This is a genomic window from Adhaeribacter sp. (assembly GCF_057359045.1).
The window spans coordinates 1-45671 of record NZ_JBMQUD010000001.1 but is presented as its reverse complement, the minus strand read 5'-3'; the positions used below and the strand labels follow the sequence as shown (position 1 = coordinate 45671).

Genomic DNA, 45671 nt, shown 5'->3' with positions numbered 1-45671 from the left:
TCGCAATTTTAGATTGCGTTACATTCCAACCAAAACCCAACGGGTCGGCCTCCGGATTAATTAAAGCTTTAATGCGGTTTTGCTGGTGGGCCTGCAAAATATTATTCACAAAAAAATCGACGCTAAAAATCATGGCTACAATGGCCAGGTAAATAGGGACAATGGTGGTAAGACGCCGCAAAAGCCGCTGATTTAACCAAATTACCAAAGAGAATAAGACCGTAATAGTACCTACAATTATTAGTTTGGGCACCAGCAACGTAATAATAAAAATAGCTACGGCAATGGTACCTACAATCAAAATCAGCGGCGACATACCTTCCCGGAAAAAAGCCAGCAAAAAAGCGCCAAACACCAACGCCGACCCGGTTTCGTTGGATAACAAAATAAGCAAAGGCGGCAGTACCGTTAAACCGGCCAATACAGCGTGTTCTTTCCAGTTTTGCTGCCGCAAGTTAATAGTACTCATAAACCGCGACACCGCCAGGGCCGTGGCAAATTTGGCAAATTCAGCCGGCTGAATCCGGATGCTACCCAACTCCAGCCAGGATCGGGAACCTGCAATGGGCCGGGCAAATATTAGCGTAAAAATGAGCAGCAGAATAACAACTCCGTAAATGGGATAAGCAAACGACTCGTACGCCCGGTGATCAATTACCAGTAAAACGATAATGATTATGATAGACGTGCCAATCCAGGCGAGTTGTTTGCCCGAATTAATATCCCAGCTAAAAATATTAATAATATTATCGGGGCTGTAAACGGCCGCATACACGTTTACCCAACCCAGCAAAACCATAGCGGCGTATAAACTAACCGTTATCCAATCTATGTTGCGCGAAATTTTAGGCGAACGGTTCATTTAATGCTTTATTTTGAGGTAAGTTTCATCAATAATCCAAGGCTCCATCCATTCGGTCTTTTTAGATATAGTACCGGTCAGATATTTCTGGAACATTAAATTAGCCACGTACGCGGAAGAAGAGGATCCAAAGCCGGCATTTTCAATATACACCGCAATGGCAATCTTAGGATTTTGCCGGGGAGCAAAGGCGGCAAATACGGCATGGTCTCTACCATGCGGATTTTGCACCGTACCGGTTTTACCACATATTTCTATATCTAAATGACTCAGATTGGCTCGCCAAGCCGTTCCCCAGCGCGAAGACATAACCCTGGACATTCCTTCTATAACCGGTTCAAAATGTTTCGCATCAATCATTACCTGTTTTTTCTCTAAATATTGCGGAAGCGGCTTACCGGTATTACCAATTTCCTTTATCAGGTGAGGCGGATAATAATACCCCCGGTTGGCAATTATAGCCATAACATTAACTAAATGGAGCGGAGTAGCACCCGTTTCGCCCTGACCAATACTCATAGAATAAATGGTCTGATATTTCCAGCCTTTTGGACCGTAATGTTTGTCGTAGTACTTAGAGGAGGCAATAATTCCGGTATTTTCAAAAGGTAAGTCAATGCCTAATTTACTCGCAAAGCCAAATTTCATTACCCGTTCGCGCCATTGGTCTAACCCTAAATGCGTATCCTGGTAAATATTTCGGGATTGGCCTTTATTAACCAGGCTTTGGAATACCCGGTAAAAATAAGGGTTACAGGAGTTTTCGATGGCAATAGTTAAGTCTGAAGGATAAGGATGATTATGAGAGCATTTTACTAAAGATTGATTACACGCATAGCCGGTATTGGGCGTAAGCATTCCTTCTTGTAATCCGATTAAAGCTTGCACCGTTTTAAAAACCGAACCAGGCGGGTTGGTTGATTTTATGGGACGGTTAAATAAAGGTTTATTGGGATCGCGGAATAAGGCCATGTAATTATTACCCAGCTCTTTTCCGGTAAGTAAATTAGGGTCGTAAAAAGGAGCGGAAACAAACGCTAAAATTTCTCCGGTGCTTGGCTCAATTGCTACCACGGCACCCCGCTTTCCATTCATTAACTTTTCGGCGTACTGCTGTAATTCTAAATCAATCGAAGAAACAATATTTTGGCCGGCTACCGAGGCGGTATCGTATTGTCCTTCTTTAAAAGGCCCTTTATCAATGCCGCGCACGTTTACCATCCGGTATTTCACGCCTTTGCGCCCCATCAGAATATTTTCATAGGTCCGTTCAATGCCGCTTACACCCAAATAATCGCCGGGCGCATAAACCGCATACGCAGAATCTTCTAACTGCCGAGGGCTAATCTCGCCAATATACCCCAAAGCGTGCGCCAGGCTTTGGTGCGGATAACTCCGGACCGTACGGGCCATGGGTATAAATGCCGGAAACTCGACCAGGTTATCTTGCAAGGAGGCAAATTCCTCGGGACTGAGCTTTTGTAAAAAAGGCGTTGGTTTAACGTAGGAATAAGCTTTGGCCGCAGCTAATTTATGCCGAAACTCCTCTATCGGCATTTTAAAAAGCTGACAAAAACGGAGGGTATCAATATTTTTTACTTCTTTAGGTACCACCATAATGTCGTACACGGGCATATTTTGCACCAGCAATTTACCTTTGCGGTCGTAAATAAGTCCCCGGTACGGGTACTCTACTTTCCGCTTAATGGTATTGGCGTCGGCAGCGTGCTTGTACTCCGTATTTAGTACCTGAATAAAAAATAATTTAATGGCAAATATAGCCCCTACCACAAAAAATATGGCCTGAACAACGTACTTGCGGTTTTCTAAATATTTCAAGCTGAAAAAACTGCTATTTAATCGGATAAACTAAGACAAAACCTATCTGGTTCACAAAGATACCGTAAAATACCAACTTAAAATATTAGCCATTGGAAAACAGCCACATCGGGCAAAAAGAAAATTAGCGATTGCCCCGGCGAATGGAAAAGAAAAGCAACTGAATAATTACCAGCACCAGAAAAGTAAGCAAAGTGCTTAAAATAATCTTGGCCATGGTAAAACCTACTGCTCTAAAACTGCCCAATTCCAGAAAAAACAAGGCAAAATGGTGCATAAATACTAAAAACAGCGCGTACACCGTAAACCACCGCCAACCCATCAGGTGCAGGTTTACGGTATCGTTCTTTTCGTAGTCGTCGCGGGGAGTAAGCAACAACAATACGTAGGGCCGCAGGTAAGCCAGTAATACACAGGCTGCCGCATTTATACCTACAGTATCGTAAAATATATCTACGGTAAGGCCGGTTACAAAAGCCAGCAACAGCAAAGCTACTTTGGGCATCTGGATAGGCAAAAACAGCAAAAAGGCAATATAAATGTAGCAGAAAGCCGTATTAAACAATACCACGTTCCGGACCAGCAATATTTGTACGGCCAGAAACAGGAAAAACCGGAAAATATGGACAAAGGTGCGTCTATTCATCTTCTTTTACCCCGCTTTTAGCTTCTAAGGAGTCGCGTTCGGCGCGCCGGGTATTTTTCACGACATACACGTACGTCAGGTCATCAAAATCGGCCGATAACGCTACTTTTACCGTCAGGAAGCTTTTGTCTGATTCTTGGGTAGCCGATATTACCCGGCCTACCATTACACCTTCGGGAAATACGGCACTGTAACCCGATGTTACAATGGTATCGCCTTTCACCAGTTTTATGTGCCGCGGAATATATTCGAGGGTAGCAATGCGGTAATCGTTGCCTTCCCAGATAATGGTACCCACGGTATTGGTGCGCCGTACTTTAGCCGAGGTTTTCATTTGGGAGTGCAGCAAAGAATAAATAGTGGCGTAGTTTTGTGATACTGCTTTTACCCGCCCGATTATGCCGCCACTCGCCACCACACCTAAACCCGGTTCTACCCCATCGGCCTGGCCCACATTCAGGAGAATATGGTTATTTACCAGCCGTACCGAATTCTTAATTACTTTGCCCGGAATAAACCGGAAAGTCCGGACAATGCCGGTGGTATCTAAGCGTTGCTGGGCCAGGGTCAGGCTGTCGGGTTTTACCCGGAAAACAGAATCGGGCGCGGTCGGAATATTTTCCAGCCGGTCGGAGACCATAATATTGGTGAGCGATTCTTTTAAGGCTTTGTTTTCGGCTACCAGGGCACGGTTTACGTCTACCAACCGGAAATAATCGGCTACTTCGCGCTGAAATTCCAGCACCCGGCCCGCGTAAGCATTGGCCGAATTATAAAAAGCGGCACCCTGGTAACTGTTGTTCTGTACGATCAGGTAAACACAAAGAATCTCGAGCAGCAGAAAGACCAGGAAACCCCGGTAACTATATATAAAGGCAAATAAATTGCGCATCGAACGCTTTTAAGACAGCAGTACATTCCGGAACCCTTCTATATTTTTAATAGCAGCACCCGTGCCTCTTACTACGGCCCGGAGCGGGTCTTCGGCAATATGAATCGGTAATTTGGTTTTAACCGCCAAGCGTTTATCTAGGCCCCGCAGCAAAGCGCCCCCGCCGGTCAGGTGAATACCATTTACGTAAATATCCGCCGATAATTCGGGCGGCGAAATTTCCAGGGCTTTCAGCACGGCTTCTTCTATTTTAGAAACCGACTTATCAATGGCAGCGGCAATCTCGGTGTAAGTTACTTTTATTACCTTGGGAATACCGGTCATTAAGTCGCGGCCCCGGATTTCGTAATCAGCGGGCGGGTTATCGAGTTCCGATAAAGCTGAGCCCACTTCGATTTTAATTTTTTCGGCGGAACGTTCGCCAATGAGCAAATTGTGCTGGCGGCGCATATAATCCAGAATATCCTGACTAAACACATCGCCGGCTACTTTTATAGATTGGTCGCACACAATACCTGATAAGGCAATTACGGCAATTTCGGTAGTACCGCCGCCAATATCTACAATCATAGAGCCGATGGGTTGCTCTACGTCTATGCCAATACCAATGGCAGCCGCCATGGGCTCCTGGATCATCCAAACTTCTTTGGCTCCGGCGTGCTCTGCAGAGTCGCGCACAGCCCGTTTTTCAACTTCGGTAATGCCCGATGGAATACAGATTACCATGCGGTGCGACGGCTGAAACAAACGGCTACCGGTGTCAATCATTTTAATTAATCCCCGGATCATTTGCTCAGCCGCGTAAAAGTCGGCAATAACACCGTCTTTTAAGGGCCGGATAGTTTTGATGTTGTCGTGGGTTTTTTCGTGCATTTGCATAGCACTCCGGCCCACGGCAATTACTTTATTACTGGTGCGGTCAACAGCAATAATAGAGGGTTCGTCAACTACAATTTTATCATTATGAATAATTAAGGTATTGGCCGTACCTAAATCAATCGCTATATCGCTTGTTAAAAAACTAAATAATCCCATTCGTTTTCAGGGCCCTGCGGCAATTTTATTTAAATATTTAAAGCGCCATAGTTGGGTTCAAATATTTCGGTGCAAAACTACGTATTTTACATCAAATTTTATACTATCTGTTTTATACAAAAAATATAAGCTTATCTAAATTAGTTTTTAACTGGTCAGCAGCCTTTTTCAGACAAAACACTAGCATTATTATTAAATAAATAATTTTAAATATTGTTTATCAAACAGTTATAAAACAGCACCCGAAAGCCCATATTTCTTTGGGTCCGGAACTACGGTCAACCCTATATTTTACTTTTTAAATACTAGCTCCTGTTTAAACAAAAAGCCCGGCGGCCACGCATGGGCGGCAAACCGGGCTTTTTGTTTAAATATTTAAAAAGGTTACTTAGTGTTTAAAATGGCGTACGCCGGTAAACACCATGGCCATATTATATTTATTACAAAAATCAATAGAGTCCTGGTCTTTGATAGAACCACCAGGTTGTACCACGGCGGTAACGCCTACCTGCTGCGCAATTTCTACGCAGTCGGGGAACGGGAAGAAAGCGTCGGAGGCCATAACGGCTCCTTGCAACTCAAACCCAAAGTTCCGGGCTTTTTCGATGGCCTGGTTTAATGCATCTACCCGCGAAGTCTGGCCTACCCCACTCGAAATTAAACGGTTTTCGGTAGCCAGCACAATGGTATTTGATTTGGTGTGTTTACAAACTTTGGCGGCAAACACCAGCGCTTTGTTTTCTTCGGGCGTGGTGGCGCGTTCGGTTACTACTTTAAAATCGGCTTCGGTTTCGGTTTTCAGGTCTTTGTCCTGCTCTATTACGCCGTTAAGCAAAGTTTTAAATAATTTTTCGGGCAACGCTACTGGTTTGCGGCGCAGCAAGATGCGGTTCTTTTTGGTTTGCAATATTTCTAAAGCATCGGGCGCAAATTCAGGAGCAATAAGCACTTCAAAAAATAATTTATGTAATTCTTCGGCAGTAGCTTTATCAACGGGGGTGTTGCTGATGATTACGCCGCCAAACGCCGAAACCGGGTCGCAGGCCAGGGCGGTAAGGTAGGCTTGGTGCAAAGCAGGTGCTACGGCTACCCCGCAGGCATTGGTGTGCTTTAAAATGGCTACCGCCGGCTCATCGGTAAATTCATCTATTAATGCCACGGCGGCATCTACATCTACTAAATTATTGTAAGATAACTGCTTGCCATGAATCTGGTCGAATAAGTCGTTCAGGTTGCCGTAGAAAACTCCCTGCTGATGTGGGTTTTCGCCGTAACGCAAAGGGGTGCTTTCGCGCAGGCTTTGCTTAAAATAGCTGCCTTCGCCGCCGTTCAGGTAATTAAATATTTGGGTATCGTAATGCGAAGAAATATCAAAAGCTTTGGCAGCAAACCGTTTGCGGTCGGCTAACTCCGTAGCGCCACCGTTTTGCTGCAACAACTCTAATACATCGGTATATTGCTCCCGCGACGACACCACTAGCACATCGTTAAAGTTTTTGGCCGCGGCCCGGATTAAAGAAATACCGCCAATGTCTATTTTCTCAATCACATCGGCTTCGGCCGCACCCGATCGCACCGTTTCTTCGAAAGGATATAAATCTACAATTACCAAATCAATGGCCGGAATTTCGAAGGTCTGTACTTCAGATTGGTCGGTTTCGTGGTCGCGGCGGTGCAGAATTCCTCCAAACACTTTGGGGTGCAGGGTTTTTACGCGACCACCAAAAATGGCCGGATATTGGGTCAGGTCTTCTACGGCGGTAACCTGGGCGCCTAAACTTTCCAGAAAACTTTGGGTACCACCCGTAGAATAAATAGTAACGCCCTGCTCTTTCAGGAGTGCCACCAGGGGTTCCAGGTTATCTTTGTAATAAACCGAAATTAATGCCGATTGAATTTTTTTCATGATTTATATAGCTGTTAGCAATTAGCTGTTAGTTTTTAGTATTAGCAGTTAGTTATTAGCTGTTAGTTTTTAGTTTGGCCGGAATGACTAATAATGAATTAGAAATTAGCATAAATAAATACTATACTAATATTTATATTGGTTGTCTTCCCCAGGTTAATTATCTAGAAATTTCTACACTTAAAATCAACCGTAACCCAATGCATGATTTCTAGTTGAGTAAAAGCTGTTCCACTATCTTGGGAAAGTGGGCGTGTTCTAATTCCAGCACCCGGCTGGCCAATATTTCAGCGGTGTCGTTTTCTTCTACCGGGCAAACCTGCTGCAAAATAGTAGCGCCCTGGTCGTAAAATTCATTTACGTAATGGATGGTAATACCTGATTCTTTTTCTTTGTTGTCGAGTACAGCCTGGTGCACGTGTAAGCCGTGCATGCCTTTGCCGCCATATTTAGGTAGCAGCCCCGGATGAATATTAATAATTTTATTTGGAAAAGCCTGCACAAAACTGGCCGGCACCAGCCACAAAAAGCCCGCCAGCACAATTAAAGCCGGATTATACGCCTGCACTTGCGCCTGCACGGTACCATCTTTAAACTGGGTTCGGTTAAAGACGTGGGTTGGGATGTTAAAATTTCGCGCCCGTTGCAAAGCGTACGCCTCCGGATTATTCGAGAATAAGGCTACTACTTTAATCGTGGGATGTTCCTGGAAGTAAGCCATCAGGCGTTGTGCATTGCTCCCGGAGCCGGAAGCGAAAATAACAACGTGTTTATAGGAGGTATCAGCCATAGCACCCGGTTAAAAAGAAGCGCAAATATAGAACATTAAACCGGAGATTTTTTGCCCGATTTAATCAAAATATTAGCTAAACTCTCTTAACAACCAAATTTGGCCGGTTTAACCAGAAAAACATAAATAACCAATCTAGATTGAGCCCTTTGGTTTCTAAAGTTTATTTTCGGGAATATTTAATAAAGAAAGGTGCTATTTCAGTTGCTTTTGCAAGCTTTTTATAATGCTCCGGGTTTCAGCGATGCGCCTTTCTAAACCGGCTTTATAGTACCAGGCTCTCTTTTCCGGGTCGGCCGATGGGCGTTTTATCTCTTTTTTAAGCTCATGCAGGTATTGTTGGCTAAGCTGCAAATATTTAGGCGCGGTAACCGGGTTATAAAAGCCTTTGCCATCTACATACACGTAAATTGGGGTTGTATGCGCCGCCTGCTGCCCGTGGCCATAAGCCCGGGCCGCCAACCAGATACCCCGCTCTGCCGGTAAGTTTAAGGTTAAAGAAAGATGTTCCGAAGATTGGCCAGTTGTACCGGCGGTTACCCGTCCCAAAACCTGGCCATGCCCAACAATTTCTAAAGTGGTTAAAGGAACCTGCGTGGCCTGGCCGTAGGCATGCGCCGTAATGTGTAGTTCGGTACCTTTACCAACGGCCAGTTTATCGCCGGGCAATTTATTATTTACTTCCAAAAATAGCTGCGGCCCGCTCGATACAAACGTATGCCCGGCAGCTAAGCCTTTTTTCCAGTTCTGGTAAGTTAAAGAATCGGGTACGTAGGTGTAAAAGCGGGCATTGCCAATATGGGCCGTGCGTTCGGGTGGTCCCTGATCGTGCTCCTGGCCGCACCACGGAAAATCGGAGCCGGCCACGGCCGTTAGGGGAATACCCAAATCCAGTAAATGATAATAATGATCGACAAACAGTGGATTTTCCGAAGCACAAAACTGAAGCAGTTCCAACACATCTACTTTACCCCGGAGGCCATCCAGCACCAGGCCGCGGTACCCATGAAAAGTTTGGGCCTGATGGGCATACCCGCCAACGCCACCCAACTCCCGCAGCCGGTCAAATACCTTATCGTATAAATAATATTCTTTTGTAAACCGAACCCGGTCCGAGGCACCTATGCCCAGGGCATGCCCCAGTTCGGAGGTGCGCGGATCTTCCTGGCCGGTAGTTAATAAATAAGCGCCCCGCTGGTAAACGCCTTTTTCGCCCCAGGCATACTGCTGGTAATACGTTTCCCAGAAATCGCCCATCCGCAGCATTACGCCAACATGAATATCTTCGGCCTGGGTCCAGGCCAATAGCAACGAATCTTCGCGGGGCGAACGCCGAATATGGATGTGATCATCGGCTGAATACCAGCCTTTCTGGGGCATATTAATCCAGCGGGTTAAACGATAATTACCCCGTAAAACCTGGTTTGACTGTACTGTTACTTGGTGGTTTTGGGTTATGTATTCCGGACCTTTAGAAAGCGTTAAATCGTAAGTACCCGGAGCCAGGTGCAAATTAAAACGGCCATTTACATAAAAAGAACTATCGGGCTGAAAACCGTAACCATCGGCGTGGTCCCATAAGCCGTACATAACGGCTACAGCGGTGGTGGGGAGCTGCTTTACCGCATGGCCATTCTGACTAAGTTTTACCCGCACCGGCGTTAAAGTACCGGTAGCCGCATCGGTAACTTCTACTACCAATTGGCCAGTTGGCAGGGGTTGCGCCGAACCCAACCGGGCGGTAGCCCACCCGCCCATCAGGAGCATAACTTTAATGATTATCCAGAAAAATAGGCCGGACTTGGGCATGGGCATTTTGGTTAGCCCATAAGTTAATTAAATCTGCAGAATTTAGGAAAGGCGGCCTATTTATTCAACCTTTTCCCTACCAATAAAAACACAACGGTGGCCCCGGTAAATAGAGAACTGCATGCTGAAAGCAGGTTCTTTATTTTCCGGGACCACCGTTGCGCAAATTTATTTACTATTAGAACGTATAATGCGGATTTTGCTCTAACGATTTATTCCGGTTCCAGGCTTCGCGCGGAATAGGCAAGCGAATGGGCGTGGTAGCTAACCAAGGCTTCTTGTCTACTTCTAGTTGGCTAAAGTTAGAACGGTTGTTCCGGATAAAATTAATAAAACGGCCGCGGCGGTTCAGGTCAGAGAAGGCACCGGCTGGTTCCCAGATAAACTCCATGCGCCGCTCGTAAAATATTGCATCCAATACCTGATCTTTGGGCAAGGTTAAAGATTTTTCGGCTAAGCCGGCCCGCACCCGCACCCGGTTTACCAGGCGCATAGCTTCTTCCGACCGACCAGTTTCGTTCAGGGCCTCGGCGTGGTTGAGCAAAGCTTCGGCAAAACGCAGAATAGGCGCATTTACCCCACCGTTGTTTAGTACGGGCGCTTCCCAATATTTTGTTACAATGTATCCGGTCCGGGACCAGCCGGCCGGTACATTTACCGGCATTACAAAATTGGGCATATCCTGGTGCACTTCGCCGGGCCCAATAATGCCCTGCCAATAGCGGCGGTCTTTTATTTTACCGGTTGCATCTTTTTCAAAAGCGTTTACCCACTGCGGCTGGGGCACAAAATTACTCCAGGCGCCACTACCGGTAAATTCCGAAGGGGCACCCCGCGGCGCGGTTCTTTTTACCAGGTTATTCCCTTCGGCATCAACCGAAGCCCGGAACTGCGTAGAAAATAAAATCTCTTTGTTATTCTCGTTCGACTCCCGGAACACATCGCGGTAATTGGGTAGCAAATCATGCACATTGGTAGCTACTATTTCTTCGCTGTATTTCACGGCATCGGCCCATTTCTGCTGCCACAAACTGGCTTTTACCAGAAAACCCAGGGCAGCCGTTTTGGTGGCCCGGCCTTTATCGGCGGCATTGGTCCAGGTGGCCGGTAAAACGGCGGCTGCCTCCTGCAAATCAGTTTCAATTTGTTTCCAGGTATCTTCTACCGATGAACGGGGAATATCGAGTTTAGAAGAAGCATTGAGCTCATCTACCACCAGCGGTATCCCGCCGAAATAATTGGCTAAGCGGTAATAAAATAACCCGCGTAAAAACTTAGCCTGCCCGATAATTAAATTTTTGGTATTGTCTGGCAGGTCCATTTTGCTTACCCGGTTAATAACCATATTGGCGCGCCCGATGCCCTGATAAGCGCCGCTGTACACATTGGTAATAATGGTATTGCTGGCCGGCAAATTTAAAGAGTGAATCTCAATACGGGCGGCCGAACCATCCATTTCGTACATGTCCCCACTCATGGCCCACTCTATTTCGGCGGCATCACCAAAATTAGTAAAAGTAGGCTCCTTTTGCAGGTTATCGTAAACGCCAATTAAAGCAGCCTGGGCATCCGATTCCGTCAGGAAAAAATTGGCATCGGTCAGTACATCTTTGGGCTGTAAAGTTAAAAAATCGTCGGAGCAGGAAGCGGTGGTAGCCAGTATAAAGGCAATTCCCAACCGTATACTTAATGATTTCATATATTTTGATTTAAAAATAAACACCTGATTAAAAACCTAAATTAACTCCCACCATTAGGGTTCTGGGTTGCGGATAAACGCCATCGTCAATGCCGGCCATCATGGGATTGGTGCTGCCTACTTCGGGGTCAAAGCCAGAATATTTGGTAAAGGTGAACAAGTTCTGGGCATTTACATACAAGCGGGCATTTTGTAACAGACCCGTTTTGCGGACAAAATTTTCCGGTAAGCGGTAACCCAAGGTCAGGTTCCGGATGCGCATATAACTGCCGTCTTCTACGTAAAAAGAAGAACTGTTACCAAAGTTTCCGTTCGAATCGGTATAAGCTAAACGGGGCACATCGTTCCGGCCACTGCCGGGCGTCCAGCGGTTTAAAACATCTTTAGAGCCATTTACCACCCCGGTGCCGCCAAAATATTTAAGCGGGTAGGTTGATCTTTTATTTGCGTGGAAAATATCATTGCCCGCTACCCCCTGTAGCATAATATTTAAATCGAAGCCTTTGTAAGACATATCAATATTGCTGCCGTACATGAGGGTAGGCCACGGATTACCAATTTTAACGCGGTCAGCATCCGATAGTACATTGTCGCCGTTAATGTCCCGGAATCTAAAATCGCCGGCTACCGCATTGGGTTGTAAAGTTTTATTTACCTCGTCGTTGGTCTGGTAAATGCCGTCTACAATAAAGCCCCGGTAATACCCGATGGGTTGACCTACCTCAGTATAAGTAGCATTTACGGTAAAAAAGTTGGTAACTGAAGGACCGGTAATGGGTTGGCCTACACCTAAACTTTTAACTTCGTTTCTTAGAGTAGCCAGGTTTCCGCTTACATCAAAACGAAAGCCGCCAATATCGTTGCGATAGCCCAGTAATAATTCTAAACCTTTATTTTGCACTTTACCACCGTTAATAGAAGGCGCACTCTGGAAGCCAGCCTCAATGGAAACCGGCAAACTGATTAACATATCTTTTGTATTTTTGATATAATAATCAGAGGTTAAATAAAGGCGGTTATTCAGGAAAGAAGCTTCAATACCAATATTGGTTTGCTCGCTGGTTTCCCACTTCAGATCCGGGTTACCCGGTTTAGACATGGTGGCCCCAATTACCAAACCCTGGTTAAGCCCTAATACATAATTATCGTTTACGGTACCTAACCGGATGGTGCTTAAATAACCAAAAGGTGTAATCGCATCATTGCCGAGCCGACCCCAGCTTCCTCTAATTTTTAAGTTACTGATAAAGGCAGCATTCTGCATAAAGCTTTCTTCGGTAATATTCCAACCGGCTGAAATTGAGGGGAAATTACCCCATTTATTATTTGGGCCGAAATTGGAAGAACCGTCGCGGCGGATACTGGCCGAAAACAAATACCGGTCTTTAAAAGCATAATTAACCCGGCCCAGGTAAGAGGCCAAAGTATATTCGCTACCGGTACCGCTGGCGCGCCGGTTGTTTTCGTTGCTGCTATTAATAACCCGTATCTGTTCGTTTTGGTATTCGCGGGCCGTTACCCCAATCCAGTTATTGTTATTTTTCTGGGCCGTTTGCCCTATTACCGCCGAAATGGAATGGTCGCCGAAAACTTTGGTATAAGACAGGGTATTTTCAAGTAACCAGTTCAGGCCCTGGGTGTAAGTTTCGCCCAAAGTAGCTTGTAAGTTGCGGTAATGTCCGCGTTCCGCGCGGGGCTCCCAGGTACTGGCGCGGTTATTATTTACATCCAAACCTACGCTGCTCCGGAATTTTAAACCCGGAATAATTTCGTAAACCCCAAAAGCATTACCAAACACCCGGAAATTATTTACCTGGTTATCGATTGATTTTGCGCGGAGGTACGGATTATCGCCTTGGGTGGTATAATAAGCCGACGAGCCGTTTACCACATCTTCACGACCCAGGGTAGGATAAAATTGTTGCGCCAGGTTAAAAATACCTATCCGTAAATCTTGGTTTTGCTGGCCCTTGGCCTGGGAATAAGAAAAAGACAAGGAACTACCAAAACTCAGTTTATCATTGGCTTGTAAATCGGCCGAAGCCCGGCCAGTGTAACGCTTGTACCAGGTTTCGAGAATGGTTCCTTCCTGGTTGCGGTAACCCAGCGAAAGGGCGCCTTTTAATTTTTGGGTACCTCCGTTAACGCTCACATCGTAATTCTGAACCGGCGCGGCGCGGAAAACCTGATCGATCCAGTTGGTGCCTTCGCCAAAAGAGGCCGGATTGGCCCATTCTGGGTTGGGCGCCATGCCGGAGTTGGTATACAATTCGTTGGCCAGGGTGGTAAATTCCTGGGCATTTAAAAATTCCGGTTTTTTCCAGAGTTGCTGCACGCCGGTATAAGCATCCAGACTTACTTTGGCCTGGCCTTCTTTACCCCGTTTGGTGGTAATTAAGATTACGCCGTTTGCCGCCCGGGCACCGTAAATAGCCGCTGCGGCCGCGTCTTTTAATACTTCAATTGATTCTATATCGTTCGGGTTAATTACCGAAAGGCCGTCTACCCGATCCGAACTGCCACTGATACCCATACTGCCGCCGCCCAAAGGCATGCCATCTACTACGTACAAAGGCTCGTTGCCCCCGGTAGTACCTACCCCCCGTATTCTAACAGAGGAAGAACCACCCGGTGCCCCGCTGGTTTGTGCAATAAACACGCCCGGCACTTTACCCTGAATGGCCGAGGTAAAACTGTTGGTAGCTACTTTGGTAATATCTTCGGACTTAATCGAAGACACCGCTCCCGTTACTTCTCTTTTCTTTTGGGTACCGTAGCCCACCACTACAACTTCGTCCAGTTGGGCATTATCTTCTTCCAAAACTATATCTAAGGTCGAGTTATTACCTACCGGTCTTTCCAGGCTTTTAAAACCCACAAACGAAAATACCAAAACCGCATTAGGCGGCACATCTGGTAATTGGTAACGACCATTCTCGTTGGTAGTGGTACCCGTTTGTGTATTTTTGATGGCCACCGTTACCCCGGGCAACGGTTGTTGGTCGGTAACGGACCGGACCGTACCAGAGATGGTAGTAGATTGTGCCTGCAGCATTTGGGGCCACACCGCCATGGTTAGCAATAGCAGCTTAACCACCAGGAGTTTCCAGATAATTTTTTGCATAATAGAATAGTTGGACATGTTAAAAATTAGTGAGCATTAGGGTGGAACAATTAATTAAACTAATCTTAAAAATTAAGCCGGCGCTATTTGCGCTGTATAAAGTCTGGCGATAATTACTTGCCGTATAATATATCTGCAGGTTAGTTACTTAGCTGTTTATTGTAAGCTTGTTGTTTTATTATATTAACTACATCTTTATGTCTGGTCAAAAACATTCTTGAATATTCCCGGGCACGTACACGAAAATAAAAAGCGAGAAGCTTTACCAGTAAAACTTGCATTTTATAGTCGCGGTAAAAAATAAAGAACCGGAAAAGTAGATTATCTGTACTACTAAAAGGTGCTGCATCTGCTATAATTAGCCATTAAATAAATATCCCCGTATTAACCCGGTATTTAAATATGCAGTCCAGTAAGAGATTAATCGTTTGGTGCTAAGCCCTGGTCTCCTAGCAGTTAGCACCAGGAGTTGTCATTCATAATTATGTGCACGTACACGAAGATAAAACTTTAATTAATAAAGCCAAAAAAATAATTTTAATCTTCCGCAAAAATCAATACAACTACTTTAAGATTACCCGGTAAGGTCTGCCTCTTTTTCTATCAGATATTAATCGCATCATGTAAAACAAGCTATTCTTTTTTCAAATTTGCAACCTCTGGCGTTGGTTTGCTTATAACAAGGTTTTATTAGAGCACGCATAATTATTAGGCAGGCAAGATGCTACCGGCATTACGCTCAGCATTTTTAGACTGATACTTAAACATGGAAGACCTAACGTACCCGCCAAGCCCAACTGGAACATCTTTTAACTCCCCGGCCGGAACTCCATATCGTTTTGTGGTAAACCTGAACGCAGATGCCGGAAACGCCCCAATTACCCGCCAGTTTATTGTAACAGCGCAAGAAGCGCCACTTGGTTTAACGCCAGAAGGCGTTTACCACCTTGCCGGTAATACCCACCAGGACTATCTCAATTTTTTTGGCAAGCTGGCCGCCGATTATGGGTTACGATTACCGCAAAACCACCGCGCACAAAAAACAAATTATGCCTCTAAAGTAGCTTACCAGGAAATATTGCGCGAAAACCTGGATGCCGGCATGCACTACGGCTACGGCGACCCGGCGGTGCTGCGGGTAACCGATCCGGCCGACCCGGCGAATACCCTTTATTATGTACTTTCTACTTCTAACGATGCCCCCGATTCTTTCCCGATTATTTGCTCCCCAAACCTCACTGACTGGCAATTTGTGGGTTACGTGTTTCCGGCCGGTAAAAAACCAGCGTGGGCAGCCGATGGGGAATTTGTAAGCGATTACTGGGCGCCCGAAATGCACCAGGTTGGCAACGAGTTCCGGGTATATTTTGTCGCCCGCGATAAACACACCCGCGAATTGTGCATTGGCCTGGCTATCGCAGCCCAACCCGAAGGCCCGTTTATACCGGCCTCCGAACCTATATTAAAAGGGAATGTAATTGACCCGCACGTTTATGTGCAGCACGACCAAACCACTTACCTGTATTGGAAAGAAGATAACAACGATGTTTGGCCGGGCCTGCTCCTGAATTTACTTTACGAACAACCGCATTTAATAGCAACCTTGTTTGCCGCGCCCGCCGATCAGGCTACCGCTTCGTTTCTGGTTACTATCTGGCCCTGGGCGCGTACATTGCTGCCCATGGAGCGTTTTTTAGTTTTGCAAAGTTTAATAGAAGCCGTTATTTCCGTTTATCCGGCTTTTTATAAAACCTTAACCACGCTAGCTACTAATCAAACACCAGATGTAAAAGATAAAATAAGTGCCGTGCAGCAATTTATGAAAACGCCCATGTACGCCCAGCCTTTATCGCCGGACGGTACCCACCTGGTGGGCGAACGCACCCAGATAATTCAAAATGACTTAAATTGGGAAGCGCACCTGGTAGAAGGCATGTGGGTAACCAAGCAAAACGCTAAATATTACTTGTTTTACGCCGGCAACGATTTTTCGACGGACCAATACGGAATTGGGGTAGCTATTGCCGATGCGCCGCTGGGGCCCTACCGCAAAATGGAAAAGCCTTTGCTGCAATCAACCGCCGAGTGGTGGGCACCCGGCCATCCCTCTTTGGTAACGGATCCCAATGGTAAACCTTTGCTGTTTTTGCACGCGTATTTTCCGGGTAAAGCCGGTTACAAAAAATTCCGGGCTTTGCTGGCCGTGCCCCTGCATTTTACCGACGAAGGTGTTTATCTTTCCTGAATATTTACCGGCCCCGCAACTTAACTATCTGGTAATAATATTTAGGCGGGCAACCGGCTAACTTATTTTTAGTTTTGCGTACAGCCGAATATTTCCGGAGTAACTGCTTTAGCCAGCTCCGGCTACTTTCTAAAGAGAACAGCTCTATTAAATTTAAATAAAGAAAATTAGATAATATGGAATACAGAAAATTAGGCCCCTCAGGATTATTTGTACCCGTGCTTAGCTTTGGCACTGCTACTTTTGGCGGCGGTACCGAATTTTTTAAAGCCTGGGGCAGTACCCAGGTAGCCGAAGCTACCCGTTTGGTAGATATTTGTGTAGAAGCCGGGGTTAATTTTTTTGATACCGCCGATATTTATTCGCAAGGTTTATCCGAAGAAATATTGGGCAAAGCCATGGCGGGCAAGCGGGATAAGCTCATTATTTCCACAAAAGGTACTTTCCCGTTTGGCGAAGGGCCTTACAACCAGGGTTCATCGCGGTCACATTTAATTAAACAAGTTGAAGGCAGCCTGCAACGCCTGGGCACCGATTACATTGATATTTACCACATGCACGGTTTCGATGGCAATACGCCCGTAGAAGAAACCCTTCATACCCTAGAAGGATTGGTCCAAAGCGGTAAAATCCGTTACCTGGCCGCATCTAATTTTTCTGGTTGGCACCTCATGAAATCTTTGGCTGTGTCGGAAAAATACGGCTGGACCCGCTACGTGGGGCACCAGGTGTATTATTCGCTGGCTAACCGCGAGTACGAATGGGAACTGATGCCGCTGGGTTTAGATCAGAATGTGGGTGCCATCATCTGGTCGCCGTTGGCCGCCGGCCGCTTAGGGGGCAAATACCGCCGCAACCAACCTTTGCCGCCCGATAGCCGCGTAGCACAAGGCGGTAGTCCGGTGCCCGAAGCCGTAGTAAACGAAGATATATTTTATAACACCCTGGATGTAATAGACGAAATAGCCGCCGAAACCGGTAAAACGGTTGCGCAAGTGGCTATTAACTGGCTTTTACAACGCCCAACCGTAGCCAGCGTTATTATTGGCGCCCGCAACGAAGAACAATTAAGGCAAAATTTAGAAGCCGTTGGCTGGAACCTGACCGTAGAACAAGTTAAAAGACTCGACAAGGCCAGCGAAGTGCCTCCTATTTACCCGTACTGGCATCAGCGGCAAAATACCCGGTTAAATCCGTTACCCAACTTTTACAAACCGGTTTAAGCGGCGCGGCGGGTATGTACTGAGTACCAAAAATTTAATACCTCACAAAGCTGTAAAACTTAGGTTGGCCCAAAGTCTTTTTTTATATTACCCAGGTAAAGAGACTTAAAGAGTAAACCGGCATTTACAGCTATCAACATGCATTATTTGGCTCGGATAAATCCGAATAGGTAAAGTTTTGGTTGATTAAATATTACGCGGGTATTGTACCAAGTGGCCGTGAGCAAAATTCTTTCATTCAGAGATATTTTAATAATTATCCACCTTTTGTATGCACTTTATAAATAAAATATTATTGGCTGGTTTGCTGGCGGTACTTATCTGGCCGGCCGGCGTGGCCCAAACCAAAACCGGTGCGGCAGCCGACCAGGTTAAAATAAGCAATGGTCTGCTACAAGGCACCACCGAAAAAAGCGGCATCCGGTCTTTTAAAGGAATACCGTTTGCCGCCCCGCCGGTAGGTAATTTGCGGTGGCGCGAACCCCAGCCCGTTAAAAACTGGCAGGGCGTGCGGCCGGCTAATCAGTTTGGCCCGCGCGCCATGCAACTGGCTTTATTCGGCGACATGAACTTCCGGTCGAACGGTATGAGCGAAGATTGTTTGTACCTGAACGTGTGGACGTCGGCTAAAACCGGGAAAGAGCGGTTGCCGGTGCTGGTGTATTTTTACGGCGGTGGTTTTGTGGCCGGCGATGGCTCTGAGCCCCGCTACGACGGCGAAAGCATGGCCCAGCGGGGTATAGTTGCGGTTACAGTAAATTACCGGCTCGGTGTATTTGGGTTTATGGCCCACCCCGAGTTAACCAAAGAATCGCCGAACAAAGCCTCGGGCAATTATGGCCTCTTGGACCAAAACGCGGCCCTCCGCTGGGTAAAACAAAATATTTCGGCCTTTGGCGGCGACCCAACTAAAGTTACCATTGCCGGCGAATCGGCGGGTTCTTATTCGGTAAGCGCCCAGATGGCTTCGCCTTTATCGAAAGATTTAATCGCCGGGGCTATTGGTGAGAGTGGCTCTTTGTTATCGCTGCAACCTACTATGCAGTTAGCCCAGGGTGAGCAATTAGGCACGACTTTCGCCACGAATGTAGGCGCAAATACCCTGGCTGCTTTGCGGGCCATACCAGCCGAGCAACTTTTACAGGCCACCGGCAAGCCCGGCGTAGGCCGTTTTCCGGTAGTAGTAGATGGCTATTTTTTCCCGAAAGCGCCCGTAGAAATATTTACAAAGGGGCAGCAGGCCCGCGTACCGCTGCTGGCCGGCTGGAACTCCGAAGAATCGGGCTATAAATCAATTTTAGGGCAGGAGGCGCCCACTCCAGAAAATTACGCCAGAGCCCTGCAAAAACTTTACGGGGAACGCGCCGCCGACGTGCAAAAGTTATACCCCGGCACCACCGAAAATGAAATTATACAGGCTGCTACCAATTTAGCCGGCGACCGGTTTATTGGCTACAGTACCTGGAAGTTGATTGATGCCCACAGCCAAACCAGTGGCAAACCCGTGTACCGCTACTTTTATATGCGACCGCGCCCGGCCATGACACCCGAAATGGGCAACGCTACGCCGGGTTTGGCGGGCGGCGTTATCCGGAACAGCGAACCGGCTGCTAAACCCGCTCCGCCGGCCCGGGGAGCCGTGCATTCGGCGGAGATTGAATACGCCATGGGCAACCTGGCTACAAATAAAGTTTACGCCTGGGCACCCGAAGATTACCAGGTATCGACCACCATGCAGTCGTATTTTGCTAATTTTATTAAAACCGGCAATCCCAACGGCAAAGGGTTACCTAACTGGCCGGCCTTAAAACCCGGCACCCCGGCACCGGTTATGCGCATAGATGTAAACACCCGCCTAGAAACCGATCAAACCCAGGAACGCTATTTATTACTGGAAAAACTCTCGGCCAAATAATAATATTCCGGCTTAACCTTTTGCTGTCTTGATTTTACTTTAGATCCGTTTAGCATTGGATATAAAGCGCCCTGAGCCGTGACAACTCCGCTCAGGGCCGCTAAATTGCTTTTTCAAATAAGATTAAAACACGAAACAGATTCTTTAACAGAAATTTAGCTGAGGCTAAACTTTGTCTATTGAAATAGCGCCTTGGGGTTCCTCCGCTATCACCGGCGAGACATCGGAGATTTGGAAAGGCACTAGGTTAATTTTAAGTCTACTTTTTTACCGGTACTAACCGCCTGGTAAATGGCATCTATTATTTTCAAATCTTTCAGACCTTCGTAGCCGTCCACGGGTACCACAGGCTTTTTGTTTTCCAGAATAATGCCGGCCATTTCTTCCATTTGTACCGTTTGGTGGGTTACGTGCGGTTTATTTAGCTCGCCTTTATGCGTCCGGCCCTTAATGGGGCCATACCCCGTAGAAGGCTGCATTTCAGCAAAACCTTTTTCACCGTTCAGGAAAAAACGGTCGAGGTGGTTCATGTTATAAGTCGATAAACAAGAAGCAACGGCCCCGCCGGGAAAGCCCAACTGGAACTGAATGGTTTCGTCGACGCCGGTTTTAAATTTTTCGGGATTGGTTTTGGTTTCCTGGGCTGTTACCCAAATGGGTTCTTCGCCAATCATGTACCGCGAACCGTTGATGGCGTAAATGCCAATATCCATCAGGGCACCACCGCCGGCCAGTTGTTTGTTTAAACGCCATTGGTTTGGGTCGCCGGCCGTAAAGCCGCATAAGCCCTGAAAAAACTTAATCTTTCCAAATTCGCCGGCCTGGCGCATCCGGATAACCTCCAGGGTATTGGCCTCAAAGTGCATGCGGTAACCCACGAGCAATTTTACTTTGGCCTGGTTACAGGCATTAATTATTTCCTGCCCTTCTTTGGCGTTCAGGGCCATGGGTTTTTCGCAAATAACGTGCTTGCCTGCTTTGGCCACCCGAATGGCCTGGTCGTGGTGCAGGGCATTGGGCGTAATAATGTATACGGCATCAATGTCGCGGTTGTCTTTTATGCGGTCAAAGTTATCGTAGTTGTAGCAGTTCTTGGCCGGAATGTTGTACTTACTTTGCCAGTCTTTTACTTTGGCCGGCGTACCGCTGATCACGCCCACCAGTTTGGCCCGTTTACAAGCCTGCATGGCTTCGGCTACCCGCGTGCCGTAACCACCTAAGCCCATAATGGCTACCCGGAGCACCGGCCCCTCGTAAGGCTGGTTATAAAAGTTAGAAATACTTAAAGCTTCTGCATCGGGCAAAAAAGGCAGGGCCATGGCCGAGGCGGTAAGTTTTTGCAAAAATTCGCGACGTGATTTCATAACAACAGGTTTATGGGATTAGGGGCTATATTTTTAGTGATGTGCTTAAAGATAGGCAAAAGATAAGTAGTCTAATTCGCCCTTACGCAAAACAAACGGGTTAAGGTTATTTCTTATCCTGTATTCCGGCGTAAAGCCAAACAGGGCGAGCGGTTTTGGTGTTATTCATACATTGACCGCAGTAATTTGACGAATACTGAGTGGCGTTTTTTATAACTGGTTATTTGCCTTGGCGTGTAAATAATCTTGTTTTTCAAAAATTTTTATACCAAACCCGTAAGGTGGGTTATAAGTCATTACCCGAAAAACAAATGTATTATCTGCAAAATCAGTATAAGCAGATAGAAAAGCGACACCCTTTAAATTGGTTCCTTCTTCTAAGAGGTGCATCTTTTTACGTTTAATACTTTTGGTAATCTTACGCATAACCGACTCGCCAAAATGGTTATACAAAATACGACTGGTGCTGTGGGGTAAAGAATAAAGCACACACCAAGCTTCGGCACCGGCCTCGGCATTGCCAACTTCTGCCGGTCTATATGCCCAAATTGTTCTGCCCATCATCTTATCCGTTGGTTTATTATCTACCATAAACGTCCAACCTTTTTTCGTCAGTGCTGGGGTTATCGCGTCTGGGTCCATCTGTCTGAATGCTAATAATTCCTGCACCGATAACGCTTGCGCAACACTTTGTAGAGCATAACCAAAGAAGAAAAAGAAAAGAAATACGGTTCTCATACCAAGCAATTTTAACAATGAAACTGTTTAATACTAAATAGTATAAAGTACCTTCCATAAGGCAAATACAAATTATTCCCGGCTTACCCGTCATTCCTGATGGGAATCTTCTGTATTGAATTCAGCGTGCTGTTTATTACCGGTTTATTCATCCCACACAGAAGTTTCTTTTGGAATTCTTCGAATTCTACTGAATGACCGATGGGGGATGCTATTTGCTGGGCTGCTATGGAATACACTATGTACTATTGGATATAATATTTATTTCAAACATTAAGGACTGCCCCAATCGTGATTTTTATCAAAAGGTACGGGGCGGATCATCGCGCCATTGGAGTGTGGTATAATTAGGGCCAGATTACTTTTGAATATTTGGCTACCAATTCCGGTCGCAGTGTCGGGTATGCCTTCCGCCAAAAATTTTCGATATCCGTAACAACAACCAACGGCTTTAAATCCGGCGTAAGCAAATGCAACTCTACCGGCATCTCCCCTGCATCTACTACCGGCTGTTCCCGCCAATCCAATACATCCTGCAACCTGATTTCTAAAACTGGCGGCGCGCCGTTAGCAAAATATTGCAACTCCATAGCAGAATTATCGGGCAACGTAATTTCTGCCGGAGCTAAAATATTCAATTGTAGTTGCTGATTTGGGGTTAAAAATTTCTGCAGAATCAGCAATAAATCGATGTCAAATAAATCTTCCGGGTCTTCAACAGCTTGCAAAGCCGGGCGCAGCCATTCCCAGTTGGTGGCCAATAAGGTAGGTGTACTCACATCCGGCCAGGTCTCCTGGGGGCGCCATTTACGGAGACTGAGTACCCGGTTTTGCCATTGGGTTACGGCTTCTGAGAAGTTCAGCAGGTCTTCTCCTTCGCGTTTCAGGGCTTCTGATATGGCGGCGGGGCGGTGTTTGTCGTCGGGAGTGGGCAGGGGTTTGCGTTGCAGTACAATGCTCCCGATGCGCAAATCCGAGGAAGCGGTGAGTTCGCCGTCGGCGGGGTCCCAGGTAATGGTTTCCTGTTTCTTCACGAGCGGGGCCAAATCTTTGGGGTTCAGCGGCGAAGCCAGGAATATTTTACCCATCCCCTGCCTAGCATCCAGGTTGGCTACGGCCAGCCAGGGGTCGTGGGCCAGGTCGTCGCGGTGACCGGCCTGGGCGTACTTGCCGTTGGCCAGCTGGAACTGCGCGTTGTTGCCAGGGCGGGCGCAGGCAATGCGCTCGGGGTAGCAATACGCCAGCAGCACACCGGTCTCGTACGGGTCTATCGTGCTGTTATCAGGCGAAATCTCGAATAGCCGGCGGTACTGGGCAGCAATCTTTTCTATTTTCTTCAGGCCTTTACCGCCTACGTTTTCCTGGCGGTAGCGGCGCAAAGCTTCAATCCGAAGATTTATATCGATGCCGGCATCGCGGGGCAGCGGGTCGCGCTCTTCCAGGATGGCGGCAATATCGGTAGCCAAAGCCAGTTGGTCGCTTTCTTCGGCGGCCAACAGCATGTGGGCAATGCGCGGGTGCGTGGGCAGGGCGTGCATTTTGCGGCCGTGTTCGGTAATCCGGCCGTGCTCCAGGGCATTGAGCTGGTGCAGGGTTTCGGTGGCTTGCAGCAAAGCAGCTTTAGGCGGCGGACTAAGCCAGGTAAGCTGATTGATATCGATAATGCCCCACGAAGCCATGTCCAGCACCAGCGAGGCCAAATCGGCTTCCAGGATTTCGGGGGTGCGGTGCGGCGCGAGGCGGGCGTGGGTGGCTTCGGTCCAGAGGCGGTAGGCGGTGCCGGGACCTAACCTACCGGCCCGGCCGGCACGCTGGTCGGCGGCGTCTTTACTAATTTGCACGGTTTCCAAGCGCGACAAACCGGAGTTGGGGTCGAAGCGACTGGTTTTGCCATAACCGCAATCTACCACCACCGATACGCCTTCAATGGTTAAGCTGGTTTCGGCAATGGAGGTCGCCAGCACCACTTTGCGTTTGCCGTTACGGTCGGGCATAATGGCGGCGTATTGCTTGTTGGGCGGCAGCATGCCAAACAACGGATGGATGGCAATATCGCGGGAAAGCTGGCGGCGCAACAAGCCTTCTACTTTTTTTATATCGCCTTCGCCGGGCAGAAACACCAGCACGTCGCCGACTTTTTCGCGGAGGGCGCGTTGCACGGTGCGGGCGGTCAGGTCGGGCAGCAGCGATTCGTCCAGGTCGCCGGTGTAAATGGTTTGAACGGGGTATTGCCGCCCCTCGCTTTGCACCACCGGGGCATTCAGCAAACCCGACAGCGTGGGCATATCCAGCGTGGCCGACATCACGAGCAACCGCAAATCGGGCCGCTTGGTGCGCTGGGCTTCGCGGCTCAGGGCCATGGCTACATCGGCGTGAATGCTGCGCTCGTGAAATTCATCGAATATTACCAACCCTACGCCCGCCAACCCATTATCGGCGTGCAGCATGCGGGTTAAAATGCCTTCGGTTACCACCTCAATACGGGTTTGCGCGGAGGTGCGGTTCTCGAAGCGGATGCGGTAGCCCACCGTTTGCCCCAGCTCTTCGCCGAGTAAAAAGCTCATGCGTTCGGCAATGGTGCGGGCCGCTAACCGCCGGGGCTCCAGCATTATTATTTTCTGATTGGCCAGCCAAGGCTCGTTTAGCAAGGCCAATGGCAACAAGGTACTTTTACCGGCTCCCGGTGGCGCTTGTACAATCAGCGTGTTGCGGGTGGCGAGGTGTTCTTTAACGCTCGGGATTATTTCCCGAACGGGTAGGTCTATGGTGAAGGGATTGAAGGGCAAGGATGAATATTTGTTATAATTAATTATTCTATAAACCACAGCGGCTTTACCGTGCAAATATCGGTAATTCTTTTGGCAAATGTACTGGTCCTCCCCCTACCCCCTCCGAAGGGGGACTTGGTTAGCCAGCTTTTTGGGTGCTATCGCCGTTAGGGTCTTTCTTAACCCTTTTGTTTTTCGTTTTATAAATTTTCCTTTTGATGAAGCAAACCAAACAGCAAAAAAATCAGAAGCAACCACAACGCATTTACCACGATATTTCCAGTAGCCGAAAGTCCCCCTTTGGAGGGGGTTGGGGGAGGATTTTTATTTATTCCCGTTCTCCTCTATCCAAATCTCCAGCGTTCGTTGCACATTCGGCAAATCCTGCATTACTTCCGCATCCGAAAAACGAAGTACGGTAAATCCCAATGCATTTAACGCCGCATCCCGTTGTATATCTGCGTCGGTTTTAAAGTTATGCGAATAGCCATCCACCTCAATAATCAATTTTAATTTCAGGCATACAAAATCAGCAATGTACGCTCCAATGGGGCGTTGCCTTCTAAAACCATAACCACCCAATCGTTTACCTGATAGTAACTCGCACCATAACCTGATTTCGGCTTTGGTAGAATCGTGGCGCAGGTTGCGGGCAAGTGGTTTTAAGTTTTTGTTGTAGTGGTTGTTTTCTTCCATATTCTCCTCCCCTACCCCCTCCCAAGGGGGATTTATCGGGAATACGTAAATTTTATAATGGTAGTAAAATATAAAAGGAATGCGTCAGAAAGGAGTAGCAACCAGGCTTAAGCGGTGGCGGCGCATGTCCCCCTTGGGAGGGGGAAGGGGGAGGATTTTATAACTACACTTTACGTATATTGATACCGGCACTGGGCTACTTCACAAACCTGGTCGATGCCTTTGGTGCCCGAAATGCGGTAAACCAGGCGATGCTCATCATTAATCCTCCGCGACCAAAAGCCTTTTAAATGATGCTTTAGCCCTTCTGGCTTGCCAAATTTACTAATCGGAGTCCGGTGGATAATAGTTAATAATTCGTTTATTCTTTTTACCATAGCCGGGTCGGTACTTTGCCAATACAAATATTCTTCCCAGGCCTGCGCCGAAAAAGTAATATTCATGCTAACTGGCTTTTTCTGGCTCTAAAGTATCCAAAGGAAATTGGACGACCTGGCCAGCATTTAATTGGGAGATAGATTCTTCCAGTTTGGTGCGGTTGGCTGGCGTAGAAAGCAAGTAGTTGGTTTCCTGTAACGCATTATATTCTTTCAGGGAAATAATTACGACCGCATCATCATTGGTGTTATTACGCGGCACAATAATGGTTTCGCCAGATTGGATAACCTCATCGAGATAGGATTTAATGCGGCTGCGTAAACTGGTTATCGTTATGGCTTTCATAATACTGCTTAATAAAAGTGGTCAAATGTACTAAATATCGTACAGAATTTTGTACACTTTTGTTCTATTTATTCAATAATGTTACTACTACCATTTCATTATAAATACTAAATTTGCAATTCGCGAATCGCGAATTAAGAACAAAGATAATGAAGAAGCATAATGGAATGCGGCCGCAGGATATTGTAGTTTTACTAAAGATAGTAGCATTCAATAATAAAGAATGGCGTAATATAGATATAGCTCATGATATTCATATAAGTCCTTCTGAAGTTTCTGAAGCACTAAACAGATGCAAGATTGCCGGACTTATTGACTCCAAGAAAAGAAATGTTAATATTAACTCCTTTAATGAGTTTATTATATACGGTTTAAAATATGTTTTTCCTGTTGAACCAGGTGCAGTTGTTAAAGGAGTTCCTACCGCACATTCTGCATCGCCTATAAAAGATTATATTGCACCAGGTAACGATATTTATGTTTGGCCTTATGCTAAAGGTACTCTTCGTGGACAAGCTATTGAACCACTTTATAATACTTTACCTCAAATTGTAAAGGAAGGAGATTTATTTTACGAACTTTTAGCCATCGTTGATACCTTTCGGGTGGGTCGGGTACGGGAAATAACGATTGCCAGAGAAGAATTACAAAAACGGCTGAGCCATGATTAGTGCGAATCTTTTAATGCTGCAAACGGTGGCGGCCGGTTTAGGCGATTTAAAAAACGAAATGGTATTTGTGGGAGGTGCTGTAGCCGAACTATATGCTGAAAACCCGGCTGCATCCGAAATACGGCCAACGCTGGATATAGATTGCGTAATTTAATTAAGTTCCAGAATAGCACATGCGCAATTGGAAGATGATTTACGAGCCAGAGGATTTACCAACGATACTTCTCCGGGAGCGCCTATTTGCCGGTGGCTATACAAGACCGTGATAGTAGATGTAATGCCCACCGACGAAAAATTATTAGGCTTTAGTAATAAGTGGTATCCGGAAGGGATTGAAAATAAGACAGTAAAGAAACTGCCCGACGAAACAGAAATATTTATATTTTCTCCGGCCTATTATATAGCGGCCAAGTTAGAAGCCCATAAAAACAGAGGTGGCCAGGATTTAAGACAAAGCCACGATTTTGAAGACATTATCTATATTTTAGATAACTGCCCCAACCTGTTAGAAAGTATAACTGGGGCAAACAGTACCGTAAAAATATATTTAAAAGAAGCATTTACCAGCTTGCTACATAACAGAAGCTTAATCGAAGGCGTGGAAAGTGCTTTACCCTATGGTGCCGGAGCAGAAGCAACCGATATTATTTTAGCCTTGATGCAAAATATTGCGGACCTAACCTAAGCGGATGCGGTAGCCCACTGTTTGCCCCACCTCTTCTCCGAGCAAAAAACTCATGCGCTCGGCAATGGTGCAGGCCGCTAACAGCCGGTGTCCAGCATAATTTTTTCTGATTGGCCAGCCAGGGTTCGTTTAGCAAGGCCAGTGGCAACAAGGTACTTTTACCGGCTCCCGGCGGTGCCTGTACGATAAGCGAGTTCCGGGCGGCCAAGTGTTCTTTAACGCTGTGGATTATTTCCCGAACGGGTAAATCGATGGTGAAGGGGCTGGGGCAAGGTTTATTTTTTAAACAAAATTAAGGAATTAAAAAGTTTTGCTTAGAAAATAAAACAGGGCATAACTGTAAAGGACATTATTTGAATAGATTAATTTGAAATTAGCACCCTAAAATTAATAGATTAATTATTAGCTTATTCTATTAAATTTAGTTTTATTTATTATTTGAAAGAATGGTAAATTAAAATATATTCTTTTACTAATTTTATTAGCTTTAACTCTCTTGTTAGTATTTCAGTATTTTAAATGAGAATATATCAGAGAAATATAATAATCTAAAAATAAGTATATTAGGCTTTTTAAATACAATAATAAATATTTAAAGCTGAGTTACTTTTAATGGATTTATTAAATATAGGATTAACCTTTAATGCAGGAAATGACTGGGAAGCATTTTGTCATAGCTGCTTGATTATGAAACACCAATTTCATAATTATAAAAAAGTTGATGCAATTGATGGAGGTGATTATGGTTTAGATGGATTTACAGTTGTGGGTGATGTTTACCAATGCTATTGTCCAGAAAAAGAATATAATGATAAAGATTTATATGACCATTTACGAGATAAAGTACGCGATGATATTAATAAGCTAAATACTTATAATAAAGAAATTTCTCAAATTTTAAATGGTATTAAAATTAAAACATGGCATTTTACCACACCTAAATTAATATCCACTCCTCAGTTTATACTTCATTGTAATAAATATGAAAAGATTGTTCAACAATGGGGGCATACTTTTATTGATAAAAATTTCAGGATAGGATTTAAAGATATTGAATATTTCAGACCTGAAGTTCCTAAAATTTTAGACTCCTATAACAATACGATTTCTTTTAAACCTGAATTGCCAGAAAATAGCTTGATAAAAGATTTTAAAGAAAAGAATGGCAATAATATTTTAATAACTAATGCATTAAATAAAAACAGCAAATTATATCCACAGAATTCAATTGATTATACAGCTCAAATAATTAAAAGGACCGACTTAACTGTTAAAAATTATCTAATGGGTGAGGATATTAAGAAAAAGTGGTCCAATATCTTAGACACAGAATATGAAAGATTTTTAGGGGTTGTTTCTTCTCTTGAAAATTTAGTAGAAATGAAAAGTACTTTACCAATTGAAAATAAATCAGAAATGATTGACGAATTAAGAGTTTTAATAATTGAAAAATTATCTAAGGAATTTCCAAGATTACTAAATGAATCAGATAAGGAAACTCTAGCTTCCTCAATTATAGCTGATTGGCTAATGCGCTGCCCTTTAGACTTTGTTTAAAATGGAAAAACAAAAGTATCATTTTACTTTTACAAAACGGGCTATCCCACTATATCCTAACTATCGACCAATGTATAAGATTTCTCTTATACTAATTATTTTACACATTAATGGATATAATGGAAAGGCAAGTTTATTGAAATTACATTTGTTTTCTTGGGCACTGAAGTCTCATTCAAATTTAGAGGCATTAAAGATTTTTGCTACATCGAATTTAAAGAAAGGGATTAATTTTTTTGGAATTGAACTCACACTTAATAGAGCACTACAATTAGCAATTGCTGAAGGATTAATTGAGTATAAAGATGATAAGTATGGCCTCTTATATAAAGGAAATCAATTCATTAATAATATCCTCCATAACAAAGAAATATTTACTCACGAGAAACAAGTGCTTAAATTAATAGGCAAAAAAATAACGGATAAAAAAATGGAAGATTTAAAAAACCTTTGGAATAATGCTTAAGATAAAAGCTTTAAAAATAAACATTGTAACTGATAAAGGTTTATATGGAACTCCAATTATTCCATTTAAAGAAGGGTTAAATATTATTAAAGGAGATAATTCTACTGGAAAAAGTACAGTATTTCAATCAGTTCTTTATGGTTTAGGACTTGAAGAGCTAATTGGGGGTAAGAATGAAAAGACAATGCAATCTGTATTGAAAAGTGAAATACTTAATAATAACAAAGTAATAGATGCAAATGGTAATGAATCATATGAAATAGAGGCAAAAGTTATTGAGTCACATATACTATTAGAAATAGCTGGAATAAAAACTATTACAATTAGAAGATATATAACAAGTGAAAATAAAAAAGCAGGATTAGTTGAGGTATTTGATGGACCAATGTTGACGAAACTAGGCCAGTACGATTATAAACCAATGTACGTTCATGACCCAGGTTCCTCAAAAGAAGATAATCCTTTTGGATTTCATCCATTCCTAGAATCACAATTAGGTTGGAATTTGCCCGAAGTTCAATATAAAGATGGGAATTTTAAAAAATTATATATCCAAAATATTTTTCCTGCTTTTGTAATTGAACAAAAAGGAGGATGGACCGATTTCTTAGCCTCAATCCCATTTTATTCTCTAAATGATAAAGAAACAAGGGCAATTGAATTTATTCTAAATTTAGATTCTTCGAGCATTTTAAGAAGAAAATCTGAAATAAAACAAGAAAAAGCCAATATTGAACTTGAATGGTCAAAACTATATTATGCATTGAAAAATTTTGCTAGGAATATAGCATGCGAAATTAAAGGCGTAGAGGAAAAACCACATGTTATTCTTTCACAAGATTCAATCTATTTAACATATTCAAATTCAGAAGAAACAATATTATTAAGAGAGTATGTTCAAAGACTTTTAACAGAATATGATACCCTATTAAAATTAGAAATTCCTACAGTAGGTGAAGTTGCATTAGAAAAAGAAGTCGAATTAAATTTATTAAATGAAAAATTAAGTACTTTATCTATCAATCTAAATGCAATAATACATCATAAAAATACTGAACTAGAAAGGTATTATTCCTACCAAGAAAGAAAAAAGGAACTTGAAAATGACCTTAATCAAAATAAATATCATAAAAAAGTAAAAGAAAAGGGTGCTGAACAAGGTCTTCTAGTTGCAAATGATATATGCCCTTATTGTGAGCAGAATTTAAAAGATTCTTTATTGCCAAAGGAGTTAAATCAAATTCCTATGCAAATCGATGATAACATTTCATTTCTTGAATCACAAATAAGTTTAATTAACCTTTTTATAAAAAATTTTAATTCTGAGAATGATAGGGTTGAATCTCAATTAAATGGTTTGAATGAGGAGATTACACAGGTTAGAAGTAGAATAAGAAGTCTTAAGACACAATTAACTAGTGATAACAGATTACCTTCAATTGAAATAATTGAAAGACGAATAAGATTAAAAAGCAGACTAGACCTCTACACTAGTAGGTCAAATGATTTTCCTTCTTTTCAAGAGAGTTTTTTAAACTTATCTGAACAATGGCAGCATATTTTAAGCCAAGAAAGTAACTTATCAAAAGCCTTATCACAAAATGATGAAAATAAATTACGAGACCTACAATATTTATTCAAAGGTTTACTTTCATACTTTAATTATAGAAGCAAATCATTAGGTGATATACATATTTCAAGAGAGACTTTCTTACCTGTTGTTGAAAGATATTCCTTAAAATTTGATTCATCAGCAAGTGATTTTATTCGTGCTATTTGGAGTTATACATTAGCTTTAAGAGATGTTTCTATAAAATATAATGGTAACCATCCCAACTTTTTTATGTTTGATGAGCCAGGTACTCAAGAAACCGCAAATATTGATTTAAGAAATCTTTTTGAAAAAATGGGAAAAGCTGATGGTGCTCAATCTTTAGTTTTTTGTTCATTTAAACAATCAGAATCAACTTATAAAGAAAGTACTACTGGAGTTAATTTCAATTTAATTGATTTAGGAACTGGGAAGTATATAAAAAAATTAGAAGCCACTAATTGATTTTATACGCTCTCAGGTGATAATACTTAACAGTGTACAATATGAAATACTTTTTCTTCATTTAAATCAATAATAAAAAACATGTCAGAGTGGATGCGATTAAAAATTGCTGAACTTAAGTTTTATATACAACATCCTGAATATAACAACATAATTGAAAATACTTTGAGAGAATTATTCAAAAATGGGTGCACATTATTAATTGGACAATCAAAAAAATCTTTATATAAAAATGAAGAAAAAGAAGGAGTTATTTTAATTGATGTTAGTGAAGAAAGAAATAGATTACATATTCTATGGGATTTATTTCATGAATATGGTCATCACTTGGATAAATTAAAACTAGACAAAAATGATTTGGATAATAGCGAAGAAATAAATAGACGAGAGAAAACTGCATGGCTATTTGCAGATGAAATGTTCTTGAGATATCCTGAATTGAAAGATGAAATTAATAACTATTTAGAGTATAGAGCCTATTGTTTAGATACTTATCAAATTACAGATTATCTAGGAAAAGTTTAATAAGTACTACCTATTCTTAAGTCCCCAACCCGCCATTTCGTTTAGTACCGGCCCGAGCGCCAGCCCCTTAGGAGTTAAACTGTATTCTACGTGCGGAGGCACCACGGCCATGGCTTTCCTAGTAACCAGGTTATCGGCTTCCAGTTCTTTTAAATGCTGAATCAGCATTTTTTCGGTAATGGCCGGAATACACTTTTTTAACTCGCTGTACCGCTTGGTGCCCGGCAATAAATGAAAAATAATAAGGGGTTTCCAGCGGCCGCCTATTTTGCTCAGGGTAAAGGTAACCGGGCAGTCGGTGAGGGCAGTGGTTTTATTCAGGTTATTCGTAGAAGCTTCTTTTACTTTGGTCATGATGATGCAGCGGTTATAAGCATACCTACTTTGGGGTAAGTACTTGTCTAAAAGTAAGTACAAATATACCTTTGGCCCATCAAAAATCAAATAAAAATAAAAAGATGAAATACGTAGTAACCGGTTCTTTAGGACACATCAGCCAGCCCCTGGCGCAGAGATTAATACAGGCAGGCCACGCCGTCACCATTATCAGCAGCAACCCCGATAAAACCGCGGCCATCGAAGCCCTGGGTGCAACCGCCGCCATTGGCTCGGTAGAAGACCCGGCCTTTTTAGCAAAAGCTTTTACCGGCGCCGATGCCGTGTACACCATGGTACCGCCTTTCTGGGGCAGCTCCAACTGGAAACAGCAAATTGCCGCCGTGGGTCAGCATTACGCCGCGGCCATTAAAGCAGCGGGCGTAAAATACGTGGTAAATTTAAGCAGCGTGGGCGCGCACCTGCCCGAGGGTTGCGGACCCGTAAGTGGTATGTATTACGTTGAACAGGCCCTGGATGCGCTGGCAGGCGTACACGTAAAACACTTGCGGCCGGGCTTCTTTTATTATAATTTCCTGAACAATGCGGGCATGGTAAAACACGCGAACATTATTGGCGGCAACTACGGCCCCGATACCAAACTCATTCTGGCCGATACCCAGGACATAGCCGCGGTAGCCGCCGATGAATTACTGAACCTGAACTTTACCGGTAAAAGCTACCGCTACATCGCTTCCGACGAACGCACCACCCACGAAATTGCCACCGTACTGGGCCAGGCCGTGGGCAAACCCGCTTTAACCTGGGTCGATTTCCCGGATGAGGCTACCTTAGCCGCCATGCTGCAAAACGGCCTACCCGAAGACAATGCCCGGAATTACACCGAAATGGGGGCCGCCGTCCGGAGCGGCGACATGTTCGCGGATTACCGCCAGCAAGCAGCCAAACCTACCGGCAACGTAAAACTGGAAGATTTTGCCCCGGCTTTTGCGGCGGCGTATGCCCAGGTGTAGGTTGGCAATATTTTTAAGGGGCGGGTTTTGGCTTGGGAGCAGGCTCCTTGTTCTTGTTTGTGTGGTTGTTTGGGTAAATCCTCCCCCTAACCCCCTCCAAAGGGGGACTTTTCTGGCTGATGGTTAGGTTAGGAGTATTGTTCTATAGCGGGCAGAAATTATATAAATAATTAGGCTTGGGTTAATTAAAGCTTTAGCAGCAGCGGGAGCACCGCATACAGTTGAATGGGGAACCGCCCCCCTTTGGAGGGGGTTAGGGGGAGGATTTTTATTTACCTATCTCCGCAACTACCTGCTTTGCCTTTAGAAACTGAATATTTTATTTAATTTGATTCCCGCTCTCTTCTATCCAAACCGCTAACGGACGTTGCACATTCGGTAAATCGGGCAGCAACTCGGTAGCAGAGAAACGGAGGACGGTAAAACCTAATTCGGTTAAATATTTATCCCGGGCGGCATCTTCTTCCGTTTTAAGGTTATGCGAATAGCCGTCTACTTCAATCATGAGCTTTAGTTCTTTGCGTAAAAAATCAGCGATATAATTGCCAATCGGGCGTTGCCTGCTGAAGCCGTAGCCACCTAACCGTTTACCGGATAATATTTCGTACCATAATCTGATTTCGGCTTTGGTAGAATCGTTGCGGAGAGTTTGAGCCGACGACTTTAAGTTTTTATTGTCGTGATTATTTGCTCCCATACTGTACTAGCCTCCCCCCTCCGAAGGGGACTTAAGCTGGAATACGGAATATTTTTTCAAGTCGATGGCAGCGGATAAGCTTATTTACTTTCAGGAATAGGATTTTATGAGAGCGGTTAATTCTTCCTGAACGGTGCGGGTGGCATCGGCATCGTACCAGGCTTGCACTTTGGGGATAATTTCCTTTAGCGTCAGGCCTTCTGCTTTCCAGCGGAGCTGCTCGGTTTGCAAAGGCGCGCGACGCGGCCCCCAGGTGCCTAATTCCTGCAAGTCCGGGCTTAGCACAATTACCTTAGGTATCGAGCGCCCGCCATCGGTAAGGTAGGCATCCATTAAATCCAGGTGTTTATCACGCAACAACAACCGCAGTTTAATTTTTTCCGGTACCGCTTTTTCCATGGCAGCCAGCATCGGCACATTAAAAGCGGCATCGCCGCACCAGCCTTCGGTTAGTACGAGCCAAATAGTAGGAGGCGCTTCCTGCAAGGTTGTTTTCAGGCTTTCTGAAACCTGGTAATCCGCATCAAATTTATCCATCAAGGTTACATTTTTCTGGGTGTAAGGCCGCATTTTCTGGGCGGCTTCGTCCTGGGCGGGCATACTAAGTTCGTGGGCCAGGTGTTGCCGGTAACCGGCGTAGGTAAAAGCAGAATTTATCAGGTCGTGGGTGAAAGCAAAAGTCATGTTAAGAGGCTATTTTTAGGTGCAAATATAGCCATTCTCTACGCGTACCAAGTGCAAATGGCTGATATAGCAGAATGCGCCCTACTCTTTTACCCCGTATAAATTAATATTTTCAGGTATTTTCCTGCCTTGTTAGGTTTGGTCGGTTAAACCCTGCTGCGGCATAAAGGATACTTCTTAGGTAATCGCCAGCAGTACTTTTTCCTCGGGGGTAAATAAATCGGTGTTTTTCCAGGCATTTAATAAAAAGCCGCTGTACCGTTTCGCCGTTTTTCAGGGGGCCTTTGGTGTGCATGTCCAGGCAAAAATACCCAGCCGGAAATCTGGGAAGCCCTTATTTTTATAAGCTCTTTGTGGGTTTTGGATAACGGGGTGCCGGCGAGGTACGTTTCCAGGCCGTACCTAGTTTTTGGTCGCCAAAGGTTGATTTTCCAGGATATCGATGCGCTTTGCCATAGCTTTCAATTTTTGGTTAAAATTATTATTTCCTGACTATAGGCTAAGAATGTGCGTTGGTAAAAGCTTAAAATGGTTTAAGAACACTTTTCACTTCTGGTGCCGCTCCGGTAATCGGGGGTTAAACCTAATAAAGAAGCGCGTAAGTAAATTTTGCCTTATATGATTTGTTATTAAATTGTCTGTCCTGTTCAGGTAAAAGAATCAAAATAAAATTACCCTTCTCTTAGAACGCTGCTGCATATAGCTGTTGCTACTTAAAATGCAGCTACTCCCGTAAAATATTTAGCTAACCCGTCCACATCCTGTTTTGGTTTATCGCCGTTAAATAATCCGGAATGATACTGATAAGGACATGGGAATTAAAAATGTGCCGCCAGGCTTTGTAGTCTTTTGCTTTTTGTTTGCTGGCTGGCTAACGGCTTGCCAAACCAGTACGGCCCCCGCTGGTACCACCAATGCCGCCCCTACCGAGCAAAAGCGTTTATCACCGGAACGGGTAGATATTCGGGGAAGCATTATTCAGGATAGGTATAACCAGGGGCAGGTAATGTTAGAAGTAGAAGGCGTGCCTTCGCAGAATTCGCGCTATAACCGGGCGTTTGTACTGGTACTACCCACCACCCAAATAGTTGGCCCCGATGGTCGTTCGATCAGTTTAAGCGAGTTGCGGCAGGGCCAAAATGTGGCGGTTTTGTTACGTAGCGGTGGCCGGGGTACCCTGGAAGGCATAGGTATTGCCCGGAAGGTTTGGGTAGAAGAAGCTTTTTAGATTACTAAACCAGCTTAATTTAGGTAAGCGGTTGCTTCATGGGTCTACTTTTTTACCTGACTGGTGCAGAGTAGGTACAAAATAGACATCTGCCCTACCCCATGTAATTTCCCCTACAAGCCTTATCTTGAGAAAGGATTAGAAAAGGATTACTTACGCTGCCTCCAATTCTTTACCATCCAAGCCTCCCACGAGCGTTATAAATTCGGCAAACTCACCTGACCATCTCACCCGAAAACCGCAGCCCGACTAAATAATCCTATATATTTACCTACACCCGATATACAATCAAGCGCATTCATTATTAAAAAATAACTAATATTTTTAGCAATTATTTTTTGTTTGAAAATATGTTTTACTATTTTTGGCAGCATTACAACCCTTTATCTTAAATAAATTAAAATAAATATTCTTTTAAATAATAAAACCGACCTATATAAAATCATTTGGCTAAATATATTAGCGAATAATTTTATAAATTAAAAAGGTATAAATAACTAAAATACCTATTCTTTGTAATTAGGCAAATGAAGGCAACTTATAATAATCTAATTTACTAGCTAAGACTCTATCGAATAGCAATGTCTTTAGCCTAGAAGTTTTGAATCTAATTTATTCAGGTATAACAACTAATTTAATTATGCTTATGCGGGCAGAATATTTACTCATTATTCCACCTTCCTCTTCTGTTAGCAATGTAGTACTCTCTTTAAAGGCGAAGCTCGGTAATAAAATCAATGATTATCCTGGCCGCTACTCTCAACCCCACCTTTCTGTTTTATGGGTTTATATGGATGATAGCCTGGAACCTATTTTATGCAGGTCACTACAAAATATATTAGCCCAGGAGCGCCCAATAACCCTAACTACTAATGGTATTAAATACTTTCCTACAAGCAAAACCATATATCTGGGAATTGAAGAAAATAGGTTGTTCGAGCAAATAAGTAGGAACATCGGGAGAAGTTCTTTTATCGCTGGTTTGCCAGGAGGGTTCAAGAGTTCAACGTATGTACCGCACCTTACCATTGGCCGGAGTTTAAATTCCCATTTTGATGCTACCTGCCATTGGTTAAAAGAATATTCTTACCAGGAAAGCTTTACGGCTAATTCTGCTATTTTATTGAAGAAATACGATGAAGGCAGGTATATTCCGGTGCAAGTGTTTTCTTTTTGCGCAATGCTTTCTGGTCAGCTTTCCTTTCTATACCTTACCAGGTAAGAATTTAAACAAAGCTGTAACCGGTAGTTTTATACGGACAGAATCAAAACCCGCTGTTAATATAACTTAAGTTATCGTTAAGCCCCTATATTGCTTATTCCAAAAAGCAAACCCTTATTTGCGAATCAAGATGCCGCTCCCTAACTTGCTGGCCGGGCGTGGCGGGCAAAAACGTTAAGCCAACCTAATCCCAGAAATTAAGTATCTGCTTAAAACAAAAACGACAAAATGGCTTCCGGACTACTTGCTTTATTAGATGATATATCGGCCCTGGTAAAAGTTAGTGCCGCCAGCCTCGACGACGTGCCTGCGCAAGTAGCTAAAACTACGGGCAAAGTTTCGGGTATTGTAATTGACGATACGGCCGTTACGCCCAAGTACGTGGTGGGCCTGGACCCTTCGCGCGAGTTATCTATCATCTGGCAGATTGCGAAAAAATCGCTGATAAATAAAATTATTTTTCTAAGTCCGGCCGCGCTGCTATTGGGGTTCTTTGCCCCCTGGGCCATCCAACCTATTTTAATGCTGGGCGGCGCTTATTTGTGTTTTGAGGGCTACGAAAAAGTGCATTCCATGTTTAGCTCCCACGCCGAGGAACACCAGGAAAGCGAAGGTTTAAAAGTAATTACGCCGGAGGAACTGGAAAAAGAGCGGGTTACCAGCGCCGTGCGTACCGATATTATTCTTTCCGCAGAAATTATGGCCATTGCTTACAGTCAGGTAACCGGCCAGCCCTTGGCAAACCAGATAATTGTAATGCTGGCGGTGGCGGTATTTATTACGGCCGCTGTTTACGGGTTTGTGGGCTTAATTGTAAAAGCCGATGACTTTGGGGTGCACCTGGCCAAAGAAAACCATTCGCCGGGCATCCGGAATTTTGGACGAGCCATTGTAAAGTTTATGCCTAAGTTTTTGAAAATATTAGGCTATGTGGGTACGGCGGCTATGTTGTGGGTAGGTTTCGAGATTATAACCCACGGCGTACCGTTTCTGCATCATTTAATAGAAAACATAGAACATGCGCTGGCCAGCGTACCAATTCTGGCCTGGTTAGCCGTGGTACTGGTTTGTTTGGTGGGCGGCCTGATATTAGGATTTATTATTGAAAAAATAGTGGTGCTGGTGCGCAAATTATTCCGGGGCAAAACGGCCGGCGTTTAACCAGTTGCCCCTTACCTACCCTTTTTAATGTAGCTACAGCGCTTTGTACGCGGGCAACTTTTTTTGCGGTAAAACTTAAGCTTAAATTATTATTTAAAACATCTTACCCCGGCTTTCTGCCGTACCCTTTACTAAAAACACGTTATCATGGAAACATCCCAAGCCGCCAATGAGGCGACCAAAACCCTTAAGAGTTTATTCAGTAATCCGTCGGAACTGTTAGAAATTTTTAATGACCCAGGTAAAAACGGACTTGCTTTTTACAAAGCATTATCGAACAAAGACAAACAATATCTGGCCTTTGCTGCCGGTGCCGGACTGATTATTTACGGTTTGGTGCTCCGCCGCCAGAGTCGTTAATTTCTAACCCGGGCTTACCCCATTTAATCTTTAAATTACTACCTGTAATAAATGCATAAAACCAAAATAACCGGCTAAAAGCTGGCTATTTTGGTTTTGTTTTTTATGGCTGCACGCTGTTCATTCTCCTGCATTCTGGCCATAATTATTTTTTGTACCAGACTGTCCGGCAAAGGCTTTTCCGGGGTAAAATGAATAGAAGAGCCAACAATTTTAAAGCCCTGCAACTCGGTTTTAAATTGCGCCCGTATATTTTTACCTACGCCATACAAGGCCAGGTGTTTTTTTGAAGCCTGAAAATAGATGAGCGGCCCCAGGTATTTATAACCCGGCATACCGTAACCAATAGATTCTGCGGCCAGCGGTGCCGTTGTTTTAATAATGGTCCGTACGTTTTCTAGAGCCAGGCGGGTACTTTCCGGTAAGGCTTGCAAGTAGCTATTTACGTCCTCGGCTACGGTGGTTTTCTGGTTATCTTGCATGGGGTTTAGGTAAATTTACCTTACAAATCTACATTCAATCAACCTTAAAATAGCGGTGCAAAACCGACAATAAAAGGGTCGTTTGCGACAACTAAGAAAATTACACTTACCCTGGCTTCAGTAAAATTTACCGGTTACCAACCAGGCGAGATTGAATATTTTGACCCGAACAAAAAGCTATTCTGCTTTCTTCGCTGGTACGTTATTTATTTGGGTAACCGCTATTTCGTTTGTTTCGATGGTGCTGGTTTGGGTAACCGGCGCCGCACCGGGAGCAGGTTTTAAATTTACGTCGGCTTTATCGGTTAAGAGGTCTGCTTGCACTTCTGCCGGAGTGGGCGCGGCGGCCGGGTCTTTATCAGGTTCGACCGGTATATCCAGTTCGTCGAGAACCGGGTGGGTAGCTGATGATACTTTGGTGCTTTGGGCTCTTACCTCCGTCGATACCAGTTCACCATCTTTGTCGCCGCCAAATTTACCTACTACGGTGCGCAGTAACGACTCAGAGAAGCGATCACTAAAACCCGCCAAAAAGGCAATCAGCCAGATAACTTCGGGGTTTACAATGCCTGTGCCTTCCTGATGCCCTTGAATAGTAACCAAACCCACTTTTATAACCAGGTAAGAAATTACGCCCATAATAATACCGGTTAAAGGGCGGGCAAATAACCACCTTAAGGGTTCGTTTAATTCGCGGTCGCCGGCGTTGGTAAACCGGTAAAGTATCGCCGAAAAACTCCCGATAATACTCCAGAGCAAAACGGGCACCGGAATATTTAAAATATTAATTTTAAAGTTATGGTCTATTTTGCCGTAAACAGAGCCTGCCCAGAGAAATACGCCCAATAAAAAAACACAGCCCAACGACACCAGCACGGCGTACATCCGGATTCTTTTTCTCCGTTTTTTTTCTTCTTTATAATTGTTAATAGCGTGTTCAATACGGGCTAAACTCATATCAATAATGGTTAACTCCCGTTGCGTGTCGGCTTCGTACAAGTTACCAATGTGGCCCAGCAGCAAAGGCAATATTTTTTGCAGAAACACTTCATCCGATACTTCCAAAATTAACTCGTGCTGCAAATCACAAATTTTGCTTAAGCAGGTATTCCGGAATTCTTCAATCGGGTCGCCGCCCAGCTCTGTTTTTTGCTGTTGGTACTTGCGCCTGGCCTGGGCTACCCGTTCCAGCTCTTGGTAAGAGTTTTTGCGGTCGGCACTCACCAGGTTCGACAATGATTTGGCAATTAAGGTGGCGGTATAGATAGAATTGAGCATGATATAGAGGGCAGCTAAATGCGTTAAAAACGAATATCAACAAGATAGCAGCGCCACTTGGCATTTCAAATACCTAAAATCTAGTATTTTACTTCTTTTTTTATAAAATTATAGGCTTTACTTTTTATAATACTGTTTATTTAAACAACTTATTCTAATAGTCAGGTTAAAACAGGGAAAATATTGCTGGCCCTCTGGCGCAGAACCTTAGGCGTAAGCGCTCGTTTGGTCAGGAAAGAAGTATTGGTATTGATATTTATTTATAGGTAGCTCATGATTGAACGCCAGGTTTACCGCATGCCCCAGGCCGGCTCTATTAAACACCTGCATTTGAGTACAGAAACCCTGTCCCCGCCTGGCCCCGACGAAGTATGCGTGCAGGTAAAAGCTGTAGGGCTAAATTTTGCCGATATTTTTGCCATGCAGGGCCTGTACAGCGCTACGCCCAAAGGTTCTTTTATTCCGGGGCTGGAGTTTTCCGGCGAAATAATAGCCATGGGAGCCGCCGTTACTGATTGGCAGGTTGGCGACAAAGTAATGGGAGTTACCAAATTTGGTGGCTATGTATCGCATATAAATATTCATAACCGCTACGTGATACCGCTGCCAGCCAACTGGACCTTTACAGAAGGGGCCGGCTTTTTGGTGCAGGGCCTTACGGCATATTACGCCCTTACTGAATTGGGTAACCTACAATCTGGTCAAACGGTGCTTATTCATAGTGCTGCCGGGGGCGTGGGTATTCTGGCCAACCGCATCTGCCAAAAATACGGGGCGTACACCATTGGTACCGTTGGTAGCCCTAATAAAATTAAGTTTTTAGAACAGCAGGAAACCTACCAGGCCCTGATTCTGCGGGATAAAACTTTTCCGGCAAAACTAAACCAGGCACTCGCGGGCCGGCCGTTAAACCTGATTATGGAATGTATTGGAGGTAAAATTCTACAACAAGGCTGGGAAGTCATGGCTCCCATGGGGCGCATGGTGGTATACGGCAACGCCAGTTTCTCCAGCCACAGTGCCCGCCCCAATTACCCCCGTTTAATCTGGCGTTTTTTGCAGCGGCCCAAAATAGACCCGCTGCGGCTACCTACCTTAAATAAATCGCTGCTGGGCTTTAACCTTATTTACCTTTACGAGCAAACCGATATGATGCACCGCTTGCTCAACGGCTTGCTGGCGCTGCAACTGGTGCCCCAGCATATTGGCCACGTGTATGCTTTTACCGAAATGCCCGCAGCCATTTACCTGTTTCAGCGGGGCCAAACCGTAGGCAAGGTGGTGGTAACAATTTAATAAATGCATCAGGATTATTTTTACCACAAAGCCTTGCCCGAAGCAATGTTTGATAGCAACAGAAATGCTGTTGGTATTTGCAAATGTTACGTGACCTGTCTATTTTTTCTTAACTTGGTTTTAGTTCGACAACCTGCGGTACACCTACGGCCTACAATTAATAGTAAGCTCATGGTTTTTCAAGTCTGTCACGTATAATCTGGTTTACTTCCGTTTACCACTCATTTTTCTATCTAAGAACAAACGCATGATTTTAAAATTTATTCCGGCTTTTACCCTGTGTTTAGGCATTTCGGTGTTAAGTGGCTTTGCACCGCCCAAAAAAGAAAAACCCAACCCGGAAATCCAGCAAATGTTGAAAGGTATTTCGGCGAAAAACATTGAAGCGACCATTCTGAAGCTGGTGTCGTTTGGTACCCGCAATACCCTGTCGGTACAAGATAATCCTACCCGCGGTATTGGCGCGGCACGCGATTATTTATACAGCGAGTTTCAGAAAATAAGCCAGGAATGCGGCGGTTGCTTACAAGTAGAAAAACAAACGTTTTTACAGCCCCCGGCGGCCCGGGTACCCCAACCTACTAATTTAACCAATGTGTACGCGGTGTTACGCGGCACACAGAATCCGGAGCGTGTGTACGTGGTGTCGGGGCATTACGATTCTATGTGTACCAGCCCAACCAATGCCGATTGTGATGCCCCCGGTGCCAACGACGATGCCTCGGGTACAGCAGCGGTCGTAGAAATGGCGCGGGCCATGTCGAAACACAAATACGATGCAACTATTATTTTTATGGCGGTGCCCGGCGAAGAGCAGGGTTTGCTGGGGGCCACGTATTTTGCACAACAGGCCCTGGAGAAAAAAATGGATATTGAGGCCATGTTTACGAACGATATAATTGGGGGGGTAACTACTTTTAAAAATGCCGCTAATCGCCAAACGGTACGGGTATTTTCAGAAGGCGTGCCTTCTAACGAAACCGAGCAGCAGGCCAATACCCGGCGGGGCACCGGCGGCGAAAACGATTCGGCCTCGCGGCAACTGGCTCGGTTTATTAAAGAAACCGCCGACCTGTATTCGCCTAAATTTGGGGTAACCATGATTTACCGCCGCGACCGGTATTTACGCGGCGGCGACCATATTCCTTTTCTGGAACGCGGGTTTACGGCTGTGCGCATTACCGAAACGAACGAAGATTACGACCACCAGCACCAAAACGTACGCACCGAAAACGGCAAATTTTACGGCGATACCCCCGAGTTTGTCGATTTTAACTACGTGGCCAATGTTACGCGGGTAAATGCCGCCAGTTTGGCCAAACTGGCCCTGGCCCCGGCCCGGCCTAAAAACGTGGGCATGGTTACGGCCCGGTTAGGCAACGATACCGAACTAAAATGGGATACCAACACCGAAGCCGATTTGGCTGGTTACGAGATTGTATGGCGCGACACCACCAGCCCCACCTGGACCAATGCGCAAGCGGTAGGCAACGTTACCAATTTTGTAATGAAAGGCATGTCGAAAGATAATTTCTTTTTTGGCGTGCGTGCCATAGACAAAGCCGGTAATAAAAGCCCGGTAAGTTTTCCAAAGCCTGTCCGGTAGAAATAATACAACGAGTGCTTGTATGAATTATGAATTAGAAATGTTCTTTATTTCGATTTCGTGCCCTTTTGTATAGAATGGAGATGCAAATAATCCGTTTGGCCAGGTACCAGCTTGCTTTAACCCTGTAGCAATATTATAAAGGGGTGGTAAAATTGACTTTTAGTTTTACCACTCCTTTACCACCTGCCAGCATCAGACTTTAATATAAATTCTTTTCTTATCCAGGATATAAGCTACCAGCCACATAACTAGCATATAGATAATGGCATACAGCAACGAAGCATTTTCGCCGGCGAGCCAGGTTGCAAACAAGTTCTGGTACAGCCACCCGTTCAGCGCCGTACCCTCTACCTGGATCAGGCTCAGCATTCTGGCTACCATGCCTGCCAGGGCATAAATAAACAAAGGGTTTTTACCAAAAGCTTCGAAAAAAGTAGTCCACTTTTTAAAGCCGGCTACCTCCACCAGCAGCATAATGCCCGCCAGCACCATCAGGTCTAAGCCTACGGTATAAAGCACATAAGAACTGGTCCAGATAGGCTTGTTTATTGGGAAATAAATATTCCAGAAAGAGCCAACCGCCGTAAGCACCACTCCGGCCAATGCCAGCCAGATAACAGTATTTTTGTTATTACCAGCCTTCTGTATAAATCGGCCGGCAAAATAGCCCGCAATAACGTTTACCACTGAAGGCAAAGTGCTTAAAATACCTTCGGGTTCGAAAGGAATACCGTAGCCTTTGTACAAGTTTTTAACCGGTAATAAAAATATATCGAGCTTTAAAACAGCATTGCCCTCCAGTGTATACGGGTCGGGTTGATTACCAAATACATACAAAATACCCCAATACGCTAGTAAGGCCAGCGCACTGAAAATAAGCGCTCCGCGTATTTTAAAATAATGAATAACCAAAGCTGCCAGGCCGTAGCAAAGCGCAATTCGTTGCAACACACCCATAATGCGTATTGCCGAAAAATCAATCAGTTCGAGTTGACCATTGGTGCGGGTAACAAACGGGAAAGCATTCAGGAAAAGGCCTACCAGAAAAATGAGCGCCGTTCGTTTAAATATTTTACGGAGAAATTTGCTTTCCTGCTGCTCAAATCGGCGCATACTAAAGCTTAGCGCATTGCCCACCACAAACAAAAAAGTGGGGAACACCAGGTCCGTAACGGTAAACCCGTGCCATTTGGCGTGCCGGAGCGGCGCATAAACATATTCCCAGCTTCCCGGCGTATTTACCACAATCATCAGGGCAATGGTCATACCCCGGAGTACATCCAACGACAGGTAGCGCGCTAAGTTTGTTTTTAAAGTTGGGCTTTGGGCCGCCGTTGTAGTTGGGTAAATTTTAATCATGCTAATTAGTTTATTAGGGGTGATAATCCGGAAACAAATTGGTATAAAAATAACTTACAAGCTTGCTGCTTGCCGGGTATATACCAGTAGCTACACAAAGCTTAATTTAGGCCGACGTAAACAATTTACAAAACTCCGGGCAGTTTCCCTTTTTAAAACAAGTAAAATATTACAGGTTAATATTTTTTCCTCAATTTCAGGATACCATAAATACTGCAGCATGTATGCTACGGGCCATAAATATTCCTGCTCCGATATTAACCTATTTACAGTAAACTTCAAAAGCAACGTTAAAAGAACCGGCTAAAAAAGTAGTTTTGTAAGCTGAATTTACTACAAACACCAGGTCAAAAATAAATTAAACCATCCGTACTTGTCCTGCAGGAAGCTTCTATTGAGTTACTGGCACTTTGGACAGAAGATTCTTTACACCATGAGTCTGTTTAGCATTCTTAAAAGTGCTTCTGGCGGCCATTGATGGTGTTATCATCGCCACGCAGTTAGCGTTCACCTGACTTCTTGCCGATGAAAACCCACGGCAAGAGCAGACTTTGATGAGATTTTCAAAACGCTAAACCGGTTCAATGACTAAAGTGATAAACCAAAATATATCAAATTAATTTTGTCCAGGTACTTAAAAAAGAAGATAATGCTGGCTTTATTTTTTAAATATTTTGAAAAGTTTAATCTGGGGGTGAAGTTAGGTGGCAGC

Annotated in this window: 40 protein-coding genes; 18 read left to right on the top strand and 22 right to left on the bottom strand. The window is 44.5% G+C overall.

The features are described from left to right. The 10 genes from rodA to ACO1R6_RS00155 all read right to left on the bottom strand — a co-directional run. A partial coding sequence (gene rodA, locus ACO1R6_RS00200) for a rod shape-determining protein RodA (protein ID WP_486261263.1) occupies positions 1-862 on the bottom strand: 862 nt, incomplete at its 3' end. Then, entirely contained in the window at positions 863-2701 is a 1839-nt protein-coding gene (mrdA, locus tag ACO1R6_RS00195) for a penicillin-binding protein 2 (RefSeq protein WP_486261261.1), read from the bottom strand. 124 nt (positions 2702-2825) lie between these two features. Further along, positions 2826-3347: a hypothetical protein gene (locus ACO1R6_RS00190; RefSeq protein WP_486261259.1), complete on the bottom strand. Its 522-nt coding sequence runs from the start codon at positions 3345-3347 to the stop codon at positions 2826-2828. Further along, complete coding sequence (gene mreC, locus ACO1R6_RS00185; protein WP_486261257.1) at positions 3340-4239, bottom strand: rod shape-determining protein MreC; 900 nt, start codon at positions 4237-4239, stop codon at positions 3340-3342. The genes ACO1R6_RS00190 and mreC overlap by 8 nt, the downstream gene beginning before the upstream one ends. 9 nt (positions 4240-4248) lie before the next feature. Beyond that, positions 4249-5274, bottom strand: a complete 1026-nt coding sequence (locus ACO1R6_RS00180; protein WP_486261255.1) for a rod shape-determining protein — start codon at positions 5272-5274, stop codon at positions 4249-4251. Positions 5275-5662: 388 nt separating this feature from the next. After that, positions 5663-7180, bottom strand: coding sequence for a bifunctional phosphoribosylaminoimidazolecarboxamide formyltransferase/IMP cyclohydrolase (gene purH / locus ACO1R6_RS00175; RefSeq protein WP_486261253.1), 1518 nt, complete (start codon positions 7178-7180; stop codon positions 5663-5665). 211 nt (positions 7181-7391) lie between these two features. After that, a complete protein-coding gene (gene purN, locus ACO1R6_RS00170; protein ID WP_486261251.1) occupies positions 7392-7970 on the bottom strand; it encodes a phosphoribosylglycinamide formyltransferase in 579 nt (192 codons plus the stop codon). Between the two features lie 195 nt (positions 7971-8165). Next, the gene (locus tag ACO1R6_RS00165; RefSeq protein WP_486261249.1) at positions 8166-9779 is read right to left on the bottom strand and encodes a CehA/McbA family metallohydrolase; all 1614 of its coding nucleotides are present in this window, start codon (positions 9777-9779) and stop codon (positions 8166-8168) included. Between the two features lie 178 nt (positions 9780-9957). After that, positions 9958-11478, bottom strand: coding sequence for a RagB/SusD family nutrient uptake outer membrane protein (locus ACO1R6_RS00160; RefSeq protein ID WP_486261247.1), 1521 nt, complete (start codon positions 11476-11478; stop codon positions 9958-9960). A 28-nt stretch (positions 11479-11506) separates the two neighbouring features. Beyond that, entirely contained in the window at positions 11507-14620 is a 3114-nt protein-coding gene (locus ACO1R6_RS00155; protein ID WP_486261245.1) for a SusC/RagA family TonB-linked outer membrane protein, read from the bottom strand. 748 nt (positions 14621-15368) lie between these two features. Between ACO1R6_RS00155 and ACO1R6_RS00150 the strand changes: the two genes are divergently transcribed. From ACO1R6_RS00150 to ACO1R6_RS00140, 3 genes are all read left to right on the top strand, one after another. Next, complete coding sequence (locus tag ACO1R6_RS00150) at positions 15369-16847, top strand: family 43 glycosylhydrolase (protein ID WP_486261243.1); 1479 nt, start codon at positions 15369-15371, stop codon at positions 16845-16847. 176 nt (positions 16848-17023) lie between these two features. Then, on the top strand, positions 17024-18070 hold the full coding sequence (locus tag ACO1R6_RS00145) for an aldo/keto reductase (RefSeq protein ID WP_486261241.1): 1047 nt from the start codon (positions 17024-17026) through the stop codon (positions 18068-18070). A gap of 271 nt (positions 18071-18341) precedes the next feature. Then, positions 18342-19985, top strand: a complete 1644-nt coding sequence (locus ACO1R6_RS00140) for a carboxylesterase/lipase family protein (RefSeq protein WP_486261239.1) — start codon at positions 18342-18344, stop codon at positions 19983-19985. 242 nt (positions 19986-20227) lie between these two features. Here the strand turns inward: ACO1R6_RS00140 and ACO1R6_RS00135 are convergent, their stop codons facing one another. From ACO1R6_RS00135 to ACO1R6_RS00110, 6 genes are all read right to left on the bottom strand, one after another. Continuing rightward, positions 20228-21349 (bottom strand): Gfo/Idh/MocA family protein, encoded by a 1122-nt coding sequence (locus ACO1R6_RS00135; protein WP_486261237.1) that lies wholly within the window; start codon positions 21347-21349, stop codon positions 20228-20230. Positions 21350-21559: 210 nt separating this feature from the next. Next, positions 21560-22087, bottom strand: coding sequence for a hypothetical protein (locus tag ACO1R6_RS00130; protein ID WP_486261235.1), 528 nt, complete (start codon positions 22085-22087; stop codon positions 21560-21562). A 347-nt stretch (positions 22088-22434) separates the two neighbouring features. Beyond that, positions 22435-24873: an ATP-dependent helicase HrpB gene (hrpB, locus tag ACO1R6_RS00125; protein WP_486261233.1), complete on the bottom strand. Its 2439-nt coding sequence runs from the start codon at positions 24871-24873 to the stop codon at positions 22435-22437. Between the two features lie 306 nt (positions 24874-25179). Continuing rightward, entirely contained in the window at positions 25180-25551 is a 372-nt protein-coding gene (locus ACO1R6_RS00120) for an endonuclease domain-containing protein (RefSeq protein ID WP_486261231.1), read from the bottom strand. A gap of 170 nt (positions 25552-25721) precedes the next feature. Continuing rightward, on the bottom strand, positions 25722-25994 hold the full coding sequence (locus ACO1R6_RS00115) for a Txe/YoeB family addiction module toxin (protein ID WP_486261229.1): 273 nt from the start codon (positions 25992-25994) through the stop codon (positions 25722-25724). A 1-nt stretch (position 25995) separates the two neighbouring features. Then, positions 25996-26274 (bottom strand): type II toxin-antitoxin system Phd/YefM family antitoxin, encoded by a 279-nt coding sequence (locus ACO1R6_RS00110; RefSeq protein ID WP_486261227.1) that lies wholly within the window; start codon positions 26272-26274, stop codon positions 25996-25998. Between the two features lie 149 nt (positions 26275-26423). On the opposite strand from ACO1R6_RS00110, the gene ACO1R6_RS00105 reads away from it, so the two are divergent. The 8 genes from ACO1R6_RS00105 to ACO1R6_RS00070 all read left to right on the top strand — a co-directional run bounded on the left by ACO1R6_RS00105 (position 26424) and on the right by ACO1R6_RS00070 (position 32234). Beyond that, the gene (locus tag ACO1R6_RS00105; RefSeq protein WP_486261225.1) at positions 26424-26945 is read left to right on the top strand and encodes a hypothetical protein; all 522 of its coding nucleotides are present in this window, start codon (positions 26424-26426) and stop codon (positions 26943-26945) included. Beyond that, the gene (locus ACO1R6_RS00100) at positions 26938-27099 is read left to right on the top strand and encodes a hypothetical protein (protein WP_486261223.1); all 162 of its coding nucleotides are present in this window, start codon (positions 26938-26940) and stop codon (positions 27097-27099) included. The genes ACO1R6_RS00105 and ACO1R6_RS00100 overlap by 8 nt, the downstream gene beginning before the upstream one ends. A gap of 27 nt (positions 27100-27126) precedes the next feature. Beyond that, positions 27127-27630, top strand: a complete 504-nt coding sequence (locus ACO1R6_RS00095; RefSeq protein WP_486261221.1) for a hypothetical protein — start codon at positions 27127-27129, stop codon at positions 27628-27630. Positions 27631-27740: 110 nt separating this feature from the next. After that, entirely contained in the window at positions 27741-27926 is a 186-nt protein-coding gene (locus ACO1R6_RS00090) for a hypothetical protein (protein WP_486261219.1), read from the top strand. Between the two features lie 316 nt (positions 27927-28242). Next, entirely contained in the window at positions 28243-29187 is a 945-nt protein-coding gene (locus ACO1R6_RS00085; protein WP_486261217.1) for a hypothetical protein, read from the top strand. Position 29188: 1 nt separating this feature from the next. Beyond that, positions 29189-29653, top strand: a complete 465-nt coding sequence (locus ACO1R6_RS00080) for a hypothetical protein (protein WP_486261215.1) — start codon at positions 29189-29191, stop codon at positions 29651-29653. Then, complete coding sequence (locus ACO1R6_RS00075; protein ID WP_486261213.1) at positions 29646-31709, top strand: coiled-coil domain-containing protein; 2064 nt, start codon at positions 29646-29648, stop codon at positions 31707-31709. The genes ACO1R6_RS00080 and ACO1R6_RS00075 overlap by 8 nt, the downstream gene beginning before the upstream one ends. Positions 31710-31790: 81 nt before the next feature. Continuing rightward, positions 31791-32234 (top strand): hypothetical protein, encoded by a 444-nt coding sequence (locus tag ACO1R6_RS00070; protein WP_486261211.1) that lies wholly within the window; start codon positions 31791-31793, stop codon positions 32232-32234. A 6-nt stretch (positions 32235-32240) separates the two neighbouring features. Here ACO1R6_RS00070 and ACO1R6_RS00065 read toward each other — a convergent pair whose 3' ends face one another. Then, positions 32241-32588, bottom strand: a complete 348-nt coding sequence (locus ACO1R6_RS00065) for a winged helix-turn-helix transcriptional regulator (protein WP_486261209.1) — start codon at positions 32586-32588, stop codon at positions 32241-32243. Positions 32589-32692: 104 nt separating this feature from the next. On the opposite strand from ACO1R6_RS00065, the gene ACO1R6_RS00060 reads away from it, so the two are divergent. Further along, complete coding sequence (locus ACO1R6_RS00060; RefSeq protein WP_486261207.1) at positions 32693-33583, top strand: NmrA family NAD(P)-binding protein; 891 nt, start codon at positions 32693-32695, stop codon at positions 33581-33583. A 319-nt stretch (positions 33584-33902) separates the two neighbouring features. Here the strand turns inward: ACO1R6_RS00060 and ACO1R6_RS00055 are convergent, their stop codons facing one another. Beyond that, positions 33903-34280, bottom strand: a complete 378-nt coding sequence (locus tag ACO1R6_RS00055) for an endonuclease domain-containing protein (protein WP_486261205.1) — start codon at positions 34278-34280, stop codon at positions 33903-33905. A 90-nt stretch (positions 34281-34370) separates the two neighbouring features. Further along, the gene (locus ACO1R6_RS00050) at positions 34371-34964 is read right to left on the bottom strand and encodes a thioredoxin family protein (RefSeq protein WP_486261203.1); all 594 of its coding nucleotides are present in this window, start codon (positions 34962-34964) and stop codon (positions 34371-34373) included. Positions 34965-35775: 811 nt separating this feature from the next. Here ACO1R6_RS00050 and ACO1R6_RS00045 point away from each other — a divergent pair. From ACO1R6_RS00045 to ACO1R6_RS00030, 4 genes are all read left to right on the top strand, one after another. Beyond that, positions 35776-36192 (top strand): hypothetical protein, encoded by a 417-nt coding sequence (locus ACO1R6_RS00045; protein WP_486261201.1) that lies wholly within the window; start codon positions 35776-35778, stop codon positions 36190-36192. Between the two features lie 646 nt (positions 36193-36838). Then, positions 36839-37414, top strand: a complete 576-nt coding sequence (locus ACO1R6_RS00040; RefSeq protein WP_486261199.1) for a 2'-5' RNA ligase family protein — start codon at positions 36839-36841, stop codon at positions 37412-37414. Positions 37415-37642: 228 nt separating this feature from the next. Next, a complete protein-coding gene (locus tag ACO1R6_RS00035; protein WP_486261197.1) occupies positions 37643-38575 on the top strand; it encodes a DUF808 domain-containing protein in 933 nt (310 codons plus the stop codon). Positions 38576-38722: 147 nt separating this feature from the next. Next, positions 38723-38935: a hypothetical protein gene (locus ACO1R6_RS00030; protein WP_486261195.1), complete on the top strand. Its 213-nt coding sequence runs from the start codon at positions 38723-38725 to the stop codon at positions 38933-38935. A gap of 74 nt (positions 38936-39009) precedes the next feature. Here the strand turns inward: ACO1R6_RS00030 and ACO1R6_RS00025 are convergent, their stop codons facing one another. Next, entirely contained in the window at positions 39010-39417 is a 408-nt protein-coding gene (locus tag ACO1R6_RS00025) for an iron chaperone (protein ID WP_486261193.1), read from the bottom strand. Between the two features lie 177 nt (positions 39418-39594). Beyond that, the gene (locus tag ACO1R6_RS00020) at positions 39595-40695 is read right to left on the bottom strand and encodes a hypothetical protein (protein WP_486261191.1); all 1101 of its coding nucleotides are present in this window, start codon (positions 40693-40695) and stop codon (positions 39595-39597) included. A gap of 273 nt (positions 40696-40968) precedes the next feature. Here ACO1R6_RS00020 and ACO1R6_RS00015 point away from each other — a divergent pair, with 273 nt between their 5' ends. Together ACO1R6_RS00015 and ACO1R6_RS00010 are read left to right on the top strand one after the other, a co-directional pair. Then, complete coding sequence (locus tag ACO1R6_RS00015; protein WP_486261189.1) at positions 40969-41991, top strand: alcohol dehydrogenase catalytic domain-containing protein; 1023 nt, start codon at positions 40969-40971, stop codon at positions 41989-41991. Positions 41992-42238: 247 nt separating this feature from the next. Next, positions 42239-43597, top strand: coding sequence for a M20/M25/M40 family metallo-hydrolase (locus ACO1R6_RS00010; protein ID WP_486261187.1), 1359 nt, complete (start codon positions 42239-42241; stop codon positions 43595-43597). Positions 43598-43792: 195 nt separating this feature from the next. Here ACO1R6_RS00010 and ACO1R6_RS00005 read toward each other — a convergent pair whose 3' ends face one another. Beyond that, on the bottom strand, positions 43793-44959 hold the full coding sequence (locus ACO1R6_RS00005) for an acyltransferase family protein (protein WP_486261185.1): 1167 nt from the start codon (positions 44957-44959) through the stop codon (positions 43793-43795). Positions 44960-45671 lie beyond the last annotated feature (712 nt).

Excerpts from the sequence above, each read along its gene's own strand:
- ACO1R6_RS00190 (WP_486261259.1), bottom strand. The coding sequence starts at position 3,347 with ATGAATAGACGCACCTTTGTCCATATTTTCCGGTTTTTCCTGTTTCTG.
- ACO1R6_RS00165 (WP_486261249.1), bottom strand. The coding sequence starts at position 9,779 with ATGCCCAAGTCCGGCCTATTTTTCTGGATAATCATTAAAGTTATGCTC.
- ACO1R6_RS00055 (WP_486261205.1), bottom strand. The coding sequence starts at position 34,280 with ATGGGAGCAAATAATCACGACAATAAAAACTTAAAGTCGTCGGCTCAA.
- ACO1R6_RS00035 (WP_486261197.1), top strand. The coding sequence starts at position 37,643 with ATGGCTTCCGGACTACTTGCTTTATTAGATGATATATCGGCCCTGGTA.
- ACO1R6_RS00130 (WP_486261235.1), bottom strand. The coding sequence starts at position 22,087 with ATGAGAACCGTATTTCTTTTCTTTTTCTTCTTTGGTTATGCTCTACAA.
- ACO1R6_RS00135 (WP_486261237.1), bottom strand. The coding sequence starts at position 21,349 with ATGAAATCACGTCGCGAATTTTTGCAAAAACTTACCGCCTCGGCCATG.
- ACO1R6_RS00040 (WP_486261199.1), top strand. The coding sequence starts at position 36,839 with ATGCGGGCAGAATATTTACTCATTATTCCACCTTCCTCTTCTGTTAGC.
- ACO1R6_RS00080 (WP_486261215.1), top strand. The coding sequence starts at position 29,189 with ATGGAAAAACAAAAGTATCATTTTACTTTTACAAAACGGGCTATCCCA.
- ACO1R6_RS00030 (WP_486261195.1), top strand. The coding sequence starts at position 38,723 with ATGGAAACATCCCAAGCCGCCAATGAGGCGACCAAAACCCTTAAGAGT.
- ACO1R6_RS00120 (WP_486261231.1), bottom strand. The coding sequence starts at position 25,551 with ATGGAAGAAAACAACCACTACAACAAAAACTTAAAACCACTTGCCCGC.
- ACO1R6_RS00065 (WP_486261209.1), bottom strand. The coding sequence starts at position 32,588 with ATGACCAAAGTAAAAGAAGCTTCTACGAATAACCTGAATAAAACCACT.
- ACO1R6_RS00150 (WP_486261243.1), top strand. The coding sequence starts at position 15,369 with ATGGAAGACCTAACGTACCCGCCAAGCCCAACTGGAACATCTTTTAAC.
- ACO1R6_RS00155 (WP_486261245.1), bottom strand. The coding sequence starts at position 14,620 with ATGTCCAACTATTCTATTATGCAAAAAATTATCTGGAAACTCCTGGTG.
- ACO1R6_RS00045 (WP_486261201.1), top strand. The coding sequence starts at position 35,776 with ATGGGAATTAAAAATGTGCCGCCAGGCTTTGTAGTCTTTTGCTTTTTG.
- ACO1R6_RS00105 (WP_486261225.1), top strand. The coding sequence starts at position 26,424 with ATGAAGAAGCATAATGGAATGCGGCCGCAGGATATTGTAGTTTTACTA.
- ACO1R6_RS00050 (WP_486261203.1), bottom strand. The coding sequence starts at position 34,964 with ATGACTTTTGCTTTCACCCACGACCTGATAAATTCTGCTTTTACCTAC.
- ACO1R6_RS00010 (WP_486261187.1), top strand. The coding sequence starts at position 42,239 with ATGATTTTAAAATTTATTCCGGCTTTTACCCTGTGTTTAGGCATTTCG.
- ACO1R6_RS00070 (WP_486261211.1), top strand. The coding sequence starts at position 31,791 with ATGTCAGAGTGGATGCGATTAAAAATTGCTGAACTTAAGTTTTATATA.
- ACO1R6_RS00100 (WP_486261223.1), top strand. The coding sequence starts at position 26,938 with ATGATTAGTGCGAATCTTTTAATGCTGCAAACGGTGGCGGCCGGTTTA.
- ACO1R6_RS00020 (WP_486261191.1), bottom strand. The coding sequence starts at position 40,695 with ATGCTCAATTCTATCTATACCGCCACCTTAATTGCCAAATCATTGTCG.
- ACO1R6_RS00110 (WP_486261227.1), bottom strand. The coding sequence starts at position 26,274 with ATGAAAGCCATAACGATAACCAGTTTACGCAGCCGCATTAAATCCTAT.
- ACO1R6_RS00085 (WP_486261217.1), top strand. The coding sequence starts at position 28,243 with ATGGATTTATTAAATATAGGATTAACCTTTAATGCAGGAAATGACTGG.
- purN (WP_486261251.1), bottom strand. The coding sequence starts at position 7,970 with ATGGCTGATACCTCCTATAAACACGTTGTTATTTTCGCTTCCGGCTCC.
- ACO1R6_RS00115 (WP_486261229.1), bottom strand. The coding sequence starts at position 25,994 with ATGAATATTACTTTTTCGGCGCAGGCCTGGGAAGAATATTTGTATTGG.
- ACO1R6_RS00160 (WP_486261247.1), bottom strand. The coding sequence starts at position 11,478 with ATGAAATCATTAAGTATACGGTTGGGAATTGCCTTTATACTGGCTACC.
- ACO1R6_RS00140 (WP_486261239.1), top strand. The coding sequence starts at position 18,342 with ATGCACTTTATAAATAAAATATTATTGGCTGGTTTGCTGGCGGTACTT.
- ACO1R6_RS00075 (WP_486261213.1), top strand. The coding sequence starts at position 29,646 with ATGCTTAAGATAAAAGCTTTAAAAATAAACATTGTAACTGATAAAGGT.
- purH (WP_486261253.1), bottom strand. The coding sequence starts at position 7,180 with ATGAAAAAAATTCAATCGGCATTAATTTCGGTTTATTACAAAGATAAC.
- ACO1R6_RS00015 (WP_486261189.1), top strand. The coding sequence starts at position 40,969 with ATGATTGAACGCCAGGTTTACCGCATGCCCCAGGCCGGCTCTATTAAA.
- ACO1R6_RS00060 (WP_486261207.1), top strand. The coding sequence starts at position 32,693 with ATGAAATACGTAGTAACCGGTTCTTTAGGACACATCAGCCAGCCCCTG.
- ACO1R6_RS00025 (WP_486261193.1), bottom strand. The coding sequence starts at position 39,417 with ATGCAAGATAACCAGAAAACCACCGTAGCCGAGGACGTAAATAGCTAC.
- mreC (WP_486261257.1), bottom strand. The coding sequence starts at position 4,239 with ATGCGCAATTTATTTGCCTTTATATATAGTTACCGGGGTTTCCTGGTC.
- ACO1R6_RS00145 (WP_486261241.1), top strand. The coding sequence starts at position 17,024 with ATGGAATACAGAAAATTAGGCCCCTCAGGATTATTTGTACCCGTGCTT.
- ACO1R6_RS00180 (WP_486261255.1), bottom strand. The coding sequence starts at position 5,274 with ATGGGATTATTTAGTTTTTTAACAAGCGATATAGCGATTGATTTAGGT.
- ACO1R6_RS00005 (WP_486261185.1), bottom strand. The coding sequence starts at position 44,959 with ATGATTAAAATTTACCCAACTACAACGGCGGCCCAAAGCCCAACTTTA.